The sequence below is a fragment of the Streptomyces sp. NPDC033221 genome, from assembly GCF_055577005.1.
In genome coordinates, this window is the sequence record NZ_JBVIQN010000004.1 from 1 (window position 1) to 55762 (window position 55762).

51 protein-coding genes, 1 tRNA gene and 2 pseudogenes (1 of these 54 cut by a window edge) are annotated in these 55762 nt (G+C 70.6%); 23 read left to right on the forward strand and 31 right to left on the reverse strand.

Annotation, left to right across the window (positions count from 1 at the left end):
• Window positions 1-137: 137 nt before the first annotated feature.
• The 4 genes from ACZ53K_RS05850 to ACZ53K_RS05865 form a co-directional block, all read right to left on the reverse strand.
• Entirely contained in the window at window positions 138-2231 is a 2094-nt protein-coding gene (locus ACZ53K_RS05850) for a PTS fructose transporter subunit IIABC (protein ID WP_468832357.1), read from the reverse strand.
• An 87-nt stretch (window positions 2232-2318) separates the two neighbouring features.
• Window positions 2319-3266: a 1-phosphofructokinase gene (gene pfkB / locus ACZ53K_RS05855; protein WP_468832359.1), complete on the reverse strand. Its 948-nt coding sequence runs from the start codon at window positions 3264-3266 to the stop codon at window positions 2319-2321.
• The gene (locus ACZ53K_RS05860) at window positions 3263-4033 is read right to left on the reverse strand and encodes a DeoR/GlpR family DNA-binding transcription regulator (protein WP_468832360.1); all 771 of its coding nucleotides are present in this window, start codon (window positions 4031-4033) and stop codon (window positions 3263-3265) included. The genes pfkB and ACZ53K_RS05860 overlap by 4 nt, the downstream gene beginning before the upstream one ends.
• A 294-nt stretch (window positions 4034-4327) precedes the next feature.
• Window positions 4328-5329: a sigma-70 family RNA polymerase sigma factor gene (locus ACZ53K_RS05865; RefSeq protein WP_468832361.1), complete on the reverse strand. Its 1002-nt coding sequence runs from the start codon at window positions 5327-5329 to the stop codon at window positions 4328-4330.
• Window positions 5330-5504: 175 nt separating this feature from the next.
• Between ACZ53K_RS05865 and ACZ53K_RS05870 the strand changes: the two genes are divergently transcribed.
• A complete protein-coding gene (locus tag ACZ53K_RS05870) occupies window positions 5505-6026 on the forward strand; it encodes a GNAT family N-acetyltransferase (RefSeq protein WP_468832362.1) in 522 nt (173 codons plus the stop codon).
• 125 nt (window positions 6027-6151) lie between these two features.
• Window positions 6152-6724: a hypothetical protein gene (locus tag ACZ53K_RS05875; RefSeq protein ID WP_468832364.1), complete on the forward strand. Its 573-nt coding sequence runs from the start codon at window positions 6152-6154 to the stop codon at window positions 6722-6724.
• Window positions 6725-6732: 8 nt separating this feature from the next.
• Here the strand turns inward: ACZ53K_RS05875 and ACZ53K_RS05880 are convergent, their stop codons facing one another.
• The gene (locus ACZ53K_RS05880; RefSeq protein ID WP_468832365.1) at window positions 6733-7368 is read right to left on the reverse strand and encodes a pyridoxamine 5'-phosphate oxidase family protein; all 636 of its coding nucleotides are present in this window, start codon (window positions 7366-7368) and stop codon (window positions 6733-6735) included.
• A 158-nt stretch (window positions 7369-7526) separates the two neighbouring features.
• On the opposite strand from ACZ53K_RS05880, the gene ACZ53K_RS05885 reads away from it, so the two are divergent.
• On the forward strand, window positions 7527-8582 hold the full coding sequence (locus ACZ53K_RS05885) for a questin oxidase family protein (protein ID WP_468832366.1): 1056 nt from the start codon (window positions 7527-7529) through the stop codon (window positions 8580-8582).
• Between the two features lie 143 nt (window positions 8583-8725).
• Window positions 8726-9223, forward strand: coding sequence for a MarR family winged helix-turn-helix transcriptional regulator (locus ACZ53K_RS05890; RefSeq protein WP_030024258.1), 498 nt, complete (start codon window positions 8726-8728; stop codon window positions 9221-9223).
• Window positions 9224-9334: 111 nt separating this feature from the next.
• Here ACZ53K_RS05890 and ACZ53K_RS05895 read toward each other — a convergent pair whose 3' ends face one another.
• Both ACZ53K_RS05895 and ACZ53K_RS05900 read right to left on the reverse strand, forming a co-directional pair.
• Window positions 9335-10870 carry an MFS transporter gene (locus ACZ53K_RS05895; protein ID WP_468832368.1) on the reverse strand — a complete coding sequence of 512 codons (1536 nt, stop codon included), beginning with the start codon at window positions 10868-10870 and terminating at the stop codon, window positions 9335-9337.
• A gap of 346 nt (window positions 10871-11216) precedes the next feature.
• Complete coding sequence (locus ACZ53K_RS05900) at window positions 11217-11885, reverse strand: TetR/AcrR family transcriptional regulator (protein ID WP_468832369.1); 669 nt, start codon at window positions 11883-11885, stop codon at window positions 11217-11219.
• Between the two features lie 282 nt (window positions 11886-12167).
• Between ACZ53K_RS05900 and ACZ53K_RS05905 the strand changes: the two genes are divergently transcribed.
• The gene (locus ACZ53K_RS05905; RefSeq protein ID WP_468832370.1) at window positions 12168-12824 is read left to right on the forward strand and encodes a rhomboid-like protein; all 657 of its coding nucleotides are present in this window, start codon (window positions 12168-12170) and stop codon (window positions 12822-12824) included.
• Here ACZ53K_RS05905 and ACZ53K_RS05910 read toward each other — a convergent pair.
• The 3 genes from ACZ53K_RS05910 to ACZ53K_RS05920 all read right to left on the reverse strand — a co-directional run bounded on the left by ACZ53K_RS05910 (window position 12767) and on the right by ACZ53K_RS05920 (window position 14525).
• On the reverse strand, window positions 12767-12946 hold the full coding sequence (locus tag ACZ53K_RS05910) for a DUF397 domain-containing protein (RefSeq protein ID WP_468832372.1): 180 nt from the start codon (window positions 12944-12946) through the stop codon (window positions 12767-12769). The genes ACZ53K_RS05905 and ACZ53K_RS05910 overlap by 58 nt on opposite strands.
• Entirely contained in the window at window positions 12943-13755 is an 813-nt protein-coding gene (locus ACZ53K_RS05915) for a helix-turn-helix domain-containing protein (protein ID WP_468832373.1), read from the reverse strand. The genes ACZ53K_RS05910 and ACZ53K_RS05915 overlap by 4 nt, the downstream gene beginning before the upstream one ends.
• A gap of 119 nt (window positions 13756-13874) precedes the next feature.
• Window positions 13875-14525 (reverse strand): TetR family transcriptional regulator, encoded by a 651-nt coding sequence (locus ACZ53K_RS05920; RefSeq protein WP_468832374.1) that lies wholly within the window; start codon window positions 14523-14525, stop codon window positions 13875-13877.
• Window positions 14526-14601: 76 nt separating this feature from the next.
• Here ACZ53K_RS05920 and ACZ53K_RS05925 point away from each other — a divergent pair, with 76 nt between their 5' ends.
• Together ACZ53K_RS05925 and ACZ53K_RS05930 are read left to right on the forward strand one after the other, a co-directional pair.
• On the forward strand, window positions 14602-14790 hold the full coding sequence (locus ACZ53K_RS05925; protein ID WP_468832818.1) for a hypothetical protein: 189 nt from the start codon (window positions 14602-14604) through the stop codon (window positions 14788-14790).
• Window positions 14787-15152: a hypothetical protein gene (locus ACZ53K_RS05930; protein ID WP_468832376.1), complete on the forward strand. Its 366-nt coding sequence runs from the start codon at window positions 14787-14789 to the stop codon at window positions 15150-15152. Before ACZ53K_RS05925 ends, ACZ53K_RS05930 begins: the two co-directional genes overlap by 4 nt.
• Before the next feature lie 13 nt (window positions 15153-15165).
• On the opposite strand, the gene ACZ53K_RS05935 is transcribed toward ACZ53K_RS05930, so the two are convergent.
• From ACZ53K_RS05935 to ACZ53K_RS05970, 8 genes are all read right to left on the reverse strand, one after another.
• A complete protein-coding gene (locus ACZ53K_RS05935) occupies window positions 15166-16458 on the reverse strand; it encodes an IS701 family transposase (protein WP_468832793.1) in 1293 nt (430 codons plus the stop codon).
• Between the two features lie 429 nt (window positions 16459-16887).
• Window positions 16888-17970, reverse strand: a complete 1083-nt coding sequence (locus tag ACZ53K_RS05940; RefSeq protein ID WP_468832377.1) for a hypothetical protein — start codon at window positions 17968-17970, stop codon at window positions 16888-16890.
• 29 nt (window positions 17971-17999) lie between these two features.
• On the reverse strand, window positions 18000-19217 hold the full coding sequence (locus ACZ53K_RS05945; protein WP_468832378.1) for an ABC transporter permease: 1218 nt from the start codon (window positions 19215-19217) through the stop codon (window positions 18000-18002).
• Window positions 19214-20047 carry an ABC transporter ATP-binding protein gene (locus ACZ53K_RS05950; RefSeq protein WP_468832380.1) on the reverse strand — a complete coding sequence of 278 codons (834 nt, stop codon included), beginning with the start codon at window positions 20045-20047 and terminating at the stop codon, window positions 19214-19216. The genes ACZ53K_RS05945 and ACZ53K_RS05950 overlap by 4 nt, the downstream gene beginning before the upstream one ends.
• The gene (locus ACZ53K_RS05955) at window positions 20044-21672 is read right to left on the reverse strand and encodes a hypothetical protein (protein WP_468832381.1); all 1629 of its coding nucleotides are present in this window, start codon (window positions 21670-21672) and stop codon (window positions 20044-20046) included. Before ACZ53K_RS05955 ends, ACZ53K_RS05950 begins: the two co-directional genes overlap by 4 nt.
• Window positions 21673-21867: 195 nt before the next feature.
• Entirely contained in the window at window positions 21868-22365 is a 498-nt protein-coding gene (locus ACZ53K_RS05960) for a hypothetical protein (RefSeq protein ID WP_468832383.1), read from the reverse strand.
• 458 nt (window positions 22366-22823) lie between these two features.
• A complete protein-coding gene (locus ACZ53K_RS05965; RefSeq protein ID WP_468832384.1) occupies window positions 22824-23762 on the reverse strand; it encodes a phosphotransferase in 939 nt (312 codons plus the stop codon).
• A gap of 277 nt (window positions 23763-24039) precedes the next feature.
• Complete coding sequence (locus ACZ53K_RS05970) at window positions 24040-24900, reverse strand: TetR family transcriptional regulator (protein ID WP_468832386.1); 861 nt, start codon at window positions 24898-24900, stop codon at window positions 24040-24042.
• Window positions 24901-25534: 634 nt separating this feature from the next.
• On the opposite strand from ACZ53K_RS05970, the gene ACZ53K_RS05975 reads away from it, so the two are divergent.
• Complete coding sequence (locus ACZ53K_RS05975; protein ID WP_468832388.1) at window positions 25535-27007, forward strand: IS701 family transposase; 1473 nt, start codon at window positions 25535-25537, stop codon at window positions 27005-27007.
• Between the two features lie 102 nt (window positions 27008-27109).
• On the opposite strand, the gene ACZ53K_RS05980 is transcribed toward ACZ53K_RS05975, so the two are convergent.
• Together ACZ53K_RS05980 and ACZ53K_RS05985 are read right to left on the reverse strand one after the other, a co-directional pair.
• Window positions 27110-28417, reverse strand: a complete 1308-nt coding sequence (locus ACZ53K_RS05980; protein ID WP_468832389.1) for an NAD-dependent epimerase/dehydratase family protein — start codon at window positions 28415-28417, stop codon at window positions 27110-27112.
• Window positions 28418-28558: 141 nt separating this feature from the next.
• A complete protein-coding gene (locus ACZ53K_RS05985) occupies window positions 28559-29173 on the reverse strand; it encodes a ScbR family autoregulator-binding transcription factor (protein WP_468832795.1) in 615 nt (204 codons plus the stop codon).
• 219 nt (window positions 29174-29392) lie between these two features.
• On the opposite strand from ACZ53K_RS05985, the gene ACZ53K_RS05990 reads away from it, so the two are divergent.
• From ACZ53K_RS05990 to ACZ53K_RS06030, 9 genes and pseudogenes are all read left to right on the forward strand, one after another.
• On the forward strand, window positions 29393-30646 hold the full coding sequence (locus tag ACZ53K_RS05990) for a ScbA/BarX family gamma-butyrolactone biosynthesis protein (protein ID WP_468832391.1): 1254 nt from the start codon (window positions 29393-29395) through the stop codon (window positions 30644-30646).
• Window positions 30647-31151: 505 nt separating this feature from the next.
• Window positions 31152-31313 carry a hypothetical protein gene (locus ACZ53K_RS05995; protein ID WP_385225442.1) on the forward strand — a complete coding sequence of 54 codons (162 nt, stop codon included), beginning with the start codon at window positions 31152-31154 and terminating at the stop codon, window positions 31311-31313.
• A 251-nt stretch (window positions 31314-31564) separates the two neighbouring features.
• Entirely contained in the window at window positions 31565-32863 is a 1299-nt protein-coding gene (locus ACZ53K_RS06000; protein WP_468832392.1) for a hypothetical protein, read from the forward strand.
• A gap of 249 nt (window positions 32864-33112) precedes the next feature.
• On the forward strand, window positions 33113-33628 hold the full coding sequence (locus ACZ53K_RS06005; RefSeq protein WP_468832393.1) for a glycine-rich domain-containing protein: 516 nt from the start codon (window positions 33113-33115) through the stop codon (window positions 33626-33628).
• Window positions 33629-33668: 40 nt separating this feature from the next.
• Window positions 33669-35162, forward strand: a complete 1494-nt coding sequence (locus ACZ53K_RS06010; protein ID WP_468832395.1) for an MFS transporter — start codon at window positions 33669-33671, stop codon at window positions 35160-35162.
• Window positions 35159-36070 (forward strand): hypothetical protein, encoded by a 912-nt coding sequence (locus tag ACZ53K_RS06015; protein WP_468832396.1) that lies wholly within the window; start codon window positions 35159-35161, stop codon window positions 36068-36070. The genes ACZ53K_RS06010 and ACZ53K_RS06015 overlap by 4 nt, the downstream gene beginning before the upstream one ends.
• Window positions 36071-36165: 95 nt before the next feature.
• On the forward strand, window positions 36166-36768 hold the full coding sequence (locus ACZ53K_RS06020) for a carbonic anhydrase (protein WP_468832397.1): 603 nt from the start codon (window positions 36166-36168) through the stop codon (window positions 36766-36768).
• Between the two features lie 17 nt (window positions 36769-36785).
• A complete protein-coding gene (locus tag ACZ53K_RS06025) occupies window positions 36786-38354 on the forward strand; it encodes a SulP family inorganic anion transporter (protein ID WP_468832399.1) in 1569 nt (522 codons plus the stop codon).
• A 165-nt stretch (window positions 38355-38519) separates the two neighbouring features.
• A pseudogene (locus ACZ53K_RS06030) lies at window positions 38520-38654 on the forward strand (ACR3 family arsenite efflux transporter); the annotation flags it as partial.
• 35 nt (window positions 38655-38689) lie between these two features.
• Here the strand turns inward: ACZ53K_RS06030 and ACZ53K_RS06035 are convergent.
• Window positions 38690-39865, reverse strand: coding sequence for an RICIN domain-containing protein (locus ACZ53K_RS06035; protein WP_468832400.1), 1176 nt, complete (start codon window positions 39863-39865; stop codon window positions 38690-38692).
• A gap of 372 nt (window positions 39866-40237) precedes the next feature.
• Here ACZ53K_RS06035 and ACZ53K_RS06040 point away from each other — a divergent pair, with 372 nt between their 5' ends.
• The 3 genes from ACZ53K_RS06040 (at window position 40238) to ACZ53K_RS06050 (ending at window position 43052) form a co-directional block, all read left to right on the forward strand.
• Window positions 40238-42460, forward strand: coding sequence for a helix-turn-helix domain-containing protein (locus ACZ53K_RS06040; protein WP_468832402.1), 2223 nt, complete (start codon window positions 40238-40240; stop codon window positions 42458-42460).
• Entirely contained in the window at window positions 42457-42684 is a 228-nt protein-coding gene (locus ACZ53K_RS06045; protein WP_468832403.1) for a hypothetical protein, read from the forward strand. The genes ACZ53K_RS06040 and ACZ53K_RS06045 overlap by 4 nt, the downstream gene beginning before the upstream one ends.
• Window positions 42685-42979: 295 nt before the next feature.
• Window positions 42980-43052: transfer RNA gene (locus ACZ53K_RS06050), tRNA-Arg, on the forward strand.
• A gap of 90 nt (window positions 43053-43142) precedes the next feature.
• Here ACZ53K_RS06050 and ACZ53K_RS06055 read toward each other — a convergent pair.
• The 8 genes and pseudogenes from ACZ53K_RS06055 to ACZ53K_RS06090 all read right to left on the reverse strand — a co-directional run.
• Window positions 43143-43407: pseudogene (locus ACZ53K_RS06055) on the reverse strand (hypothetical protein); the annotation flags it as partial.
• A gap of 49 nt (window positions 43408-43456) precedes the next feature.
• Complete coding sequence (locus tag ACZ53K_RS06060) at window positions 43457-44206, reverse strand: hypothetical protein (protein WP_468832405.1); 750 nt, start codon at window positions 44204-44206, stop codon at window positions 43457-43459.
• 7 nt (window positions 44207-44213) lie between these two features.
• On the reverse strand, window positions 44214-44894 hold the full coding sequence (locus tag ACZ53K_RS06065; RefSeq protein ID WP_468832406.1) for a hypothetical protein: 681 nt from the start codon (window positions 44892-44894) through the stop codon (window positions 44214-44216).
• Window positions 44895-46147: 1253 nt separating this feature from the next.
• Window positions 46148-46894, reverse strand: coding sequence for a hypothetical protein (locus ACZ53K_RS06070; protein WP_468832408.1), 747 nt, complete (start codon window positions 46892-46894; stop codon window positions 46148-46150).
• A complete protein-coding gene (locus tag ACZ53K_RS06075; RefSeq protein ID WP_468832410.1) occupies window positions 46875-47483 on the reverse strand; it encodes an RNA polymerase sigma factor in 609 nt (202 codons plus the stop codon). The genes ACZ53K_RS06070 and ACZ53K_RS06075 overlap by 20 nt, the downstream gene beginning before the upstream one ends.
• Window positions 47483-47761, reverse strand: a complete 279-nt coding sequence (locus ACZ53K_RS06080) for a hypothetical protein (protein ID WP_468832411.1) — start codon at window positions 47759-47761, stop codon at window positions 47483-47485. The genes ACZ53K_RS06075 and ACZ53K_RS06080 overlap by 1 nt, the downstream gene beginning before the upstream one ends.
• 187 nt (window positions 47762-47948) lie before the next feature.
• The gene (locus ACZ53K_RS06085) at window positions 47949-48233 is read right to left on the reverse strand and encodes a hypothetical protein (protein WP_468832413.1); all 285 of its coding nucleotides are present in this window, start codon (window positions 48231-48233) and stop codon (window positions 47949-47951) included.
• Between the two features lie 97 nt (window positions 48234-48330).
• Window positions 48331-48957 (reverse strand): DUF4232 domain-containing protein, encoded by a 627-nt coding sequence (locus ACZ53K_RS06090; RefSeq protein ID WP_468832414.1) that lies wholly within the window; start codon window positions 48955-48957, stop codon window positions 48331-48333.
• A 287-nt stretch (window positions 48958-49244) separates the two neighbouring features.
• On the opposite strand from ACZ53K_RS06090, the gene recQ reads away from it, so the two are divergent.
• A complete protein-coding gene (recQ, locus tag ACZ53K_RS06095; RefSeq protein ID WP_468832416.1) occupies window positions 49245-51215 on the forward strand; it encodes a DNA helicase RecQ in 1971 nt (656 codons plus the stop codon).
• A gap of 514 nt (window positions 51216-51729) precedes the next feature.
• On the opposite strand, the gene ACZ53K_RS06100 is transcribed toward recQ, so the two are convergent.
• Window positions 51730-52239, reverse strand: a complete 510-nt coding sequence (locus tag ACZ53K_RS06100) for a hypothetical protein (protein ID WP_468832417.1) — start codon at window positions 52237-52239, stop codon at window positions 51730-51732.
• A 202-nt stretch (window positions 52240-52441) separates the two neighbouring features.
• On the opposite strand from ACZ53K_RS06100, the gene ACZ53K_RS06105 reads away from it, so the two are divergent.
• On the forward strand, window positions 52442-52891 hold the full coding sequence (locus tag ACZ53K_RS06105) for an effector-associated constant component EACC1 (RefSeq protein ID WP_468832418.1): 450 nt from the start codon (window positions 52442-52444) through the stop codon (window positions 52889-52891).
• Window positions 52892-52997: 106 nt separating this feature from the next.
• On the forward strand, window positions 52998-55202 hold the full coding sequence (locus ACZ53K_RS06110; RefSeq protein WP_468832420.1) for a caspase, EACC1-associated type: 2205 nt from the start codon (window positions 52998-53000) through the stop codon (window positions 55200-55202).
• On the opposite strand, the gene ACZ53K_RS06115 is transcribed toward ACZ53K_RS06110, so the two are convergent.
• Window positions 55150-55762, reverse strand: partial view of a sensor histidine kinase gene (locus ACZ53K_RS06115; protein WP_468832421.1) — the 3' end only. 824 nt of this gene lie beyond the right edge of the window; only the last 613 of its 1437 coding nucleotides appear in the window; the start codon falls outside the window, past its right edge; the stop codon is at window positions 55150-55152. The genes ACZ53K_RS06110 and ACZ53K_RS06115 overlap by 53 nt on opposite strands.

The following is a 55762-nucleotide window of genomic DNA, read 5'->3' on the forward strand; positions in this document are numbered from 1 at the left end:
CCCCCCCCCCCCCCCCCCCCCCCCCCCTCTCCCCCCCCCCCCCCCCCCCCCCCCCTCCCCCCCCCCCCCCCCCCACCCCCCTCTTTCCCCCCCCCCCCCCCCCCCCCCCCCCCCACCGCCATGTCGCGCTCTTTGCGTCAGACCGCGGCCGGTGCGCCTTCGGCCGGGGCCGGCTGCGCATCGGCGGGCGCCGGTTCCGCCGTCTTGCGCAGCCCCTTCAGCAGGATGACCAGCGCGGTGGTCACCGCCGTACCGGCCAGCACGGCCGCCAGGTACAGCAGCGGCTGCCCGATCAGCGGCACCACGAAGATGCCGCCGTGCGGGGCCCGCAGGGTGCAGCCGAACGCCATCGACAGGGCGCCGGTCACCGCGCCGCCCGCCATCGCCGACGGGATGACGCGCAGCGGATCGGCCGCCGCGAACGGGATCGCGCCCTCGGTGATGAACGACGCCCCCAGCACCCAGGCCGCCTTCCCGTTCTCCCGCTCGGTACGGGTGAACAGCCGGCCGCGCACGGTCGTGGCCAGCGCCATCGCCAGCGGCGGCACCATCCCGGCCGCCATCGCCGCGGCCATCACCTTCAGGCTGCCGTCGTTGGGGTTGGCGAGGCCGCCCACGGCGAACGCGTACGCCACCTTGTTCAGCGGGCCGCCGAGGTCGAACGTCATCATCAGCCCGAGGATGACGCCCAGGATGACGGCGTTGGCGCCGGACAGTCCGCTCAGCCAGTCGGTCAGCGCCTTCTGGAGCGCGGCGACGGGCTTGCCCACCACCAGGAACATCAGGAAGCCGACGACCGCCGACGAGATCAGCGGAATGACGACGACGGGCATGATCCCGCGCAGCGCGGGCGGCACCTCGACCCGCTGGACCGCCATCACCACCGCGCCCGCGAGCAGACCGGCGATCAGGCCGCCGAGGAAGCCCGCGTTGACGGTCAGGGCGATCGCGCCGCCCACGAAGCCCGGCACCAGGCCCGGCCGGTCGGCCATGCCGTACGCGATGAAGCCCGCCAGCACGGGGACGAGGAAGCCGAACGCGACGCCGCCGGTCTGGAAGAGCAGCGCCGCCCAGCTCGCGGATTCGCTCCACACGAAGTGCTCGGCGACGGACGGCGCCTTGTCGATGCCGTATCCGCCGATCGCGAAGCCCAGGGCGATCAGCAGACCGCCCGCCGCGACGAACGGGACCATGTAGCTGACGCCGGTCATCAGCCACTTGCGCAGCCGGGTGCCGAAGCCGTCGCCCGCCTCGCCGTTCCGGTCCATGGGTGCGGTGGGGCCGGCCGCCGCGGGGGCGGACGTGTCGCCCCGGGCGGCCTTCTCCCGTACCTCCGTGATCAGTTCGGCGGGCCGGTTGACGCCGGCCTTCACCCCGACGTCGACCGTCGGCTTCCCGGCGAACCGCGCCCGGTCCCGCACCTCCACGTCATGCGCGAAGATCACGCCGTCCGCCGCGGCGACGACCTCCGGGTCCAGCCGCTTGAACCCGGCCGACCCCTGCGTCTCGACGACCAGCTCGACACCGGCGTCCTTGCCCGCCTTGGCCAGCGCTTCGGCGGCCATGTAGGTGTGGGCGATGCCGGTGGGGCAGGAGGTGACGGCGACGATACGGAAGGGGGCGGCGGGAGGGGACGTTTCCTCCGGTACGGCCGCTGCCTCGGGCACGGACCCGGCCGTCGCCTCGGGCACGGCCCCTGTCTCCGCCTCCGGTACGGCCGCTGCCTCGGGCACGGACCCGGCCGTCGCCTCGGGCACGGCCCCTGTCTCCGCCTCCGGTACGGCGTCCGGCGCGTCGCCCCGGATGAGCGCCGCTGCCGCCGCCGGATCGTCCGCCGCCCGCAGCGCGCCCGTGAACTCCTCGTCCATCAGGTGCCGGGCCAGCGTCGACAGGATCGACAGATGGTCGGCGTCGCCGCCCGCGGGGGCCGCGATCAGGAAGACCAGGTCGGCCGGTCCGTCCGTGGCGCCGAAGTCGATCCCGGCGGCGCTGCGCCCGAAGGCCAGCGTCGGCTCGGTGACGTGCGCGCTGCGGCAGTGCGGTATGCCGATGCCGCCGTCCAGCCCGGTCGGCATCTGGGCCTCGCGCGCGGCCACGTCCGCGAGGAAGCCCTCCAGGTCGGTGACCCGGCCGAGCGCGGCCATGCGCTCGGCCAGCGACCGCGCGGCCGCTTCCTTGCTCTCGGCGGACAGGTCGAGATCGACCAGTTCCGCGGTGATCAGCTCACTCATCGCGGGCTCCTTCGCTCGCTTCACGTCCACGCCCGGTCCCGGCGGAAACCGGTCCGCTCAACCCCGCCCCGCTCGACCCCGCCTTGTTCATCCCACCGGCTCCCGCAGCACGGCCCCCACCGGCACGGTGCGCGCCACCACCACCGCCGAAGGATCGAGATCCTCCGGCGTCGGCATGGCACTGCCCGGCAGCTGTACCGCTGCCGCCCCGTACGCCACGGCCGAGGCCAGCGCCCGTACGCCGACGCCGCCCGCCACCAGGAATCCGGCCAGCGACGCGTCGCCCGCGCCGACGTTGCTGCGTACGGTCGTCACCGGCGCGGAGGCGAAGTGCTCCCCTTCCTCGTCGACGAGCAGCTGCCCGTCCGCGCCGAGGGAGGCGAGCACCGCGCCCGCGCCCAGGGCGCGCAGTTCCCGCGCGGCCTCGACGGCGTCGCCGACGGTGTGCAGCGGCCGGCCCACCGCCTGGGCCAGTTCCTCCGCGTTGGGCTTGACGACGTCGGGGCGTGCCTCCAGCGCGGCGGTCAGCGACGGCCCGGACGTGTCCAGGGCGATCCGCGCACCGGCGCGGTGCACCTGGGCGACCAGTTCCGCGTACCAGGAGGGTGCCAGTCCGCGCGGCAGGCTGCCGCAGCAGGCGATCCAGTCCGCTCCGTCCGAGCGGGTCCGTACGGTGTCGAGGAGTGCCCGCGACTCGTCGGGCGTCAGCTCGGGCCCGGCCGCGTTGATCTTCGTGAGGGTGCCGTCCGGTTCGACGGCGGAGATGTTCGACCGGGTCTGTCCGGCCACCGGTACGCCCGCGACCTCGATGTCCTCCGCCCCGAGCAGCCCGCCCAGCGCCGCGCCCGCCGGTCCGCCGAGCGGCAGCACGGCGAGGGTGCGGCGCCCGGCCGCGGCAACGGACCGGGAGACGTTGACGCCCTTGCCGCCCGGGTCGATCCGGTCCGCGGTGGCGCGCAGCACGGCGCCGCGCTCCAGCGCCGGGATCTCGTACGTACGGTCCAGGCTGGGGTTGGGGGTGACGGTGAGGATCATGCGCGCACTACTTCCGTGCCCGCGCGCTCGATGGCGAGGGCGTCGTCGGGGCTGAGCCCGGTGTCGGTGACGAGCAGGTCCACGTCGTCGAGTCCGCCGAAGCGGGCGAAGTGCACCTGCCCGAACTTGCTGCTGTCCGCGACGAGCACGACCCGTCGCGCGGCGGCGATCGCCGCCCGCTTCACGGCCGCCTCGGCGAGGTCGGGGGTGGTCAGGCCGCCCTCCAGGGAGAATCCGTTGGCCGCCAGGAAGACCACGTCCGCGTTGATCTCGCGATAGGCGCGCAGGGCCCAGTCGTCGACCGCGGCCCGCGTACGGTGCCGGATGCGGCCGCCGACGAGGTGGAGGGTGAGGCCGGGGTGGTCGGCCAGCCGCGCGGCGACCGGGAGGGCGTGTGTGACGACGGTCAGCTCGGCTTCCAGCGGCAGTTCGGCGGCGATCCGGGCGGCCGTGGTGCCCGCGTCGAGGATCACGCTGCCGGGCGCCGAACCGCCGGGCAGCTCGGCGAGCGCGGCGCGCGCGATCCGCTGCTTCTCGTCGGCGGCGACGGTGTCCCGCTCGGCGAGGTCCGGTTCGAAGTCCAGCCGCCCGGCGGGGATGGCGCCGCCGTGCACCCGGCGGACCAGGCCGGCCCGGTCCAGGGCCTTCAGGTCCCGGCGTACGGTCTCGGCGGTGACCTGGAACTCCTCGGCCAGGGAGAGGACGTCGACGCGTCCGCCTTCCCGGGCCAGTCGCAGGATCTCCTGCTGCCGCTCCGCTGCGTACATGATGTTCGCGCCTGCCTCATGCCCGACCGTGTGGTTTCACGCCAAAGGTACGTCCACTCGGTCGGTAAGTAAACACACTCGGACAAACGACGGACCCAAACGGGCATGAGTGACTCTTGAGCGGAGCCCACAGCAAAGAGCCCCGGCGCCGAGGGGGGTTCGGCACCGGGGCTCGTCTATGGGGGAAGGGGCTGCTGGGGTACGGACACGGGACCGGCGACACTCACCCGACCGGGCCACCACCGGCCAGGGGAGGTACGCGGGCCGCCCCGGCTGCCGCCAGGACGCGGGCCCCTACGCTGCCGCGTCGAAGCCCGTGTCGCGCGCCATCCGCTTCAGCTCCACCAGCGCGTGCTTCTCTATCTGCCGGATGCGCTCACGCGTCAGGCCGTGCTGCTTGCCGACCTCGGTGAGGGTCCGCTCGCGGCCGTCCTCGATGCCGTACCGCGCCTTGATGATCGAGGCCGTACGGTGGTCGAGCCGGTCGATCAGGTCCTCCAGCTCCTCGCTGCGCAGCAGCGTCAGGACGGACTGCTCGGGCGAGGCCGCCGAGGTGTCCTCCAGCAGGTCGCCGAACTGGGTGTCGCCCTCGTCGTCCACGGACATGTTCAGGCTGACCGGGTCGCGGGCCCAGTCCAGGACGTCCGTGACGCGCTCGGGCGTGGAGCCCAGCTCCTGGGCGACCTCGGCGGGCTCCGGGTCGCGGCCGTTCTCCCGGTTGAACTCGCGCTGCACGCGACGGATGCGGCCCAGCTCCTCCACGAGGTGGACGGGGAGCCGGATGGTGCGCGACTGGTCCGCGATGGAACGGGTGATGGCCTGGCGGATCCACCACGTCGCGTACGTGGAGAACTTGAAGCCCTTCGCGTAGTCGAACTTCTCGACCGCGCGCACCAGGCCCGCGTTGCCCTCCTGGATCAGGTCGAGCAGGGGCAGACCGGCGCGCGGATAGCGGCGGGCCACCGCCACGACCAGGCGCAGGTTGGAGCGGATGAAGATGTCCTTGGCCTTCTCGGCCTCTTCGGCCAGCGCTTCGAGCTCCTCGCGAGTGCCGCCGGCGGCGTTGCCGTCATCGACGATCCCGTCGAGGATCTGCCGGGCGTAGACGCCCGCCTCGATGGTCTGGGACAGCTCGACCTCCCTGGCGGCGTCGAGCAGGGGTGTTCGTGCGATCTCGTCGAGGTACATGCCGACCAGGTCGCGGTCGGCGATCTCCCCGCCTACGGCGCGAACGCTGTTGGCCCCGTCGGCACCGCTGCTGGTGGCCTGACGTCGGGCGACGGCACGGGTTGCCATGCGTGTGCTCCCTTTGCGATGAGTCGGTCGCGGGATGGTGGCGGTGGGACACCGGGTGTGTGGCCCGAGTACCCCTTCCGAAGGAAACAACGGCTGGAATCCGGACAGAATTCCCCTGCCGCACACCTATTTTCGTGATCATGCAGTACCCTGCGGGCCTCGCCGGGGAGGTCGGATGTCTCAGGAGTACCGGGAAGTGCAGGTCAGAGCGGCCACCGAGGCCGACCTCAGCAGCCTCACGGACCTCTACAACCGCTACGTCCGTGAGACCTCCGTCACCTTCGACACGGAGCCCTTCACCCCCGAGCAGCGCCGCTCGTGGTTGCTCTCCCACCCTGAAGACGGCCCGCACCGTCTTCTGGTTGCCCGGGACCGGACCTGCCGGAGTCTCTTGGGTTATGTGACCAGTAGCCCTTTCCGGATCAAGCCGGCCTATGCCACCTCGGTGGAGGTCAGTGTCTACTGCGCGCACGAGGCCGTCGGCCGCGGCGTCGGCACGCTGCTCTACAAGGCCCTCTTCGAGGCGCTGGCCGACGAGGACGTGCACCGCGCGTACGCGGGCATCGCCCTGCCCAACGAGGCGTCGGTCCGGCTGCACACCCGCTTCGGCTTCCGGCACGTCGGCACGTACGGGGAGGTCGGCCGCAAGTTCGGCCGCTACTGGGACGTCGCCTGGTACGAGAAGCACCTGGACTGAGCGCGCGGCGCCCGGCCGCCGCGGGGCGTGCGCAGCCCGCCGCCGGGCGGGAACCGGCCCCTCCGGTTGACGGTGACGGGCCCCGGGTGTGGCCTGGATACGGGGGCGAGTGAGAGGAGCCCGTCATGGAGTCACCCTTCCACCGGCACGGCGCCACCGCGGACCCGCAGTCCGGGCCCACGACCCGGTCCCAGCCCGCATCCGCACCCGCACCCACATCCACGTCCGCGTCCGATTCCCCGTCCGCATCGCACTCGGACACACAGACCTCGAAGCGGCGCGGCACCTCCACCACCGCCCTGGCCCTGCCGCTCGCCGCGGCGGCCCTCTACGGCCTGTGGACCGCCTTCGTCGACCGCACCAGCGGCTCCTCACTGGGCCACGCCTGGCTGCTGGGCCTGATCGCGGCCGTCGTCAGCGGCGCCCTCGGACTGGCGCTGGTACGCGTCCAGTCGACGCTGATCACCGAGGTACGGGCCCTGTCGTACGGAGCGCTGTTCGGCACCGCGATGGGCTACCTGTACAGCATTTCCCACTCGACCGGACCGTCCATCCTGGAATCGGTGCGGATGGGACTGATCATGGGCGCGGTGATGTTCGTCGTCTCCCTGTACATCTTCCGCACCCACCGCACCCGCGAACCCCACGGCGAACACCGCCCCCGCGGGTCACACCGCCACCCGCACCCGACCCACTGAGCCCGCCGTCACCGAGGCGGGCCGGGCGGACAGGCGGACACCCGCCCTGCCGATGCCTTGATCTCGGGCGGCTCGGCGCCGTTCCCCCGCCGGATGGTGCGCAGCCGGCCGCCGGGCCGCCAGGTCTCCAGCACGATGTGCGGGTCCTCGACGTACGCACGGACCACCTCGGTCAGCTCCGTACGGAACAGGTGGAACGGCTCCGGCGGCTTCGTGTCGGCCGCGTACCGTGCGAGCACCGCCGGATCGGTCACCTCCACGGCCCGCCCGGCGACCCGTACGTCGCCGCCCGCCATGTCCGTGCCCGGCCCCGGGTTGGCGTGCAACGCGAACCGCGGGTCGCGCCGCAGGTCCAGTGCCTTGCGGGAGTTGGCCATCATGCCCAGCCACAGTTCACCGGACCGGATGTCCGCCTCGATACCGGAGAGGCGCGGGGAGCCGTCGGCGCGCAGCGTCCCGAGGACGTGATGCCGGTACGCCGCGAAGCGTGCCGCCACCCGCCGCGCCAGCTCCGGCTGCGCGGAGACGAACCCGGCCCAGCCCGTTCCAGCGGACCTGTCCGTTCCAGCGGACCTGTCCGTTCCGCCGGCCCTGCCCGTTCCGTCGTCCGATTGCGGGGTTTCCCTCGTCTCGTCGTTCGTCATGCCCCCACCCTCCCGCCGATACCGGACACCTTCTGTCGGGTATCGGCGGGTGGGCCGCGGCAGAGCCCAACCGACCTCCGGCCTTACGACCATCGCCGCAAGGGGCATGGGACCGGCGCCCGTTACGGCCCTCCGGCGCCCGGCCTAGCCTCGGCGGCATGGATTCAGGAAGCGGGATTCTCGACGAAGCTCTGGAACGCCTGCACGCTTCGGGCCCCGAATTCCGGGGGTTACTCGCCAACCACGGGCCGATGGCGGTGGAGGCCCTGGTCAGGCACGGGCAGGCGGGGTCCGTCCACCGCTGGCTGGACGGGTACGAGAGGAAACTGGAGGACGTGCCGGGCCCGCGGGACGCGGTCACGGACGCCAACTGGCGGGAGGCGCTGGGCGATCCGCGCCGGGTCACCGACTGGACCGCGTACTTCCTCCGGCTGGTCGCCGAACGCCCGTGGCGGGACGTGCTCGCCGAGTGGTGGCCGCGCCTGCTGCCCGGTATCGCCGGTGCCGCGACGCATCCCGTCATCCGGGTCGGCCATGTCGTCCGTACGCTCCTGGAGGACGGCGCGGAGGCGCCGCGCGTCGCGGAGTTGGCGCACGCGCTGGGGTACTGGGCGGCCCGCCACACCACGCTGCCCGTCGCGGTGCGCCCCGCCGGCACCGCCTCCCCCGCCGAGGCGCTGGCCGCCCTCCCGCGCGTTGCCGACCAGCAGGTTCTGCCGCTCGACGGCCTGGCTCAGCTCCCCGGCACTCCGGGCTGGCCGGCCACCGTGGAGTCGCTGCGCGTGCCGTACGACGATCCGGATGCCGTCCGCGCGCAGCTCACCGCGCTCGTCCGGGCCACCGTGCACCGCTATCTCGATCATGGTCACGGCCACGGCGTCCTGATGGTGCACACCGCCACCGCCCCGAACGCCGTCCTGCGCACCCTGCCCGCGCTCCCCCGCGAGCTGTGGGCCGCGTCGCTCGGCGCGGCCTGGGCGGCGAGCGCCGCGATCACTTCGGTCTACGCGGCCGGCGAGGCGCTGCCGCCGCTGGAGGGGGCCGAGCCGCTCGCCCCCGAGGAGGTGTTCGAGCGTTCCGCGCTGCACGGTGACGAGCATGTCATCAAGATGACCGACACGGCGTTGGACGTGGCGGCCTGGGCCGCGGACCGTGACGACCGGGCACTGGCCGCCGCCGTGCGCGCCCAGCGATTGATTCCCGCCGATTCCTGAACGGATTGCCTCGGGTCGCATCCGTTCCAGAGCGTTCCTGAAAAAACCGACGCCCATCACCTAACAGCTCACCTGCACGTTTCCTCGCCGTCACCTCTAGTTAAAACTTCAAGAAATGACGGGGCGGTGAGACAGTGGATGGTATGAGCACCGAACCCGCGGGTGAGCCTCGCTGGCTCAGCGACGAAGAGCAGTACGCCTGGCAGTCGTACCTGCACGCCACCACGCTCCTGGAGGACCATCTCGACCGCCAGCTCCAGCGTGACGCAGGCATGCCGCACGTCTATTACGGGCTGCTCGTCCAGCTCTCCCAGGCCCCCCGGCGCCGGTTGCGGATGACCGAACTGGCCCAGAACGCCAAGATCACCCGTTCCCGGCTCTCGCACGCCGTGGCCCGCCTGGAGAAGAGCGGCTGGGTCCGGCGCGAGGACTGCCCCTCCGACAAGCGCGGCCAGAACGCCGTCCTCACCGACGAGGGCCTGCGCGTCCTGGAGAAGGCGGCGCCCGGCCATGTCGCCGCCGTACGGGCGGCGATATTCGACCGGCTCAGCCCGGAGCAGGTCGGCCAGCTGGCCGCCATCTGCCGGACGGTCGCGGACGGCCTGCAACCACAAGGCGCCGACCTGCCCTGGCTCCGCTGAGGAACCGAGGGGCAGGCCGGCGCCGAGGGGGCCGGGGCCATTCGTACGAGGCACGGGACACGGGGCACGGGCCGATGGCCGGTCACCGGTCACCGGCCCATACATACATGCTCAGTGCGCCATGACCGGGATCGGTACGTCCGCCTCCGCGTCCGCGCCGTCGGCCGTGTCCGCGCCGTCGCCGGAGCGGGCGACCGGGCCGTTGCCGCCCTGGTGGCCGGTGGTGACCATGGTGTAGGCGATGACCGCCGCGACGGCCAGGATGCCGACCGCCCACCAGATGGCGGCGGTGTAGCCGTGCACCATCGACTCCAGCTTGAGCAGGTCCACCGAGGGCGCGCTCTTCGCGTGGGAGGTGGCGTACGCGGTGGTGGCGCTGGCCGCGATGGTGTTCAGCAGGGCCGTGCCGATCGCGCCGCCCACCTGCTGCGAGGTGTTGACCATCGCCGAGGCGACACCGGCGTCACGCGGCTGCACGCCGTGCGTGGCCAGCGACATGGCGGGCATGAAGGCCGTGCCCATGCCGAGCCCGAGCAGCAGGAAGGCGGGCAGGATCAGCGCCGGGTAGGACGTGTCCAGGTCGATCCCGGTCAGCAGGAACATGCCGATGGCGGCGAGCAGGAAGCCCGGGGCCATCAGCAGCCGCGGCCGGACGCGGGTCATCAGCCGGGCGCCGATCTGCGTCGAGCCGGTGATCATGCCGACGATCATCGGCAGGAAGGCCAGACCGGTCGTGACCGGCGTGTACCCCTTCACGATCTGCATGTAGTACGTCAGGAACAGGAACAGACCGAACATGCCGATGACGGCCAGACCCAGCGACGTGTAGACGCCGGCCCGGTTGCGGTCGGTGAGCACCCGCAGCGGCAGCAGCGGGGACTTGACCTTCGACTCGACGATCACGAACGCGGCGAGCAGTACGGCGGCGGCCACGAACAGGCCGATGGTCATCCCGGCGTCCCAGCCGTCGGACTCGGCGCGCGTGAAGCCGTACACCAGGGAGACCAGGCCGAGGGTGGCCAGGATGACACCGGGTACGTCCAGGCGGGACGGGTTGCGGCTGCCCGCGGGCTCGCGGATCACCAGCAGCGCGCCGGCCGCCGCGATCACGGCGAACGGGATGTTGACGAAGAAGGTCCAGCGCCAGTTCATGTACTCGGTGAGCACGCCGCCGAGGATCAGGCCCACGGCACCGCCACCACCGGCGATGGCACCGAAGATGCCGAACGCCTTGGCCCGCTCCCGCGCCTCGGTGAACGTCACCGCGAGCAGCGACAGCGCCGACGGCGCCAGCAGCGCGCCGAAGACGCCCTGGAGGGCGCGGGCGCCGAGCAGTACGCCCTCGTTGGACGCGGCGCCGCCGAGGGCCGAGGCCAGCGCGAAGCCGACCAGGCCGATGATGAAGGTCCGCTTGCGGCCCCACAGGTCGGCGACCCGGCCGCCGAACAGCAGCAGACCGCCGAACGCGAGGGCGTACGCCGTGATGACCCACTGCCGGTTCGCGTCGGAGATGCCGAGGTCGGCCTGTGCGGAGGGCAGTGCGATGTTCACGATCGTCGCGTCGAGCACGACCATGAGCTGTGCCAGGGCGATGAATATGAGCGCTTTCCAGCGCCGGGGATCGACGTTGGTGGTCGGTTCAGACATGGGTGGGGCCGCCTAGTGGTGCGTGAGCGAGGAAATCGGGACGTGGGTGGGGCGTGACGTGGTGCCGCTATGTGGAAAAACGGTGTCGGTGTTGTGTTGATCCGGTATTCAGTACGTGTTGATCAAACGTTGAACGGGTGCGTGTACGGCGGTGGGAACGCCGACGGCAGGGTGGTGCGCGGTCGCGGGTGCGGTCGCGTGGCAGCGCTCCGCACGGCGGGGACGGCAAGAACGGCGGCCCCGCCGACCTGTAGGTCGGTGGCGAGCCGTTGAAAGTTCCCCCGTACGTATGGAGTTCCGCGTTCGGTCCGTCGGCCGTCAGCCATCAGCTGCCGGCCGTCGCCCGTCAGCCGTGCCGGAGATCCTCCAGCGTGGCCGCGGCACCGGGCAGTTCCGAACACGCGGGCGCGCGCAGGCCGTCCAGGAACAGCACCAGGTGCCGGTACACGAACCGGTCGAAGTCGGTACAGCCGCTTCCAGGCAGCGGCCGTGTCAGCTGGGTGAGTGCGACCATCAGGTCACCGACGGCGATGTCGGTACGCAGCTGGCCGCTGTCGCGCGCGGCACCCATCAGGGCCTCGACGGCCCCCTCCAGGCGCTCACGCGCTGCGAGCAGGTCGGGGTGGTCCTTGTCGACGCCGTCCGAGAGCAGCGGGCACAGGGCACCGATCCGCTCCTCGACCGCGGCGAAGACGAAGCGCCTCAGCGCTTGGAAAGCATCGGGCTCCTCGGCGAGAGCACACTCCGCCTTGTCCGCTGTGCGGTTCATGACGGAGAGCGTGACGTGGTGGATCAGCTCCAGGCGATCCGGGAAGTGACGGTAGAGCGTCGCATTGCCGACACCGGCACGTCGAGCGATTTCATCGAGCGGGATCTCCGCCCCGAACTCGACCATCGCCCCACGGGCCGCCCCGATGATCCGCTCCCGGTTGCGCAGGGCGTCCGCACGCAGCCGGGGCTGCGGGGCCGCGCGGTGCGCGGTGTGCGCACGGGGGCGGGACCGGGTGGCGGTCATGTCGGCACGTTCCTCTCGTTGCCCTCGCGGTACGCGGTGTACTCGTCGTATCCGGAAGCCGGGGTTTCGCGAAGCGGGGAATCCTTCCCCGCTTCAGTCGGACACCGGGTTAAACGGGGATGCGCTCCCCGGTTATTTCAGCCAGCGCTGTGTCCTGCGCCACACACGATGTACGGACCTCCCGCGGCACGGAGTACGGACCTCCGCGGCACGGAACACCGCGTGCCGTGCGTGGCGGACCGCGTGCCGAGCGCGACGGACCGCGTGCCGTATACAGGCGTCATGACCGTTTCGCTCCACCCGGCCACTGTCCCCCGCGCGATCCGGTCGTACATGTGCCGGGCCCCCGGCACGTTCATCTGGCTCGCGATCCTCTTCGGAACGTCGGTGATCATGCACCAGCTGACGCCCGACATCCTGGAGCACGTCCTGCAACGCCGCTCCACCAACATCCACAACCTGCTGCTCTCACCCGGCCGGGTACTGCTCACCAGCGCGCTCTGGCTCGACGGCGGCGGCTGGCCCCTCTACTTCGTCATCTTCAACATCATCCACGTCCCCGCCGAACGCTGGCTCGGCACGCACCGCTGGCTCGCGGTCATGGGCGTGGCCCACATCGGCGCCACCTACCTGAGCGAAGGCGTCCTGGCCCTGGCCGTCCACGCGGACGCCGCACCCCACTCCGCCGTGAACACCCTGGACGTCGGCGTCAGCTACGCGCTGGCCGGCGTCGCGGCCGTCCTGACGTACCGCATCCCCTGGCGCCCCCTGCGCTACGCATACGCCGCAGGCGTCCTGTTCTTCTACACCGTCCCCCTCTTCGACCACCTCACCTTCACCGACATCGGTCATTTCGCGGCTGCGCTGCTGGGATTGGCGTGCTACCCCCTCACTCCGAGGAGGAAGTCGGACCAGGCGCCGAATCCGAAGGCGAGCTGAGGCCCTTCGGGGTCCTTGGAATCCCGGACGCGGATTGCGGTCGGGGTGGTGGATATCTCGACGCAATCGGCCCCATCGTCATTGCTGTAGCTGCTCTTGCCCCACACCAGGTCACCGTTCATAGTTCCTCCGCCAGCTTTTCGATGAACCGAGCCGAATCCTCGGCGTGCATGGCCATCTGGAGAAGCACCTCATACCTCTGGGCGATTTGGCTGACCCTCTCCGGGTCCGCACACAACACGCCGCCCAGGTGGCCCTCTTCGTACGCGATCCGGTCATGATCCGGCGTCAACAGCAAGTTGAACGGGCCGAAGAGCGCCGGGCTTGGACCTTCCCTGCGAGGCAGGACCTGGAGGGTCACGTTACGCCGCTCCCCCGCTTCGAGCAGCCGATGCAACTGGTCCCTGTGGTCCTTCCTGGTGCCTACGATCTGCCGCACCACGGCTTCATTGATCACGAAGCTGAACGTCCGCGTCTCCTTGTCCAGCAGCGCCTGCCGCTCCAGCCGGAAGGCGACACGCTGCTCGATCGTCTCCCGATCGGCCGGCGGCCAGCGGCCCTCCATCAGCATCCGCGCGTACACCTCGGTCTGGAGAAGCCCGGGGACGAGCTGCGCCTGGTAGGAGCTGATGGCAATCGCATCGGCCTCGTACCTCATGTAATCCGCGGAGTACGACGGGAACTTCTCCGGTTCCAAATACTCTTGCGCCGCCGTCAGCATCCCGTGCGCTCGGCACAGCTGGTCCGCCACCCGGAGCAGGTGCACCGTCGGCTTTCGCCGACCCTGCTCCATCGACTTCACGTACTCGGCCGAATAGCCAACCTCTTCCGCCAGCACCTCCCGGCTCACCTCAGCCTGGCCGCGCCACAGCTTGATCTGATGCCCGCAGTACCGCCACGCCATCGGTGGTTGGGCATTCTCGTTCACCATCGCGTCCGCCTCCCGCTACTCGCGTAGTTGACCCACGGCAAACGCTAGACCCATCCACTGACAATTAAGCCAAATGGCTTGACTGCGATCTCAATTGGTCAGCGACGGACAAACGACGATCAGGAATCGGCATCGCGCCAATGCCGGCGCCCGACGTCGATGAGACGCAGCTGCCGCCGCGCCGTGCGCGCCACCGACCGCCACCGCTCCGTGTCCTGGTCGCCACCGTCCCGTACGTCCAGGAACGCCGACGCCGTCATCACCAGCCGGTCCACGTACAGCTCCGCCAGCATCCGTACGTCCTCGTCGCTCCAGCCTCCCGACACCGGCTGCGACTTGAGCGCCGCCGCGACCTCCGTCGCGAACCGGTCCAGTTCGTCCGCTATGGCCTGCCGCACGGCCCGTACGCCGCCGTGCCGTTCGCGCGCGATGAAGCGGACGTGCGCGGGCTGTTCGCGTACGTACTGTTCAACCACCGCCACCGTGTGGTCGATCCGTTCCTCCGCGCCGTCCTGTTCGGCGAGGACCGCGCGGACCGTCGTGTGCAGGCTGGCCAATGACTCCTGGACCAGGGCGACTCCGAGTTCGCCGAGGTCACGGAAGTGCCGGTAGAACGCGGTGGGGGCGACGCCGACCACGCGCGTCACCTCGCGCAACCCCAGGCTGCTCAGGCTCTGTTCCTCCAGCAGGCCGAGCGCCGCGTCGAGCAGGGCCTGCCGGGTGCGCTGCTTCCGGGCCTGCCGGACTCCAACGGTCTCACTGTGACTCATGTCATCCAGTAAACAACCGTTCTCTGAGTTTCTCCACCCCTACACTGGGAACCTGAGTGAACAACTGTCCTCCAAGATGGAAAGGCAGATCATGCTCTTCCTTGTCGCAGCCCTCCTCCTGCTGGGGGTTCTGGTGGGTACCGCGGCACATCTCCCGGTCCCCGTCACGATCATCGCGGCAGTGGCCATCAGCTGCTGGCTGCTCGTCTTCTTCATCCGCGAGCGCCGCAACCACACCGCCAAGACCGAGGGAGCGTCCCGATGACCACCCTCATCACCGACCACGACACCGACGCCCGACACACCGGCCCGGCCACGGAGCCGAACGCCAAGCCGGACAGCACGACGGACACCAAGCCCGCGGCCGGCCCGGAGAAGCGCGGTGCGCCGCGCGGGCAGGCCGACGGCATGGCCGTGGCCGCGTTCGTCCTCGGCCTCGTCGGCACCCTGGTCGCCAACGTCGTCCTCGGCCCCTGCGCCCTCGTACTCGGAGCGCTGGCCCTGGCACGCAACACGACCCGGCGCTTCCGCGCCATCCTGGGCATGTCCCTCGGCGCGGTCGACCTGATCATCCTGGCGGTCGTGGCCACCGCCGACGGCACCTTGAGCTGGACCATCGGCGGCTGAGCCGGATGAGGGGCTACGCCACCCTCGGGTCCGCGTGCGCATAGGCGTACCTGTGCGGCTGCGGCTGTGACTGAAGCTGCGACTGCAGCTGTGACTGCGGGAGCAGCGTGTGCAGTCGGTGGCGCGGGCCGCTTCCCGCCCGTGCGGCGTCCAGCGCGGTGAGCGACTGGACGGCGTACGCGACCGAAGCCAGCGTCATGTGGCGGTGCCAGCCGTCGTACGACCGGCCTTCGAAGTCCCGCAGCCCCGTGCGGCCGCCGGTGCGGACGCTGTCGCGGGCCACGTACGCGGCGGTCCTCGTGAGCCGGTGCAGATCGGCCGGGGTCCGGCGGGTCGGCGTCGTCAGCCAGAAGTCCGCGCGGGCACCGGGCCCGCGCCCTCCCTCGTAGCCCTCAGGGGCCTCGTACCGCTGCGCGTACAGAAGCAGTTCGCCGACGTCACCTCGTTCGCCCTTCTCGTCACCGCCCGGCCGGGCCGGGGTCACCCGGGCCAGTACGGCCCGTACCCCGGGGGCGACATCGTGGACCGGCAGCCCGAAACGTTCCGGCGCGGCCAGGACACGCTGGGCGGGGAGGGCGCCGGGGCGCGTCGGCCGACCGCCGCGGTCCACCAGGTGGAGCACGAAGGAGCCGGGCATACGGGCCATGACGGGCAGCCCGAGCGGGGCGAGCGTGCTCACCACATCTCCGGCGTGGTGCATCTGGCTGTCCCAGATGACCGGGGAGGCGGCACCGGCCGCCGGGGTGGCGGCCCGTTGCGCCAGTTCGAGGATGCGGGCCACGCCGTCGTCGCCGGGCGCGGGCGTTCCGGGCCCCGGCGGGGGGAGGTGCAGGCGCCAGTCGACGGGCGCGTTGAGTGCCTGGCCCGCGTACCAGAGTCCGTACGCGAGCTGGCCGTTGACCAGTTGGCCGGTGGCGGGGACGAAGCGGCGGTGGACGCCGACCGAGTTCGTACCGGACTTGGGGATGAGCATCGGGCGTACGACCCACGAGTGCGGGCGGGCGAGGCCGACGAGGTGGTCCGCGAGGGCTTCACGGACGGTGCGCCAGTTCCACGGGGCGTTGCAGATGAAGTGGTGCAGGCGCTGGGCCGCGCCGCTGTCGTCCAGCGTCCGGGCGATGTTGCGGATGGACTTGCGGCCGGGGGCGGTGAGCAGCCCGCGCAGGTACTGCTCGCCCTTGAGGTGGTGGTCCGCCCTGGTGAAGGACGAGAACAGGTGTCTGCACAGGTCCTCGATCCACGCCTCCTGGGTGCTGGCCTGCCGCCCGGGGAGGAGCGGCGGAACGGCGGTGGTGGCTGCGGGCACGGACAAGGGACTGGCCCCCGGGGAGACGGGACGGGCGTGCGGGTCAGCCAGGACAATAAAGAATGTTCGCTATGTTTTTCGCGTCGGAGGGCGGATCGCGGACGACTTCACGAAGTTCCGGGGCGGGGGGCGATGGGCCTGGTGGGAACCCGGTGAGGGCCTGGTGGGGACCCGGTCGGGGCCTGGCGGGGGTTGGGGCCGGGCCTCGGAGCGGGCCTCTGGACGGGCTTCCGATTCGGACCTCTGGGCGGCCCCCGGACTGGGCTTCCGGGCGGACGCGCCAAGAAGACCGGGCAAGACTGTTGGGCAGTACACCTGTAGGGATGTACGCTCTGAAGCGAAACCCCGCGGCATCCCCCGTCCGCGGGGTTTCGTCATGTGCGGGTGCCAGGTGCCTTCAGTACACCTCTGCCCCTGCCCCAGCCGGGATCAGGAGTCCTGCAAGGTCCCCGGCAGGTCGAACTGCTTGGTCTCGCCCGTGGCGAGGTTCACTCGGGTCACCGAGTGTTCGGTGTAGACAAGCCAGCCGGCCGAGGTGTGGGTGATGTTCAGGGACGCGGCGAGGTCCTTGACCCGGGCGCGGTGCAGCTCCTTGCCGCTATTGGCGTCGACCTCCACCAGTTCGGTGTCCTTGCCCTTGGCCGCCGCGACCACGATCGACGAGCCCTCGGCCTGCACGGCGTCGACCCGGCCACCGTTCACGGAGACCGTCGTGGCGTCCGTGCCGCTGTCGACCGAGACCTTCACCTGGCCGGACTTGCCGTCGGCGTTCGAGCCGGCGACGACCGGGCGGCCGGCCTTGCACGCGAGGGCCTTGACGTCGAAGCCGTCCGGAAGGGCCACCGGGGTGATCTTGCCGTCGGTCAGGTTCGCGACCGAGACCTTGGTTTCGGAGTCCGAGCCACTGCCCAGGCAGACCGAGTCCGAGGCCGGATCGGAGGCGGCGAAGCCGATGGTGCCGGGGACCTGCAGCTCGCGCTTGGTGTCCCAGTCGGACGGATCGCGGACCAGCACAGTGGAGGCGGGGCCGCCGCTCTTCGTCCGCGCGTCCGGCATCCCGGCGGCCTCGCCGATCAGCGTCTTGCCGGGCAGGATCTGGCGCAGCCGCTCCTCTCCCGACACCCCGTCCAGGGTGTGGTCCTTGCGGTTGACCAGGTACCGGCGGTCGGGCCTTTCGTCCTTGCGGGGAACGGTCACCAGCCAGCGGCCGTCGGCGAGCCGGGCGATGTGGGGGCTGACCGCGTCCTCGTCGTCGGAATGCTGGGGCACGGCGACCAGGCTCTGCGCATGGGCCTCGTCCGGGTTGATGCCCACGACCGTCACCAGACCGTCGACCTTGGCGAGCGCGAAGGTCTTGGAGCCTTCCCAGTCGTCACCCAGCTCCACCCCGCCGGGCCCGGCGGAACAGGCCGTCATCAGCGCGGCCGTCGAGCCCAGCGCGGCCAGGAGGAGGGCCGCTCGGCCCGGGGACGCCGGCTTCCGGAAGTGCGTGCGCGCCGTGGGGTGCGGCATGCGTGTCGTGGGGCAGGGCATGGCTTGGTTCACCAGTCCTTCATTGCGTCTGTGGGGGACATTCTCGCGGCCCGGCGCGCCGGGGCCAGCGAGCCCGCCGCCACCACCAGCACCGTCAGGCCGAAGAGAAGAAGAAGGGTGCCGGCCGGCGGCAGCAGGACCCAGCCGTCGACGTACGGCGCCAGGTCGGCGCTGCGCCGCAGCACCGCCGCGGCCCCGCTGCCGAGCGCCGCGCCGAGCACGGTGCCGATCAGCGCGGACACGGCACCGGTCAGCGCCATCTCCGTGACCAGCATCGTCAGCACCGACCTGGTCCGGAAGCCGACCGCCTTGAGGATGCCGATCTCCTGTGCCCGCTGCCGCGAGAGCGCGCCGGTGACGGTCACGGCGCCGACGAACGCGAGCACACCGAGCACGCCGAGCAGCACCCGGCCGACCGTCTGGATCATTTCCAGCACCGCGGGCAGGGCGCTGAGCTGCTGCTGGAGGGTGACGGCCGGGTAGCCCAGCTTCTGCACGGCGGCGGTCACGGCCGGCACGTCCGCGGCCGTCTTCGCGACGACCGTCAACTGGTCGTATCCGGTGGTGCGCAGATAGCTCTGCTCCGGCTGCCCGCTCCGCTGCGCCGCCCACTTGATCACGGTGGGGTCGGCGGCGTACGCGGCGTCCGGATTATCCATCTGCCAGGCCGGGTCGTACACCCCGACGAGACGGGCGTGACCGCTGACCCCGGTGCCCTCGCCCTGCCGTACGAAGCGGGTGGTCTCGATGTCGATGTCCTGGCCCACCAGCTTGCCCAGGTCCACGCCCTGCGACACGGCCGGGGCCACGATCTCGCCCGGACGCAGCGGGAAGAGGTCGTCGCGTACGGACTTGGTGACCGGCGGGGACAGGGCCGGCCGGTGCGTCGTCGCGTACAGCAGTACGGTGTCGCCCGCCTTGGTCATGACCCCGAACGACACCTGCGCCCGGTGCTGCACGGACTCGACGTGCGGCAGCTCCGCGAGGCGGGCGGCGGCCTTCTCCGTCAGCTGGGGGGCGTCGGGGCGCTGGTCGGGACGGTCGACGGTGACACTGCGGTTGGCGCTGCTCTCCTTGACGTCCGTGTCCGTGGCGCTCTGCGCCCGGTCGGCGATGCCGAGCGCGCCGATGCAGACGGCGGCGGCGACCGAGACCAGCGCCACCAGGCCGAACAGCCGGCGGCGCAGGGCACGGACGTTGGCCAGCGCGACACTGAAGAGGTTCATTCGGTGCCCTCCGGCTTGGCCGTGTCGGTGTTCGGGGCTGGGTCGGTGACCGGGGCCGGGTCCGAGACCGAGTCCGGGACCGGGACCGGGACCGGGACCAGGTCCGGGTGCGGGTCCGGGTCCGGGTCCGGGTCCGGGTCCGTGAACGTGCCCTCGTCCAGGCGGTGCACCACGTCCGCGAACTGCGACACCGCCGGATTGTGCGTCACCAGGAGCACGGCCCGGCCCTCGTCCGCCAGCTCCCGGAACAGCCCGAGCAGGACGTTCTCGCTGTCCGTGTCGAGGTTGCCGGTCGGCTCGTCGGCCAGCACGACGGGCGGGTCGTTGATCAGCGCCCGGGCCAGGGCCACCCGCTGCTGTTCGCCGCCCGACAGTTCACCGGGCAGGTGGTCGGCGCGCTCCGCGAGCCCGACCCGGGCCAGCAGCTCCTTCGCGCGGGCCTCGCCCTCGCCGCGGTTGCCGAGGCAGGGCAGGACGACGTTGCGCAGCGCCGAATGCTGCGGCAGCAGGTTGTACGACTGGAACACGAAACCCAGGCGGCTGCGGCGCAGGTCCGCCAGCTCCCCGTCCGACAGGCCCGAGGTGTCGACGGGCCCCGTACCGTCGGCGCTCTCGACGAGCACCCGGCCGGTGTCCGGCGGGGTCAGCAGCCCGAGAATGTGCAGGAGCGTGGTCTTCCCGGAGCCCGAGTGCCCGACCAGCGCGGTGATCTCGCCTCCCGGCACGGCGAGGCTGACGCCGCGCAGGACGTCCACCCTCCTGCCGCGCAGGGTGTAGGACTTGCCCACGCCGTCGGCCCGCAGCAACGGGCGTACGAAACTGTCGCTCACTTGTCGGTCCTCGGTTCCGTGGCCGGCAGCCATCCCATGGCGCCGTCCAGTTGTCGGTCCAGCGTCCACACGCCCCAGGTGGTCTTCAGGTCGCAGGCGGAGTCGCCGCCGCCGACCTGGTACAGATCGGGCAGCCCGGGGCAGCCCTTGTGCGACGTGATGCCGCGCTTGAGGGCGTCGCGCAGTGCCGCGTCCGACTCGCCGCCGAGCAGTACGTAGGCCCGGGCGACCAGGGCGTAGCCGTACACGGAGGGGAACCGGCCCGGGTGGTGCGCCCACTGCTTCAGGGCGTCGGCGGTGATCCAGGACGGGACGCCGTCCCGCTGGTCGCTGTCGGCGAGCCCCACGGCGACCGTGGCCGCCGCCACCACCCGGTCCGGGGTGTCCAGGCGCCACGTGCCGATCTTCGGGGCGCTGACCGGGGCGCCGGCATCGGCGCAGTTCAGGGCGGTGCGCTGCCACTGGGTGGCGTTCTGCTCGGTGACGGAGGCGGGCAGCACCCGCGGATCGGCGCACAGCTGCCGCGCCTGGTCGCCGGTGCCGTCGGTGCCGCCTCCCGCGGTGACCTTGCGCAGGGCGGCCCGGTTGAGCCGCTCGGCGCTCTCCTGGCTCACCTCGTGGGACTTCTCCTCGCGCTCCAGCGCCGTCAGCAGCCCGGCGTCCTTACGCGACCAGCCGGCCAGGGCCCGCAGCCGCTGTACGAAGAGGGAGGCGTCCGGGTTGCCGATGTACGCGGCGGGGTCGCGCACCGTCCCGTCGTCCAGCCGCTCACCGTCGAGCCGCTTGACCACCGGCGCGAACACGGCCTTCGGCGAACCGGCCGCCTTCAGGAGGTGCGCCAGCTTGTAGAGCTGCTCGTACGGAAGCGTCGCGGCGCCGTCCCTGAGCACCGGCTCCCACACCTTGCGGTCCACCGCGGGCCGCTTGCCGGCTGCCTCCTGGATGACCACGTAGCCGTACGTGTCGGCGAGCCGGGTCGCCCGGGCGTCGGGGGTCAGCTTCGCGAAGTCGTCGGTGCGCGGCGCGGCGGTCCGGGTGAGCGTGCCGGGGACCGGCTCCTTGAGCAGCTGAAGGCAGCGGGCCAGGGCACTGCTCTGTTCGAGGTCCCGGGGTTCGGCGGTCAGCGAGTGCAGCCAGGCGACGGTGGCCGCCCGGTCCCCCGCCGGAAGAACGTCCAGGCGCCCGAGTGCGTCGAGCACTTCGAGGGCGGCCCAGGTGGAGCCGAGGTGCGCCGCGTCACCCTCGTCACCGAGGGCGGAATCGACGTACCAGCCTCCCTTGGCCCGCGTCTTGGCCACGGCCTCGGCGTCGCCCGCGCCCAGCGCTTCGTCGGCACCGGCCCGGCGCAGCGGGATCATCCAGTCACGCCCCCAGAGCGAAGAAGTCTCCAGTGCGCCCCGGCGAAATGACTCGGCCTGGTCCGAGGCCATGCTTGTTTTGGGGTCACGGCCCAGTTCGGAAAGCGTCCGCAGTGCATAGGACTGGGCTTGGGGGCCGGCCGGAGCCTGGCGCAGGAACGGGTGGTAGTAGTAGCCGTTCTGCTCGCTGACCAAAAGATCGAATTGCTGGGCCGCGGCGGGATTCCGGGCTTCGGACTCCTGCGACGCGGATGTGCACGACGCCATAAGGGCAACACACACGGCGGCCCCGGCAAACCGGGACGCCAGCTTTCCGGCAGACACTGCCGTACGGAATTTCACGAAAGCCCCCGTGCATATTTCTCTTCGGCTCACGAAAAGACGTCACACCGCCGGGCCCTGACGGTGTGACACCTTCACTCGGTCCCCGCACCGCATCGGCTCAGCCGAAGCGGAAAGCGATCAGGCGGCGCCCGCGTAGGCGCACTTCTCGCTGACGTTGATCGACTTGGTGACCTTGGCCGAGCCACAGCTCTTGGTGGACACGTAGGTGGTCATGCCACCCGGGCGCATCTGGCCGTGCGTGTCCGAGATGTTGGCCTTGGTGTTCTTCCAGCGCACCTCGCCCAGGGACTTGCTCTTCATCGTGAGCGTGGCCTCGGGGTTCTTGGAGATTTTGATGGAGACGCTGACGCCGTGGGCCTGCAGCTCGGCGCGGTTCTGGATCCACTGCACCTTGGCGGGGTTCTTCCCCGACATCTTGGTGGACGCCTTCCAGTCACAGGCCGAGGTGTAGAAACCGCAGTGCCAGGCGTTGATCGAGATCTTGTTGCCGTTCGGCAGACCGACCGACGTCGAGGCCGAGGTGGCGTGCGCCGGCGAGGTGGTCATCACGAGCGCCGTGGCCGCGAAAGCGGCGGCGGCACCGGACAGCAGGCGCGTGCGTATACCCTTATTCATTTACTCAACTTCCCCGTGAGTTACCGCGAACGACCCCGGTACAAGAGCCGCAAAGGTGCCGCGCCCTTAATCCCCGGGCGCGGCGGTCGCCCCGAAGTCAACACGACATAAATTCCCCACGCAACCTTTCGGGACGTCGGCTTGCGGAACGCCGGGGAGAGTGCCGTACGTCACGCCGAAAAGGGGGAGGGTTGGATTGTGGTACGGGAATGTGCTCCAAGATCGCGGATGCGCGGTCGGATTGCGGTGGGGGCGGCGGCGCTTTCCGTGTGAGTGCGCGTGGGGTCGGTTCGGGTATATGCCTTGCGTCCCACTGTGGGGGTGATGTCCCTATTGTGGGGGCTGGTGTCCCGGCTGAGGGGGCTGACGTCCCGACTGTGGGGGCTGATGCGCTCCCGCAGCCCGCCGAAGCTCAGCCTCGCAGACCGCCGGAGTCCAGCCCCGCAGCCCGCCGAAGCTCAGCCCCGCAGCCCGCCGGCGAACGGCAGCGTCCGCCAGTGTTCGACGGCGGGCTTCAGTGCGTCGACGAGCATGGGCAACCGCGGCGCGAGGGCGAGGCAGGCCACCGCCCGGATCATTCCCACCGCGTTGACGAGGCGCAGAACGCGCCCGTCGAGCTGCCGGAGGCCACGGCGCCGCGCGGCTTCGTCGTACGCGGCCTCGCACTCGGGGCCGAGGGCCGCCAGGTCCCACTCGACCGGACCGAGCGTGGCCAGTTCGAAGTCGGAGTACAGCGCGCCGCCCTTGGCGTTGACGATATTGACGGCCGGGGCGTCCCCGTGGATCGGTTGGAAGTCGACGCCGGGGAACTCTGCCTCGAACGCCGCGCGCGAGCTGACCAGGGGCTCCAGGACCGCCCACTCCCGCCGCGCGCGGTCGAGGTCGGCCGGTTCGAGGAGGTCGGCGCGGCCTTCGAGAGCGGCCAGCCCGTCCGTGGCGAACCTCGGTTCGGCGGCCGACAGGAACGGCAGCTCCCCCGGGTACGCGCGCAGCGCCGCGTGCAGGTCGGCCGTCAGCCGGGAATGGTGCACGTAGTCGGGCTCGCTGCCCTCGTCATGCTCGACGAACTGCCAGAACGTCATCGAGAAGCCGTCGCGCCGCACCGGCTCCCGGGGCACGAGCGGGGTCGGCGGAATCACCGGGACCCCCTGTTCCGCGAGCCATCCCACCACGTCCAGCTCGGTCCGCTGACGTGCCGCCTGGGACCCGGCATCGGCGTACGGCGGCAGGACGGTCGGCACCCGGACCACCACGGGTGCGGGAGCGAGGTGCACGACGACGGAGAACACGTCGTGGAGGATGGTCGGGTCGGTCACCGTCAGCCCCAGGTCGCGCCCGGCGGTGACGGCCGCGTCCAGCGCGCGCGACGTACGGGCGGCGAGCTGGCCGGGCGTCATGAAGCCCGGGTCAGCGGGGAGTCCGGGCAGGCCAGGCGGGCCTGACAGGCCGGGAAGTCCGGACAGATCCGGCGTTGCTGACGCTCCTTCGGGCATTCCTGACGCTTCCTGCGGCATACCTGACGCTCCTTGCGGTCCTGGCACGCCGGCGATGGTCTCACGGCGGGCACGCGCACCGTTACGGATTTTCCGATCACGAGCCGGGTCGCCGCCGCGCTGTCACCACTTCACCGCCGTGTCACCGCCGCGCCGTCACCGCCGCGCTGTCACCACGTCGTCACCGCGTAGTGGCCCGCACCCGGCAGTCGCCCACCCGGTGCTCGCCCGGCGGACGATGGTCTCCTGGCGGCCGGAGCTCGCTCGACGACCTGAGCTCCCCAGGTTGCCGAAGCTCCCCCGGCGCCCGAAGCTCCCCCGGTGGTCGAAGCTCTCCCGCCCGCTGCTCGCCGGTCCGTTTCTCGCTCCCCCGGTTGTCACCTGGCGGGGCCGCCGAGGGGCCCGGGCCCAGCGGGTTCTCCTCACCGCCCACCAGGAGCGGCGGTCGCGCCCCGAGCACCAGGCCCCATACGTGGTCCACGTGCTCCCGCGGGGACAACCCGGCCGTGCCGCCGCGCGGTACGCCGATACGGGCCGTGAACTCCGCGCCGGTCACCACGGAGACCGCCGTGGCGGTGACCGCCTCCACGGTCGTCCAGCCGGCGAAGTCGGCGCGCGCCCGTTCCACCAGTTCGCCGAGGGACGGCAGCCACATCGCGTACCAGGTGTTGCCGTCGTCCGGGAAGTCCCAGGCGAGGCGGGCGGCGGCCCGTACGGACGGTTCCTCTTCGAGCAGCCGGGCGAGGATGCGGGTGAAGGTGACGACCCGTCGTAACTCGCCGCGCGCCCCGGTTTTGGGGCACCTGCTGACCGTCATGAGGGACGTCAGCGCGCTGCGGGTCAGTGCGCAGCCGGCCTCCCTGACCGCTTCGGCGAGCGCGGCCTTGGACGCGAAGTGGAACGTCAGGCCGCCGATCGTGACGTCCGCCGCGGCGCTGATACGGGCCATCGAGGCGCCCGCGTACCCCTTCTCGGCGATGTCGTCGGCGGCGGCCCGCAGCAGGGCGCGGCGCGTCCGCTCAGCTCGGTCCTGTCGCGCCATTGTCCCGCCTCGGTGATCGCCCTCGGTTGTCAGCGCTGTACCGGTGACATCCAACCGTCCATGCTAGGGCCGGGCTTGGCGGCCCGCACCGCTCCGGCGGGAGTTGGCGGAGACTTGATCAGTATGGGAACCGGGAGGCGTCGGGGGCGCTCATAGGCACTCCTCCGGCTGTTCCCGGCTCCTGCCCGGGGCGCGCTTGCGCCGCGCGCGGGGGTGCGCGCCGGGCGCTCGTCGAAGCGGAATCCGGGCCCGTGGCGGGCTCTCGTTCCGTACGGATCGGCCGTCGCGCGCCCGTACCGGCTCACGGGTCGGTCAGGGACCGCTCCGGGCCCCGTGCCGGTATCGGCCGCCGGGGCGCGGTGGCACGGGTTCCTCTCCCCCCGCACACCCGCAGTTCGATCACCGTTCAACTACCCCTGCCCGGCTCCTGATACGACGAAAAAAGCTCGGGACCTGGTGGGCTCGCAAAAAAAACGATCGTTCTTTATTCTTTGCTGGTCGGCGCCCGATTCACGGGATGACCACGGGAGGGAACGAACACATGACGACAGAAACTGCGCATCCGGCCACTCGCACCCCCGCACGCCCCCTGTCCGCTTCCCTCTCTTCCAGCCACTCTCTCGCAGTCCGCGGCGTGTCCGACAAGTCGGGTGTGCACGAAACCTCGGGAACCAGCGTCGACACGCTCGCCGCCGTCTCCGGAAGGACCGCCCGCAACGGCCGTTCCGCCGCCCGCAACGGCGGCAGCGGCAGAACCCAGGCCGCCGGCTCCACCGGACCCGCCGGCCGAACCGGAACCACCCGCAGGCCGGGCCGGGCCGACGCCCCCGCAGCGTCCGCACACGCTGCCGCCGCCTCCGGCGACGCCCCCTCCGCCGCCCCCTCCGGGACGCCCGACAACCCGTCCGAATCCTTCGACGCTTTCGCGGAAGACCTTTTCGGCCATCTGCCGCGTACCGACCAGCGGCGCTGGGCCCACGCATACCTGCTGGCGCTGCTGACCACCGAAGGCAAGAAGTCCGTACGGCGGCTGGCCGCCGCCATCTCCGACTCGCCCACCGCCTCCCAGTCGCTGCACCAGTTCCTCAACGCCAGCCCCTGGGACTGGAACCCGGTCCGCCGCGAACTGGTACGCCGCGCTGAGCAGCCCGCCCCGCCCCGGGCGTGGATCCTCGCCCCGGCGGTACTGCCCAAGCGCGGCGGTCACTCCGTGGGCGTCCACCGCCGCTTCGACTCCGCGGCCGGGCGGACGGTCAGCTGCCAGCTCGCCATGGGGATGTTCCTGCCGGTGGGCGACGCCCCGGCGGCCGCAGCCGTCTCGGCGTCCGCCGCGTCGGCTGCGGCCGCCGCATCATCGGTACCAGCTGCAGCTGCCGTAGCCGCCGCATCGGCCGCCTCGTCAGCCTCCGCCGCCGGTGACTGCGGCGGCAGCGCGGCCGTGTCCGTCGACTGGCGGCTGTTCCTGCCCCCGCAGTGGGCCGACGACCCCGAACTGCTGCGCCGCAACCGCATCCCCGCCTCGGAGACGAACCACCCCCGCCCGATGTGGGTGCACGCCCTCGACCTGGTGGAGGCGCAGGCCGCCCGTTCGACCTGCCCGCCGGCGCCGGTCGTCGCGGACCTGAGCGAGTACTCCGACTCCGTACGGCTCATCGAGGCGCTGGCCAGACAGGGACGCGACTTCGTCATCGCCGTACCGCCCGCCACCGCCCTGGCCACCCCTGCCACGCCCGGTATGCCCGGCGACCCCGGCGCACGCCCGCGCCTGCTGCAGTCCGCGTCCACCCCCGTACGCCTGCCCTGTTCGCACCAGACCTACCGGGCCTTCACGGAGCCCGGACCGGCCAACGCGCGGCCGACCCGGATCTGGCTCACCAACATGGCGCACCGCCGCATGGGACAGCTCCTCGGCCTCGCCCGGCTGCACCAGCTGCCCACGGCCACCCTGCGCACCCTGGCGACGGACTTCGGGCTGTACGACTTCGAAGGCCGCTCCTTCCCGGGCTGGCACCACCACATGACGCTGACCTCCGCCGCACACGCCTACCGTGCGCTGACGGCGGCGCCGGACGAGCAGACCCTGTCGACGGTGCGATTCGTCTCCTGAAGGAGGCGGCTCGGCGTAACGCCGCGCGCTGTGATGCCGTACCTCTCGCCTCCTTAATGGGTGCCGGCGCCGGGTCTCCAGCGCGCGCCGGGGCTTACGGGCTTACGTGGAAGCGGTCTGGAGGTACGACCGGTACCAGTCGGCGGCCTGCGCGAGCCGTACGAGGGGGCCGGGACCCGGGTCGCAGCCGGCCGCCGTCCACACCTCGTCGCTGCGGTACCAGTGATCGGTGGCAAGGAGCGCGAACTGACGCTCGCTCACGCGGCCGGAGGCAGTGCGCAGCCGCTCCAGGCAATCCGCCCAGGTGAGGTTCGGGGGCGTGCTCCTGCCCGCCTGTGTGCCATACGGATGCGGGAAGACGCCGTGGCCGATCAGGGTGTCCATGAGGTCCCCGTTGCGTACGGGGGTGGGGTGGCTGGCGTGGTACACGCCACCGGGGATGCCGTTCGGCGCGCAGGCCAGCCGTGCGAACAGGCGGGCCAGGTCGTCGACCGCCACGACGGAGAGCAGGCCGCGCCCGCCGTCCCAGCGCGCCGGTACGCGGTCAAGCATCTCGGCCAGCGCCGGCACCACCCACCGGTCGCCCGCGCCGAGCACCAGTCCCGGCCGCAGCACCGTGCCGCCCGCCTCCAGGACCGGGCGCTCGGCGGCGAGGCGGGTGCGGCTGGCAGGCGAGACCGGCGCGGGCGTGATCTCGTCCACGCCCGGACCGGCGTGCGGACCGGCCCCGTACACGGCGGCGGTGGAGAGCTGGACGATACGGCCGACACCGGCGCGTACGGCTTCGTCGACGAGCGCCGCGGTACCGCGAACGTTGACCAGCTCGCAGCGCTCCTCGTCCCGGCCGATGTCGGAGGCGAGGTGGAGCAGCACATCGGCGCCGTCACAGACACCGCGGAGGGAGGCGGGGTCGGAGAGGTCGGCGGCGACCCATTCGAGAGCGGCGGACGGCCGCGGAGGGGCGGGGGGCTGCGATGGGACGGGGGGCTTGCGGGAGACGGCGCGGAGGTGGAGGGGGCGGGCGGGCAGGTCTGTGCCCGGGCCGTGAGTCGGGTTCGACGCCCCGAACGCACCCAAAACCGAATCAGGGTTCTGATATGACCCTGGATTTGATGTCATGTCCGGGTCCGGAGCCGAGCCCTGGAGTGGCTCCTGGGACGGGCCTCGGGGAAGGTTCCGGGGCGGATTCCGGGCAGGGTCCCGGGGCGGGGCCGGTCGCGGTCCGCCGCCCGGTGCCGTCGCTTCCGTACCGGTGCGCAGCAGCTCCCGCACCACCGCGGCGCCGATGAAACCGGTCGCCCCGGTCACCACCACCCGCCGGGGTGCCGCCGCCGGTACGCCGTCCGCCACGTCCTCCACCATGCGCTCCGCCGCGTCCTCTCTCGTCGTCACGATTGCCGCTGACGCCATGGTCGCCGACGCCCTCGCCGCCCCTGTCACCGGTGTCGTGCTCGCCGCCCCCGCACCCGAGCCGCCCCCCCCCGTACCCGTACTGCCGCCGCACCCGTACCGCCCCACCACACACTCCCCCGTACGCGTACCGCCCCCCGCTCAGGCCGCCGCCCGCCTCCGTCGCGACGCGAAGGTGACCAGCGGCCTGGTGGACGGCGCGGCGACGCCCGGGAGCAGGTAGCGCCAGAGGGAGACGACGCGTTGGTGCAGGTCGGAGCGGCCGGTGGAGATCTGCGAGAAGAGCTGCGTACCGGTGTAGGCGCTGACCAGGACCCAGGCCAGCTCGTCCACGTTGACCTCGGGGAGCAGTTCGCCCTTCTCGCGCGCGGCGTACAGCTGGCCGCCGAACTGCTCGGCCCAGTGGCGGTACGCGGTGTCGTCCTGGACACCGAACTCGCCCTGCTCGACCGCGAGCCTGACGCCGGCACGCAGGGTGGGGTTGGACTGCAGTTCCTCCGCCAGGTACAGGGTGATGTCGATCAGGCGCTGGAGGCCGTCCTCTCCGGGCGGCATCCGCAGACCGCCGCCCTGCTCGATCATCACGGCCTGGGCCAGGGCTTCCTTGGACGGGAAGTGGAAGTACATCCCGCCCTGGGTGACACCGGCGCGTCTCATGATCTTGCTGATACTGGCGCCGCTGAACCCGAACTCGTCGAACACCTCGGCGGCCGCCCGGAGGATGACCTCACGTGTCCTGACCGCACGCTCCTGCATGGACAGCACCAGCTCCCTCGACAAACAAAACGAATACTATTTATTTTATGAGCGCCGAGGCTCTCACGCGGTGACAGCTGAACCGACCACGCAGCGGCCTCCGTTGGCCACCATGCGCCCCACGCAGGATGACGACGGCCCGCGCCGGGAGCCCCGGCGGCACCAACAACGGGCCGCAATGGACCGAACCTGCAGACACTCCTACAGGGGGACACCCGCATGAGCACCACCGGCCAGCTTCCGAAGTACTTCGCACCCGCTGCCGCCGGCCCGTCCCCGCGCACACTGACCACCACCGTGCCCAAGGAGTATGTACACAAGACGGCGCTGTCCGAAGTCCTGCTCACCAGCTGGAAGGAGGCGGCTGCCGACGTTCACATCGTCACCGCGGAATGGCCGCGGGCCCATACGTTCTACTCCTCCAGAAACCGGCTGCACGACCCCCTTCTCCTGGTAGAGACGATCCGCCAGACCATTCCGCTGCTCTCGCACCTCGCTTACAACGTTCCATTCGGGCACCAGCTGATCTGGGATCACTTCACCTATTCACTCGACCCCGGCGCGCTGCGTACCGAGGCTGCCCCCACCGAGATCGAACTACGCATCGTCTGCTCCGACGTCAAACGCCGCAAGGACACGCTCAGCGCCCTGACCATGGACGTCGAGGCAACACGGAACGGCGCCCGCCTCGGTACCGCGGTCGCCCGGTTCACCAGCCACGCGCCGGCCATCTACCGGCGGCTGCGCGGCGCATACGGCGACGCCCGCGAGGCGATGGCCCGCGCGGTACCGCTGCCGCCGCCGGTCGCGCCGCGGCGGGTGGCCCGCGCCCAGTACGAGAGCGTGATGCTCTCCCCCACGGACACCCGCAACCGCTGGCAGCTCCGTACGGACACCACCCACCCGGTCATCTTCGACCACCCGGTCGACCACGCCCCCGGGATGCTGCTCCTGGAAGCCGCCCATCAAGCCGTCCACGCGGTGCTCCACCCGCTGCCGGTCATACCCGTCGGCCTGAGCACCGTTTTCGCACGGTACGCGGAGCTGGACGCGCCGTGCTGGATAGAGGCCACGGTGCTCGGCCGGGCGGCTGCGGGAACGGAAGCGGGGACGGAAACAGGGCTGGGAGCGGGGGTGGAAGGCGAACGCCCGGAATCTCCCGATGGGCCCTCGGGAATTCCGGGAATCCCGGGAATCTCGGGTGAATACCCTGATGGGCCCCTGGACGGATTCCCAGGCGAGTTCCCGGTTGCGTTCCCGGATGCGTTTCTGCGAACGCTCCCGGGAACGTTCCCGTCCGAGATCGCACCGCAGACCGATTCGTCCGGTCTTGTCCATACCCGCGTCACCGCGCACCAGAACGGCCAGGAGCTGTTCACCGCAACGGTCAGAGCCCGCCCCCTGGGGGCGACTCCGAACTCGGGAGCCGGAACGAATACCGAGAACTCGCGCGGCGGTTCGCGTCCGGATTGACGCGGGATCGACGTACTGATCACCTCGCAGACTTCTCCACGGATTTCCGTACGGATAAGCGGCTGAATGGCCACTCATCCGTACGGGGAGGGGGCACGACCACCGACCCCACATGCAGCGCCATCTCGCTACGACTTCGGGAGCTCCCCGGGCGTTCACCGTACGGCCACCTCGCCGCGATCCAGCCACCCGACACCGTTCCAGCCATCGATTTTGCTGTCATGTACACGGCATACCAATGCTGCGGTCCATACCAGCCCGACACCCGGCACCTATCGGCCGCAACCGGCTACAACCAGCCACAAAGCCCCTCCGGGCTGTGGCCTCGATGGGAGAGATCAAGCCAAAGTGTCCGCTCGTGTCGGCGTTTGAGCCATCCCGGGATTGCGGACCTTTGACGATCACTTGGTCTTTCTTTTACGTTCTAAGGAGCGGCACCCGCGCGACCCGCGTGGCTGATCATCGCCGTTTTCCACCATCCCCTGCCTGCGGAGGCTCGACGGACATGGAACAGCTGATCAAGAAGATGACCCAGGACGGCGTCTGGCGTGAGTGGGTCGCCCTGAACTCCCCCCGCGGCGCGGGCAAGGACGGGTGCATCAGCGCGACGAAGTCCGGCTGCATCAGCGCGACCACGGCCGCGCCCAAGACGGGATGTATTTCCTGACCGGGCGCTGAGCCTTCCCGGCGGGGAGTCGGTCGGCGGCCCGCACACCTCCGGCCGACTTCCCGCCACTTCGCACCGTCCGCGCACCATCCGCGCTCCACCCGTTCCCGGCACAAGGCGGGCACAAAGCAGGCGCGAAGCAGACGCGAAGCAGGCTCAAGACAGGCACCACACCGGTGCGACGCAGGTTCTCGTACGCCGCGACAACGATCACTCCCCGTCCGCCAGACAAGACAGACCTGAGGGTGACCATGGATGGCCAGCCGAGCCGGTCGGGACAGCCGACCGCCGACATCGTGAACCGGATAAGGGACATACCGATCTACCGCTCGTCCATAGAGCGGGGGCACTTCCCGATACTGGACAAGCCCGAGATCGCCCGGGGGTTTCCGGACAATTGGATGACACCGGTACTGGCCGACGCACTCGCCGCCGGCAAGGCGGAGTACGTGCTCTCCACGGGCACCAATCATGCGCGGATGCAGATCATCCGGCCTCCGTATTTCCTGCTGAACTCCTATTACCAGCTGTGGAGTGAGCACCCGGACATCTCCGGCACCTGGCACGAGGGGTGCCAACGCGTGTCCCTCACCACCGTGTTGGCCACGGAACACGTGGCGCGCGTCAACGCGAAGAAACACGGCAGGTCCGCGCTCGCGCCCGTACCGGCCCTGGAGGACCGCCGGCTCGACGACCGCACCTTCTACGTCAACCTCACGCTGGACCCGGCTCATTGGGGCCGCGACGACGTGGAACGGATGCTCGCCGAGATCCGTACGGCCCAGCAGGCACACCCGTTGGGCCGCTACCACCTCGACTGCTCCAGCTACCACTTGGCGCACCTCGCACGGAAGGTGACCGACTGGGGCCTGTGGGACCGCTTCCCGCGGCCGGCGAGCATCGTGCACGCGTACGAGTACACGCCGGTGAATGTACGGCGCTACCTGCACGAACACTTCGACTGCCCGGTCATCGACCTCTTCGGCAGCACCGAGCTGGGCTACCTCTACTACAGCGACCGGCACGGCCGGTACCACCCGTACCTCGACAAGATGAGCGTCGAGCTGGTCCCGGTCGAGCCGGGCAGCCGGATCTTCAGCATGATCGTGTCGAGCGTCCGGAACCCGTACATGCCGTTGATCCGTTACCGCTCAGGGGACTGCGCGCGGACGCTGGGCGGCACCCCCGACCCGGAGAAGATCACCCGGTTCTGCGGCCGCGAGAAGGAGTTGCTCGCGTCGGCACACGGCCAGGGCCCGGTCGCGCAGGGCGACCTCGACGACTGTGTCAGCGCGGCGTCGCCCCGAGTCTTCGTCCACCAGCTGCACGTACCCGGCAACCGGAGCGGTGCGGAGCTGCGGTACACGACGTTCGACGGCACACCCGTGGACGCGCCGGAAGCCGCGGCGTTGAGCACGGGCGTGGAACGGCTGACGGGCCTCCCGTGCCGGGTCGAGCACCACGCGCACATCCCGATCGGGAAGTCGGGGAAGTACGCGTGGCTGGACCGGACCGGAGAACAGGCGGGAGAGCGGGCGGGAGAGCCGTGAGGCGCTTGGCCTGAGGGGCCTGAGGGCGCGGCGCGGGCGCTGAGGACGCTGCGGGCGCCGAGGGCGCTGAGAACGCCGCGGGCGCCGCGGGCCAGGGCAGCGGGCCTGTGCCTCCGCACCTCGCCCACTCCCCGCATTCCCCGCACCGTCCCCCACCCGGCGCAGCCACCCCACCCACCCTCTCCACCCACCATCTCCGCCCGACACCCCGTCTCCGTACGGAACACCCCCGAAGCCAACGGGAGAACCATGACCACGCAGCCGCACCTCACCCCGGACGACCTCAAAGCCCTGCTCGGCGAGCCTCTGCACGCCGAAGTGGTGCGGCACTTCGTGGCTCTGGGCGGCGACGTCACGCCCGAGTACGTGGAGCGCCAGGTCACCGAATGCCTGCGCTACCTCTACCTCGTCTCCCGCCACCGCGAGCAGCTCAGCGGCCTCTTCCTGCCCGTCGAGCAGGACATCGACGAGATCTGGCACTACCTGATCCTCCAGACCCGCGAGTACCGCGAGTGGTGCGAGCAGCGACTGCCGGGGCGGTTCTTCATCGAGCACCGGAGCATCGGCTACGAGGACTACCAGCAGGAACCGGGCCGGGAGCAGGTGATCGAGGAAGCGCTGCGCTGGATACCGCTGTACGTCCAGGAGTTCGGCCCCTTCGACGAGGGCGCCCTGCCGCACTGGACGATCGTGCGCTTCCTGCACGACCAGCTCAGCATGTCGCTGCGGGACATCGCGGCGCTCCAGCCTGCCGGCGCGCCCTGAGCGTGCTTTCGGGGCAGCCCGAGAACGAGGAAACGGACCCATGAGCGCTCGGCCCGTCACACCGGCCCCCCACGCCACACCCCACGGCCCACACGGCGATCCAGCCGTGGAGCCGCCGGAGCAGAAACGTGTGCTGACCGTGCTCGCCCTGTCGCAGACGCTCAGCGGCGCGGGGCTGGCGGCGGGCATCACGGTGGGCGCGCTGCTCGCGGAGGAGATGCTCGGCTCGACGGGCCTGGCCGGCCTGCCCGCGGCGCTGTTCACGGGCGGGGCCGCGCTCGGCGCCGTCGGAATCGGCCGCGTCTGCCAGCGCTGGGGCCGACGGCCCGGCCTCACCGCGGGGTACGCGACCGCCGGCCTGGGCAGCCTCGGCGTCGTCCTCGCCGCCGCCCTCGGCTCCGTATGGCTGCTGTTCCTGGCCCTCCTCGTCTACGGGGCGGGTACGGCGACGACCCTGATGGCCCGGTACGCGGGCGCCGACCTGGCCGCGCCCGCGCGGCGGGGACGTGCGGTGAGCCTCGTACTGTTCGCCACCACACTCGGCGCGGTGATCGGCCCTAACCTGGTCGGCGTCACGGGCGATGTCGCGGCCGGCATGGGCGTGCCGCGCCTGGCGGGACCGTTCCTGCTGGCGGTGGTCGCGTACGCGGCGGCGGCCGTGGTGCTGGGACTGTTCCTGCGCCCGGATCCGCTGCGTCTGGCGCGGGCGCTCGCGGCAAAGGCGGCGGAAGCCGCAGAGGCGGCGAAGCAGCGAGGGGCGGACGGCACTCCCGCCACCCCTTCCCCTCCCTCGCCCTCGCCCTCTCCCTCTCCCCCCTCCCCTGCCTCTGACTCCGCAGGGGCCGGGAAGGGCTCCCCCGGCGATCGGGCCGACACCCGCGGGATCGTCACCGGTACCGCCGTCATGACCCTCACCCAGCTGGTCATGATCGCGATCATGACGATGACGCCCGTCCACATGCGGGCACACGGCCACGCGACCGAGACCGCCGGGCTCGTCATCGCCCTGCATGTGGCGGCCATGTACCTGCCGTCGCCGCTCACCGGGATGCTGGTCGACCGAATCGGCCGGGTGCGGGTCGCCGCGGCCTCCGGCATCGTCCTGCTGGCCGCCGGCATCCTCGCCGCGCTGGCCCCGGCGCACTCCGTACCGGCGCTCGCCGCCGCACTCGTACTGCTCGGCGTCGGCTGGAACTTCGGCCTCGTCAGCGGCACCGCCATCGTCACCGACGCCGTACCGCTGGCCACCCGCGCCTCGACGCAGGGGTTGGTCGACGTCGGGATCGCCATCGCGGGCGCCACCGGCGGCATGGCGTCGGGGCTGGTCGTGGCCACGGGTGGCTACTCCACGCTGGCGTTGAGCGGCGGCATCGTGGCGCTCGGCCTCGTACCGCTGCTGGTACTGAGCAGGCGTACGGGCACGGACGCGGGCACGGGCACGACTCCGGCTCCCACCTCGCCACCGGCTTCGCCCCCCATCACATCTCCGAGTGCGGCGTCATCTCCCGCTTCGCCCCCGGGGGAGCAGGCATGAAGTACTTCAAGCGCCTCACGGACCGCAAGGACTTCCCCCGGCTCCAGACCCGTCCGGACACCGCCGGTCACCCGGCCCACTACACGGCTTCCAACCGTCCGCACAGCCCGCCGGGCGCGGGACAGGTCCGTACGGCGGCGGCCCGTACTGTGGCGCGTTCACCCCTCCGTACGCCCGCGACCACAGCGGCCGCCACCACGGCGACCGGCACGACAGCGACCGGCACGCCGACCGCCGCCCCCACCGGCAAGCGGGCCCGTATGCGAACCGCTGCCCGCATGCAGCTTCACCACCATCACCCCCAGCTCACCCAAAATCCCCAAAACTCCAATAACTTCAAGAACACCCACAACACTCGTAGCACCAAGAAACTCCACCGCTCCCGCTACCCCCAGCTCATCCGCTCCACCACCCCCCTCGCCCCCCTCAGCCTGCTCAGCGTCCTCGGCGTCTTCGCCGTGGTCCTGACCCTGCTCTTCTACGGGCCGGCAGCGGCCAAGGGCGGTAAGACCGCGTCCGTCGCGGCCACCGGCGCCGCGCCCGCACAAGCCCCCGGCCCCACCTCCACCCCGGCGGCTCCCCCGGGCACCCACGGCACCCCCACCCAGGTGACCGTCGCCCAGGCCAACTCCTCCACGGGCATCCAGTACCGGCGTGACAACGAGCGCGATCCCGGGCGCGAGAAGGACAAGGACCGCAACCAGGCGCGCCGTTGCACACGTGCCGCGCCGGGCGCTCCGTCCCCGTACCGACGGCCGCTCCCGCCGCACCTCCGCGCGGCCCATTCGTATCCGACCGCCGCCTTGCTGCCCGCACACCCCGGCGCGGCCGCCGCACTGACCACCGCAAGACCAGGCGTGGCCACCCGCCCCGCCCTGCACTGTCTGCACTGCGTCTTCCGCTGCTGAGGAGCGCCGCTGGGGCTCCCTGCTCCGCACCAGTCGAACGGGTTCTGCCATGCCCTCAATGGCACCACTTAACGACCAGCAGGAGACATTCCCTCGTGGAAACCTTCATCCAACATGCCCGCTCCTTCAACGCCCGCATCGCGGCCGTGCACGAGGAGCGGGAGACCTACCAGCGGCTCGCCGACGGCCAGTCGCCGCTCGCCCTGTTCATCACCTGCTCCGACTCACGGATCATCCCGTCCCTGATCACCGGAGCCCTGCCGGGCGAGCTCTTCGAACTGCGTACGGCGGGCAACGCCGTACCCGCACACCGGCCGGACATGCCCGCCAGCGCGGAGGCCGCCACCATCGAGTACGCGATGCGCGTGCTGCGCGTCGCCGACATCGTGGTCTGCGGCCACTCGCACTGCGGGGCGGTCGGCGCCATGGCGCGCCGCGAGGACCTGGCCGGCGCCCCCGACGTACGCGCCTGGCTGACCCAGCAGCTCTCCGCCGAGCTGCCCAGGGACGAGGCACCGACGGTCTCGACCGCGGTCCAGCGGCACGTCACCGAACAGCTGGCGCGGCTGCGCGAGTACCCGTGCGTGCGCGAGCGCATCGACGCGGGCGAGGTGAGCCTGCACGGCTGGTACTACGAGGTCCACACCGGTCTCGTCTCGGCGCACCAGCCCGCCACCGACACGTTCCTCCCCCTCTGACGGCGAAGGCGCCTCTCATGACACCGAAATCGACCCCCGGCACGGCCACGGGCGCGACCACCGACGCACCAGCCCCACCCCCCGAAACCACCCCCACCGCCTCCTCCCCTTCCGCCCCCCGCTGGCCCTTCCTCCGGGCGGACTTCACCGCCTCCATCGTCGTCTTCCTGGTGGCCCTCCCGCTGTGTGTCGGCGTGGCGGTTGCCTCGGGCGTACCGGCTGAACTCGGCCTGATCACCGGCATCGTCGGCGGGCTGCTCACCGGCTTCCTGCCCGGCAGCAGCCTCCAGGTGAGCGGTCCTGCCGCCGGTCTGACCGTCCTCGTCTACGAAGCGGTACGGGAGTACGGACTCGGCGCGCTGGGCGCACTCGTCCTCGTGGCGGGCCTTCTCCAGCTCGCCATGGGCGCCCTGCGCCTCGGCCGCTGGTTCCGCGCCATCTCCGTGGCCGTCGTCCAGGGCATGCTGGCGGGCATCGGGCTCGTCCTGATCGCCGGCCAGCTGTACGCGCTGACCGACACCAAGGCCCCCGGCAGCGGACTCGCCAACCTCGGCGGCCTGCCCGGCCTGGTCACCGGCACCGCGGGTTCGGGCGGGGCCCTGGCCGCGTTCGCGGTCGGCGCGGGCACCATCGCCGTACTGGTGCTCTGGCCCAAGTGGAAGCGCGCGGCCCGCATCCTGCCGGCCCCGCTCGCGGCCGTGGCGCTGGCCACGCTCGCGGTCTTCGCCCTCGACCTGCCCATAGCCCGGGTCGAGGTGCAGGGCCTCCTCTCCTCGATCCAGCCTCCGGGCGGATCGGACCTCGCCCAGCTGGCGAGCGTCGGCGCGATCGGCACCATCCTCGCCTTCGCACTGATCGCGTCCGCCGAGTCGCTGTTCAGCGCGGCGGCCGTGGACCGGCTGCACGACGGACCGCGTACGAACTACGACAAGGAGCTGATGGCGCAGGGCGCGGGCAACACCGTCTGCGGCATCCTGGGCGCCCTGCCCATGACCGCGGTGATCGTCCGCAGCTCCGCGAACGTCCACGCCGGGGCCCGCACCAAGGCGTCCCGCGTGATGCACGGCGCCTGGCTGCTGATCTTCGCGGCGGCCGTCCCGGCGGCCCTGGGCATCATCCCGGTGGCGGCACTGGCGGGCGTACTCGTCCACGCGGGCTTCAAACTCCTTCCCGTACGCGACTTCGCCCCCCTGTGGCGCGAACACCGCGGCGAAGCGGTGGTCCTCGCGGCGACCGCCATCGCCATCGTCGTCACCAACATGTTCGAGGGCGTACTGATCGGCCTGCTCCTGGCCGTCGCCAAGACGGCCTGGGAGACCTCCCACGTCCACCTGGAGATCACCGGCCTGGACGCCCCGTCCACCGAACCCATCCAGGTACGCGCCCTCGGCAACGCCACCTTCCTCCGCCTCCCCAAGATCCTCGACCAGCTGGAGGCCCTGCCCCACGACCGCGAGGTCGCCCTCGACCTCACCGGCCTACGCCACCTCGACCACGCCTGCGCCACAGCCCTGACCTCCTGGTCCACCCACCGAACCCCCGCCACCAACTCCCCGACCCCGGACAACCCGGCCCACGCCCCTTAACCCCGGCCCCACCCGCACCCGCCCCGGGCCCAGGCCTGAAGGGCAGCGTGCACCGACCCCACCCGCAGAGGCGCCCACCCCCCCATACCCCGGGGCGTGGGCGCCTCTCCGTCTCCGTCGTCTCCGTGGGCCTTGCGGGTAATTCAGAAGCCGCAGTTCGAGCCGGCCATCGCCATCGCCGCCTTCGGCAGCACCTCCGGCCGGGCTCGGTCCGGTGTCGTCGGCCCACTGATCGAGGTGCCGGTGGCGCTGGTGTACGTCTCGCCGGCCTGGCGCCGGAAAGCTGGAACGCGCGGCCCGCAGCGGTCAGCTCCTGGCCGCGCGCGTGCCTCTGGTCAGCTGCGGAACACGGGTATGAAGATTTGGGTGTCACCCGAGGAGGCGCACTTGCTCAAGGCGGGGTATCTGTGGCTCTTGTCGCCCATCATGGTCACGCACATGCCGGTCCTCGCGTGCAAGAGCTGAAGTCCCCCACCAACTTGCCCGACATGGAATTCCTGGCTGAGCTGTCCGGAGCAGTCCCATTCGTTGAGGGAGCTTCCACTGGTGGCGTCATTGCCGCCGGAGACATCGATGCATTTCTGGGACTGGTTGTTGACGAGATTGACGGCGCCGTGCGCGGCGCCCCGCGTGCGCCAGGTAACGTCGGCCATGCCGCTGTCATGGACCGGAACGATCCGCGTGCCGTTCGCCTCGCTGCGTCCCTCGATGGCCAGGACACGGTCATCGTCACTGGCGCTTTCGAGGCCCATCCACACATCGCGGGTCCCGTGGCGGCGGAATTCCACCGGGTAGTGGTCCGAACCCCTGCCCGCGGTCAGCCGCGCGAAGTAGTCGTCCATGAGCTGGGAGGAGATCATGTAGTCCAGCTCCCCGCCGCGCTGCTGAGTGGAGCGCCCGGTCTGGTACGTGATCCCACCCTGCGCGTCGGCCGCCGCGCGCATCGAGAACGGGTCACGGTTGAAGTCCCCTACCGCCGTCCACAGGCGGTGCGCCTGGGTTGCCTGCTGCGCGATGTTCGCGAGCAGTGCGGGGGCTTCGTTGTGGATGTTGGCCGCCTGTGCGTGCACGGAGTAGTAGATGTCGTTGTCGAAGCGCACGCCCAGGGCAGGCCGCGTCCCGTTCCCGCCGGGGGGAGCGACGAACACCTCATGCGCGGGCCGATGCGTGACGATCGCCAGATTGACCCGGCCGTCGTTCCCTCCGCCCTGCCGGCCCGCAAGCCAGTACACATGTCGGACCTCACCCCTGCCTGCCGGCCATTCGTACTGTTCGACCGCATAGCCGTTCGAGGTAGGCAGGGTCTGCACATGACGCATCTGGATCGGAGCCGGGCGGGGGCCCGCCTCCTGGAGCAAAACGATGCTGTTCTCCCGGCTGAGAGTCCGCACCTCGTTCCATCTGGCGCCCTGCGTGTTCCACGTCGCCACCGTCTCTTCATCGGGCGCAGTGGCATGAGCGGCCGGAGCGGAGTACCCGATGAGCAGGCCGAGCAGAACGGCCAGCGCCATAACCAGCGCAGGGACCCTTCTTCGTGTCCCGGACAGGGTGAATGACATCGAAGCAGGCCTTTCCTATGGGTTCGTCGGTGGAGTCAGGAGAGAGGTGGGAGTCGCGGCGCGGACAAAGCGCGTTTGCGACACCGGTCGGCCCGCTCTCGGTGGTGTTCGGCATTCGGCACGGGTTTCGCCGGCGAACACGTGGTACGCGAAATGACGGAGCGGGGCGGCCGGGTGGGGCCGGCACCGCGTTCGTGCACCCTTGAGTCAACCCGACGGAATGCGGGCGTAACAGGAACTTCCACCCGCAAAAGTAGGTTGCTGCATACTTTTGCGGGTGGGGTTGCGCATCCGGTGGGCCCTGGCGTTGTGGGGGCTTTGAGCATGGGTACGGGAACACCGGCCGACGGCGGCTTCGACGCGCTCCTGCAGAGCCTGCGCAAGAGCGCCGGGCTCACGCAGGAGGAGCTGGCGCAGGCGGCGGGGATCAGTGTGCGGGCGCTGTCGTACATGGAGCGCGGACGCTCGCGGGGGCCGCAGCGCCGGACCGTGTCCGCCCTGGCCACGGCCCTGCGCCTGAGCCCGCAGGACGCGAGGGAACTGGAGAGCCTGGCGAGCCTGGGACGGCCCCGCCGGGCCCCCACGACGCAGGCACTGCCGCCTGTCGCCGTACTGGACAGCGTGGCGCCCACGGGTGCGCCCGATCTCCTGCCGCGCGCACCGCGCGGCTTTCACGGGCGGGCGGCGGAGCTGGCCGCTGTGTCCCGTGCCGCCGCGGGCGAGGCGCCCGTCTGTCTGGTCATCGGACCCGCCGGGGTGGGCAAGACGGCGCTCGTGCTGCACTGGGCCCACCAGAGCCGTGCCGGGTTCCCCGACGGGCAGCTCTACGCCGACCTGCGCGGCTTCGGCGACCAGGGCGAGCCCTCTTCCATGGAGGTGCTGCGCGAGTTCCTGCCGGCGCTCGGTGTGGCGCACGGCCGGATACCGGAGTCGGTGAACGGCGCGGCCGCGCTGTTCCGGTCGCTGGCCGCCGACCGCCAACTCCTCCTGGTGCTCGACAATGCGCGCGACTCCGAGCAGGTCAGACCGCTCCTGCCCGGCGGGCACCGCTGCGTCACCGTCGTCACCAGCAGACACCGGCTGGCGGGACTGATCGTCACCGACACCGCCCGGCCCGTCGCCGTGGACGTGCTCGGGCCAAAGGACGGCACGATGCTCCTCGCCGAGGTACTCGGCACCGAACGGGTACGCGCGGAGCCGGCGGCTGCGCGACGGCTGGCCGAGCTGTGCGGCGGGCTGCCCCTGGCGCTGCGGGTGGCGGCCGCCCGGCTGGCGCAACGGCCCACCTGGCCGCTGGGCGCGATGGCCGCCGAACTGTCCGACGAGACGCGCCGGCTGAGCCTGCTGGACGTGGAGGACACCGGCGTGCGAGCGGCGCTGCGTGTGACGCTGCAACAGCTCCCGGGGCACGTCACCCACCTGTTCGCCCATCTCGGCCGCCACCCCGGCACGCACGTCGACCGGTATGCCGCGGCGGCCCTGGCGGACACGGACCCGGCAGCCGCCGAGACCTGTCTGGAGCGGCTGGCCGTCGCGCACCTCGTCACGGAGACGGCGCCCGGCCGCTGGACGATGCACGATCTCGTGCGGCTCTACGCACGGAGCCTGGAGGCCGGGCCCGATGCGCTCAAGCGCGTGCTCGATCACTACATCGCCACGGGCCTCGCGGCGGTGGCCGCGGCCGAGCCCGGCAACGAGGAGTGCTTCCCGCTGCCGAAGGACTACCTGCCGCCCGCCGCCGTGCGGGAGTTCGGCGACCGGTCCGCCGCCGTGGCCTGGTACGCGGCCGAGCGGGACGACCTCACTCTGGCGGTGGCCGCGGCGCACGCCGCCGCACTGCACGCGCGGACCTGGCGGATCGTCCTGACGCTGTGGCCGCTGATCGTCTGGCGCGTGCGCGACGGCTGGGTCCCGCTCCTGCAGACCGCGCTCGAAGCGGCCCGGGCCGACGCCGACCAGCACGGCGAGTCACGGGTGCTCAACGTGCTCGGCTGGACCCTGATCGAGGAAGGGCGCATCCCGGAGGCGCTCACCCACCTGGGGGCCGCCTGCGCACTCGCCTCCCGGGCAGGTGACGCGGTGGCCGAGGCGAACGCCCTGATCGTTCTGGCCATGGCACAAGCGGCGCTCGGCAGCCTGGACGAGGCCGCTCAGGGATGCGAGCGGTCGGTGGAGCTGGCGCGCCAGGCCGGCGACCGGACCATCGAGAAACTGGCCATGCAGCACCTCGCCCGCCACTGGGCCGACGCCGGCAAATGGCGCCAGGCCCTCGACACCGCGACCCAGGCCCTGGCTCTCCACGACCGGCCGGGCACGACCGACATCCCCCGGACACTACTGCTCATGGTGGAAGGAGAGGCGCTGCTGGGACTCGGCCACGAAACCGAGGGCATCAGGCAACTCGACCTGGCGGCCCGGGAAGCGGAGTCCTCCGGCTACGACGACGGCGCGGTACGGGCGCTCGGCGCTCTGCTGCGCGTAACAGCCGACGCGGCACTCCAGGCACGCTACGACGCGGCACTCGCGCGACTGTCCCCCCGGACGTGAACCGTGGACTCTCCGCGGCCGGCCGCCCTCGGCCGCGCCCGGTGGCCTTCTTCGGCTGCTCGGGTCTGGAGGCCCTGCTGGACTCCCACCTCTGGGCCGTGCTGGGCCGAGGCCGGATGGAAGTGGTGTGCGGCGACGTGCGCATCCTCAGCCTCATGAAGACCACCCGCACCCGTAGTCTGTCCCACCCCGCTGCCACGCCGGCCGAAGCCCTCGCCGGGTAACGCCCCCGTGTCACTCGCCGGGGTCGTTGCGCGTGCGGAACGACTCGGTAGCGTCGGCGCATGCCGCGGCTGCGGACAAAATTCACTGATCGTCGCGCTCTCGACGCCGCCGCCGAGCCCAGCAGCGACCTGCGAACACCCGCCCCGGTCACGAACCACCCCAGGCACCCACCGCGCCCCCACCGGCCCGCCCCCATCCGCTACCCTGTCTGAGACCGCCGCCAGCGGCGGTCTCCCTTGCCGCGACCGGATGAGACATCACTCAGAGTTTCATCCACGTTTCACGCAAGGCCCCGCCTCCGTAGCTCAGGGGATAGAGCACCGCTCTCCTAAAGCGGGTGTCGCAGGTTCGAATCCTGCCGGGGGCACACGGCTAAGGGCCAGCTCAGAGGCTTGATCCTCTCGAACTGGCCCTTTCCCATGATCACAGCCGTGCCACACACGTGCCACAAAGTCCGCTAAGAGCCCGCCTCCCCCCTCTCCCCCCGGATCATCGAGCCGAGCCGATCGGCGATCTCCCCGTCACGGCCGTTGGGCATGTGCTGATGGATCAGCGCCGCGCGAAGCGTACTGTGCTCCATCCTCATCAGCTCCCGAAGAATCGCGCTGGACGCGTCCAGGTTGGTTTCCGGTATGTCGCAGATCATGAAAGTGCACGTACGCCGAAATGCCTGTCTTGGTCCGCGCGTTGGTCCAGTCGTCTCGAAAGTTGCTGCGCCGAAGGCAACGGCAAATCCGCGATTACCCACCCGTGTCGGGACCGCGTGATGCCTCACGAGGCATCCAGAACCCCCTTGCTCTCGACGACACCTTCCCCCGCATAGGTGATGAACACCTTCTCGCCTTCCTGGTGAATCAGAGCCTTGGCCTCCAGCGTACGGAGCGTCCTTCTCAGATTTCGCCGCATCGGAGCAGAAACCCATTGCAGTAGGTCTGAGTAGGTGACTCCAGCCGCGCCTCTGTGATGCAGCAGGATCAGGACGTATTCGCTCGCTCGGAGTGAGGGCAACAGGACCTTCGGGAAGCCTCCGAAATCTTGAATCACTGGCACCGCCCTCGTTACCAGCCCTTCGACGAGCATTCGCGCATGGTCTGGCGAAGTGCCCTGACTCAGGCGAACGAATTCTGCCATCACCCAGTCAAGCACAGACACAACAAGAGACGCATCCTGGAGATTCGAGTCAATCCCGTCGGCCAAATGCGCGGCGTCCCTACTGTTGCGAATATCGTAGACCACGCGGAGCGCTCGTGGAATGTGTATGCGCACCGACTTCGGTTGCTGATCCGCAGGGACGGACGCCAACCGCTTGGCTAGCCTTTCCGTATCCAGTTGCACACCAATCGGCGTGTACGCGCCCAAGCTCACTTGCTCGAGTACACGGTAGGCCGCCTCACAAAAGCGCCCTCCCTCGACTGCACTCAGGCGATGACCTCCCAGTTTATAGTTGCGTTTCGCTTCCTGATAGCACGCCAGGAGCTCATGCACGAGCGCTTCCTCATATGCAGAGAGAAGCACGTCCATCACAGATTCATTCATCGCTCACCCCATCTCGAGCATCGCTACTCTTGCCCGAGTTACCCCGAGGACGCCTGGGCTTGTACGGATGCTCCCGTTTCACAGCCTTCACCTCCTCCCTGTCAGGCAAAGCTTCAACGACCGCTTCACCCCGCACCGTGAGCTGCTTCCCGCCCTGCCCAGCGGATACGATGTATCCACTTTGTCGATCAGCGTTGTCGATGTCCCGAGACGGATTTCCGAACTTGTGAGCCGCAGCTTCCGTATTCAAGTCGACGATATCCGCCGTCTTGAAGTGCGGCTTACCTCGGTGGCGAGCCAGGTAGTACGCAAGACAAGCTACGCGCTCGACTAGCGATTGGGGCCTCTTCCGACTGATGAACTCGCGAGGGCTCAGATCACGCTCCTGCATCTCGTTCTGTGGACAGCCTGATGCGCCACCCGAAGCCGGGGTAGTCCATTCCATGCCCAACTTCCCTTTCTCAACGTCGAGAGCATCAATGAGCCACCTAATGACGCGTACACGCCCGTTAGCGTCAAGTGGCTCCAGTGCGGCAAACGTTGCGCTCATCACGGGAGGATCCGCATGCGCCTCAGTCGCCTTGCCCCGGGACGGAACGGCCTGGCGATTTTGCTCTTCCGGCTCCGCCTGTGGGAGCAGGTCGCCGACCTCAGATCGATCAGATTCGTTCATATTCGCTCTCCTTGGTGCTCCAACCGCGCGCTAGCCCTCCTTGACGGGCCGACACCTGGAGACCAATCTCACAACAGTGATGTCGCGCTTATGTCGCACACAGCGTTCGCGCCGATGAACGGAGGAAGAAGCGCAGGCGAGGGGCCCATACTTGGGGCATACAGCTCAGGACGCGGGCTACCGGCTAGCTACAAGCCCCCGCAGTCATGGAGGTCACCGGTGCCAGACCCAAGGAAGGACGCACTGGGCGCCATGGGCGAACTCCTCAATGATCTACTCACAACACGCCCCCGCTACCGGCGAATGTGGCTGAGCAAGACCAAACGCGCCAGAGGACCCATTAGCCAATCAGCAGTTGCCGAAGTGATCGCTTGGCATCTCTGGGACTGCGGTGAACGGAGCGACGCAACCACCCCTAGATCGCTCAAAGACAGGGTATCGAGAGCCCTTTGCGGTACTGCCCTGTCCGCCGAAACTCTTACGTGGTTCACCAATGCGTTCCAGATGGACGCGGGTGACGAGGACCGCCTATGGGCGACATTCTCAGGGCAGGATGATCTCAGCTCCGGTATTTCCCACACCCTACGACAACGCCGAGATATGGTGAGGCGTCAATGCCATCGCACGATCAGCTTGGTCGAACGCTACTCCGTTGACACTAACGGTTCCCTCCAGGTGCGACACACTTTCCATGTCATTCGTGCATTAGAGGACGGCGTAGCCTTCTATCTATTCAATCACGAACCGCAAGTGTCTCGCACTTGAAGTACTGCACGGAGGGAACATCGGACAACAGCACACCTACGGCGGCGGATTGTTCGGAAGCGATATACTCCTGAACCCGCCATTGGCCAAGTCCCAAACCATAGCGTTGGAGTACCGAACTCTCTTTATTTCGGGGGCGACCCCTCCAACAGAAGTCCGCCGGGCTGCGTTTGCGCGATCTGAAAACATTGACCTGGCCGTGAAGTTCCACGCCGGACGAACGCCGCGCGCGGTTTGGTGGTGCGTCTGGGACGATCACTTAGGCGGGCACCCCGTACAGCAACAAAACGTTGCATTCCAAAACAGCATAGTCCGGCGTTACGTTCCCTACATCGAGGAAACTTCAGTGGGTTTCAGGTGGGAGTGGTAGGAGTATTGCCATAGGCGTCAATCACCGCATTGAGCACATCGCCAACCAGCGCTATTTTCGCGTCAGCCTCCGACGCTCCGAACACCCACCTGCGCGGTTCCGCCAGTCACCGTAATGATCAGAGAGGTTGTGCGGTGGTGAGCTGCTCTATGCGTTCGGCGAAGCCGGGTGGGGGGAGGGGGAGGTCGAGGTCGGGGTTGTCGGTGAATTGGAGGGCGTTGGAGACGTAGCCGACCACGGCGGCCGGGGGTGGTGGGGTGCCGGGTTCGTGGGCTGTTTCCAGGTTGATGGCCCAGGAGATGAAGAGGTCGTAGGCGTCGGCTGAGGGGCGGGCGGGGCGGTCCGGGTCGGCGTGGGCGTGCCACCAGTGGGCCTCGCCCACCTCGGCCAGGGAGAGGTGGTGGAGGTAGAGGCAGTAAGCGGCGGAGGTGTCGCCGGCGCCGGCGGCGTACTGCCACCAGAAGCGGGCGGAGTCCTCGCGGCCGGCCAGTTGGAGGACGCAGGCCAGTACGCGGGCGCCGTCGGGTTCGAGGACGCGGCCGCCGATGAAGACGGACATCTGGTGGAGGGCTTCGGGTTCGCCGACGACGAGGGCGCAGAGCCGCTGGAGGTCTTGTGCGGCGTCCTGCATCTGGCGTTGTTCGGTGGGGTTGCCGAGTTCGCCGGCCGTGCGGTCGCGGCCGAGGACGGCTTCCAGGCGTGCCTGGACGGCGGCGTCGAAGGAGAGGGCGCCGTACAGTACGCGGTCGGCGACGCGGGAGGCCAAGCGCGCTTCGGCCGCCGCCAGTTCGCGGTCCGTGTACGGGGGCGTGTCCAGGCGGGCCTTGGCCAGGAGGTGGTCCAGGTCAGTCCGTGAGGCGGGCATCGTCGTCCCCTTCCTCCAGGCCGAACGCCTGGCGCAGTCTGCGGCGTGCGTGGCGGGTGGTCGAGCGGACGCCGGCCTCGGTGATGCCCATGAGGCGCGCCGTCTCCTTGGTGGCGTACCCGAGTGCGTAGCGCAGGAGCATCACGTCGCGCTGGCGGTCGGGGAGGGCGGCGACGGCCTGGTAGAGGGTGAGGGACTCCTCCAGCTCGCCTATCGGGTCGAGCGAGTGGCGCAGGGAGTGGGTCTCGAAGGCGGCCACGTCGACGACGACCGGGCGGCGGCCGCGGGCCCTGGCGTGGTCGATGGTGCGGTTCTTCACGACGCGCCAGGCGTATGCCTCGGGGACCGGCTGTTCGAGGACGGTGCGCCAGCAGAGCGAGAGTTGCTCGAAGGCCAGGTCGACGGCTTCTTCGGCGTCGGCGCGGGACTCCAGGTGGAGTTCGGCGTACCGGATGTAGCCCGCGCGGTAGAGCTGGTGGAAGGCGCGGAAGTCGGGGGGTAGGCCGAGGGAAGGGGAGGTTGGGGCGGGGGTGGGTGCGGGTGTGGGTGGTTGGGTTGGTGGGGTGGGAGAGGGCTCGTGTTCGGGCATCAGCGCTCGCCCTCCTGGTGGTCCTGGTCGCGCTGAGGCTCGTATGGCGAGTACGACTCGTAGGGCAGGTTGGGGGCACGGCGGGGGCGGGGGCGGGTACGTGGATGCGTGCGGGTGCTCGTACCCGTACGCGTGAGTTCGGCGACGCCCGCCACTACCTGGGCGGCGGCGAGGCGGCGCAGCAGCATCCGTATGTCGGCGCTGAACACGCGAGCCGCGACCGCGACCGCGGCCACGGCCACGGCCACGGCCCAGTCACGTACGAGATCAAGGTTCACGGAACCCTCGGTCCCTCCGGTCGGGTGGACGGTGCCTGATCGTCCCGGCACCGGAGAGCCAGTACGGGCTCTCTGACCGCAATAGCGTTCAGGAGTGCTCAGTCGTGCAACGAAAGAAGGCAAAATTTTACGGAGAGCTACTGGCCGGTTACTCCTGTTCGAGAGGGGGAGGGAAGTGGGGTGGTGGTCAGGAGGAGCGGGTGCGGCCTCTTCGGGGGCGCTGGGAGCGAGGGGTCGAGCAGCGCGGGCACCAGTAACCGTCGCCCTGGTAGTACGTCCACCCCATGTCGGCGATGTGCGGAGTGGCCGCCTTGGCGCTGTGCAGGAGGTAACCGAAGAGGTCCGTCTCGATGTCCGGCGGCTGGTCGGGGACGACCAGGTCGAGGACGGCGCGGGCGTCACAGCCCGGACGGTCGCACAGCAGGAAGAAACGTACGGGGCCTGGCGGGTCGCCGGCGGTCGTGAGACTCATGCGCTCACTTTGGTGGATGGCGGGGTCGGGAGCGGGTGATTCGGGTCAACCCGCCCCCGATGGTTGGTACTTGGGTGCCGCTGGGTGCGTGGAAGGGTTACGTGGAGGTGGGACTCCACCAGGTCGTGGTGGGGGACCACACGGGGATGCCGGTCGGCGGGGCGCCGATGGCGGTGGCGTCGAAGCGGCGGCCTCGGTGCGACGGGTCGGCGGCGACGGTGATGAAGGCGACCGTACGGGTGGGCGGAGTGGGCCGGCCGGTGACGGTGTGCACCGTGGCGTACGCGGTGGAGCCGAGTGCGAGGCGGCAGGGGGCGCTCTCGGCGGGCGGGTCGGGCTCGGCGGCGCCGTCCAAGTTGCCGAAGGTGACGGTGGGGATGCGGTCTACGGCGCAGGGTTTGGCGGTGCGATTGGTGACGCTGATGCGCAGTACGTCGGGGCGCTGGGGCGAGGCGACGGAGGCCTTGATCGTCAGGGCGGATTGGGGGCAGGGAGGGGGAGAGGTGGCGGGGGTGGTGGAGGTGGTGAGGGTGGTGGGGGTGCTTTGTGTGGTGGAGGGGGTGGGCTCGCCGGTGGCGGCTGCGGCGGGGGTGGTGGTGAGGGTTGCGAGTGTGGCTGTGATGGTGGCGAGGAGGGCTGTGGTCCTTCTGGTCGGGTGGTGGTGGTTGGGGTGGGTGAGGTGGAAGTTATGGGTGGGGTGGGTGAGGTGAGTTTGTGAGGGCATTCGGGGCTCCGTCCTGGGTGTGGGTTCGGCGGCGGAGGAGGCGAGATCGTGCACGGCGAGGCGGGGTGGAGGCCTGGGCGTGGACGCGGCGTGCACGGAGCGCGATATGTGAGGTTTCTCGTTGTTCCGTGAGACGGCCGGAGCGCGGTTTTCGTTGTACGGCGGCGCGGTGCCCGGCGTTGCGGGGCCGTGTGGGCTCGTACGGGGAGTAGCAGAGGGGAACGGTCCGGCGCGGAGTTATCCACAGGGCTGAGCGCGGGTGGCGGGGTAGCTCGTACGCTGCTGGCATGAGCGAGGTGCAGATGGCTTCCGGTGCCGGGGAAACCGAGGACGACGCCAGTGGCGCGGTGGGCGTGCTGCGGCGGGTGTTCGGGTACGACGCGTTCCGCGGGGAACAGCAGTCGATCATTGAACACGTCATAACGGGTGGTGACGCGGTCGTACTGATGCCGACCGGCGGCGGAAAATCCCTGTGCTACCAGATTCCGGCGCTGGTGCGGCCCGGCGTCGGGGTAGTCGTCTCGCCACTGATCGCGTTGATGCAGGACCAGGTCGACGCGCTGCGGGCGCTGGGGGTCCGGGCCGGATTCCTCAACTCCACACAGGACCTGGACGAGCGGCGGCTGGTGGAGGCCGAGTTCCTCTCCGGGGAGCTGGACCTGCTGTATCTGGCGCCGGAGCGGCTGCGGGTGGAGCAGACGCTGAACCTGCTGGACCGGGGCAAGATCTCGCTGTTCGCGATCGACGAGGCGCACTGTGTCGCGCAGTGGGGCCACGACTTCCGGCCGGACTACCTCGCCCTGTCGATGCTCCGGGAGCGGTGGCCCGAGGTCCCGAGGATGGCCCTGACGGCGACGGCCACGGAGGCCACGCACCAGGAGATCAGCTCACGGCTGGGGATGGATAAGGCCCGGCATTTCGTGGCCAGCTTCGACCGGCCGAACATTCAGTACCGGATCGCCGGGAAAAGCGACCCGAAGAAGCAGCTGCTGGAATTGCTGCGCACCGAGCACCCCGGCGATGCGGGCATCGTGTACTGCCTCTCGCGGGCATCGGTGGAGAAGACCGCCGAATTCCTGGTGCAGAACGGGATCACGGCGCTTCCGTATCACGCAGGGCTGGACGCGCGGATGCGCGCGGAACACCAGGGGCGCTTTCTGCGGGAGGACGGGGTGGTGGTCGTGGCCACCATCGCGTTCGGGATGGGGATCGACAAGCCCGACGTACGGTTCGTGGCCCACCTGGACCTGCCGAAATCGGTGGAGGGCTATTACCAGGAGACGGGCCGTGCGGGGCGGGACGGCCAGCCGTCCACGGCGTGGCTGGCGTACGGACTGCAGGACGTGGTCCAGCAGCGGAAGATGATCGACGGCTCGGACGGGGACGACACCCATCGCAGGCGGCTGACGGCTCACCTCGACGCGATGCTGGCGCTGTGCGAGACGGTGGAGTGCCGGCGGGTGCGGCTGTTGGCCTACTTCGGGCAGGAGAGCGGTCCGTGCGGGAACTGCGACACGTGCCTGACGCCGCCGCAGACCTGGGACGGCACGGTCGCCGCGCAGAAGCTGCTCTCCACGGTGGTGCGGCTGCAGCGGGAGCGGGGACAGAAGTTCGGCGCCGGGCAGATCGTCGACATTCTGATGGGACGGAAGACCGCGAAGGTCATCCAGTTCGATCATGACCAGCTCAGTGTCTTCGGGATTGGTGAGGATCTGCGCGAGGCCGAATGGCGTGGAGTCGTAAGGCAGTTGCTGGCGCAGCGGCTGCTGGCGGTGGAGGGGGACTACGGCACGCTGGTGCTGACCGATGCGAGCGGTGAGGTGCTGCGGGGGCAGCGCGAGGTGCCGATGCGGCGCGAGCCGGAGAAGGCTGTGAAGGCCAAGGCCGCGAAGGCGGCCAAGGGGAAGCGGGCGGTGCCGGTCGATCTTCCGGAGGAGGCGGTGCCGGTCTTCGAGGAGCTGCGGGCCTGGCGGGGGCGTACGGCCAAGGAGCAGGGCGTACCGGCGTACGTGATCTTCCACGACGCGACGCTGCGGGAGATCGCCACGGCCCGGCCGTCGAGCGTGGGCGAGCTGGGGTCCGTGAGCGGGGTGGGCGAGAACAAGCTGGCGAAGTACGGCGAGCAGATTTTGGCCGTGCTGTCGGGACAGGACCAGGGGCAGGGGCAGGGGCAGGCGACACCGCCGCCGGTCGCGGCGGTTACGGGTCCGGAGGACGACGAGCTGGACTGGGGGGAGCCGCCGTTCGAGGAGGAGTGAGGCGCCGTTCGAGGAGGAGCGAGGGGGAGGCATCGCGTGCAGGGGGTGCCCGTGCCGGGGGACCCTTCGGACGGGGGACGTTTCCTGGCCAGGGGCCGCCGGTGCCAGGGGGGCCGCCCGTGCCGGGAACCGCCTCCGCCGGGGGCCACCTCCGCCAGGGGCTACCCCGGCCAGGGACCACCTCAGCCAAGGGCCATCTCCGCCGGGGCGGGGCCCCAGCCCCGGCCGCCAGCCAGGTGCAGATCGCACTGTCACCGCGGGGGGGCGCCGCCCGCTGCCCGACGCGGGGAAATGCCAGGCAGCTCCCGACATGGAGGGGCGCCAGACGCCGCCCGTCACGGAGGGGTGCACAGTACCGCTCCCCCACGGGGCCAGGCACTGCCTGCCGCAGCGGGTTGCCCGGCGCCGTCCGTCGCAGAAGGGCCGCCGGGCGCCAGTTGGTGCAAGGCGGCGGTAGGCGGCGGTAGGTGCCGGCTGGTCACGCTGGTTGCTCTGGCTGGATTGGTCGCTCTGGTTACTCGGGGAAGGTGAAGCCGAGGCGGTCGTGCAGGGCCTGTGTCTGGGTGGGGGTGGCCAGGACCATGATGCTGTCGTAGCCGTGGTGCGGTCGGCGTTCGAAGTCGAGGTAGCGCCAGGTGCGGGGGTCGTCGTCATGGGCGGTTTCGGCGATGGCGTCGCAGGCCGCCCCCTGGTCGTAGTAATCCTCCGCGAGGTGTTCGGCGAGGATGGATACGGTCTTGCCGTCCCGTTCGAACTCCAGCTGGTCCAGGCGGCCGTTCTCGTAGTCGCCTTCGCCCTCGACGATCCGGACGTTGCTGATCTCGACTCTGTCGCCGGCGACCTTGGCCGCGTCTTCGAGCAGGCCCGCGTAGTCGTAGTGGATGGAGTCGATGTCGTCGGCGTGGACCGAGACCGCCACGCCGAATTCTTCGAGAGCGCTGTGCAGCTGCTCCTCGGACACCATGCCGATCTCGTGCAGGATCGCGCCGATGCGGGTGTACGTCATCGATGAAACGTTCGACATGGGCGGGATCTTGGCAGACGGCTGTCCTTCGTTCACCCACCGCGCTTCTCCCGCGCATCTCCCGCGCATCCGCTGCCACTCCGGCTGCTTCGTCGAGGCACTCGCGTACAGGGTGATTGGGGGCAGTTTGGGGAATTGCCGCGGAGGGGGTGGGTATGGGGCGAGAGTTGGTGTGAGGCCGGACCTGAGTGTGGGGGGGCTGATGAGGATCCAGATCGCGCTGGACGACACGGAGAACGACCTGGAGTTGCGGTCGTTGTGCGAGTGGCTGGCGGACGATCCCGCCGTGGGCCGGAGCGCGGAGGTCTCGCTGAGCGCGAGGGAGACGCGGCCCGGGGAGATGGGGCTGGCGTTCGAGGCCGTACAGCTGATCGTCGACAGCGCGTTCCAGCTGAGCAGCCTGGCCATCGCCATCGACGGCTGGCGCAGGGCGTACGCGGCGCGGCCGAAGATGACGGTCGAACGTAACGGTGTGCGGGTCAGTTTCGCCACGGCGGACACGGACGGTGCCCGGAGCGTCCTTCGCGCGTTGGAGGAGTTGGAGCGGGCGAGCGGACCTGGCGACGCGGCAGGCGAAGGGGACTCGCGTGACGGCGATACGGGCGCGAGTGGCACGGGTGGGCCGGGTGGCTCGGGTGGGGCGGAGCGCTGAATGGGGCGCGAGGGTGTTGCCGAGCGGGCGAAGGGACGGGGCCTGACGGATGGGCGGAGTCGGGGGAGAGACGGGGCCGGCGTTCGATCCGGCAGAGTCAGCCTGCGTGATCATCGGGGTGGACCGGTACGCCAACCTGCCGGCGCTGCCCGGGGTGCGCAACAACCTGAAGGCGCTCAGGGCCGCGCTGACCGACCGGACCATCGGGGGGATGCCCAAGAAGAACTGCCGGATCGTGTCCAATCCCCGTACGGTCACCGCCGCGTTCAAGCCCATCGAAGAGGCGGTCCGGGCCGCGCGGGACACCCTGATCGTGTACTACGCGGGCCACGGCTTCCTCGATTCGCGGCAGGAGGGCCTGTACCTCACGCTGCCCGGTACGGAACCCGGGAAGGTGCACAGCGGCATCCCGTACACCTGGCTGCGCAGTGCGCTCGGCACCCGTACGCCGCCCAAACGCCGGATCGTCATCCTCGACTGCTGCTACAGCGGCAGCGTGATCAAGGGCATGTCCGCCGGATCGATGTCCGGTTCCCTGTCCACTGCGGCCGCCACCCAGCAGGCGTCCAGTCAGCTCGGCGAGGCCCTGTTCGAGGGCATGGACAGCCTGGAAGGTGTCTCGTACCTGCTCACCTCGACGCCCTGGAACGTCGAGGCGCTGGCTCCGGAAGGCGAGGAGTACACCGCCTTCACCGGGGAGTTCATGCGGGTGTTGCGGGAGGGGATTCCGGGCCCGCCCGCCAATACGGACGGTACGACAAGCGATACGGGCGACGTAGGTGACGCTTCTCCGCCCCCGGAAACCTCCACCACTCCCCCGGCCCCACTTCCACCTCCGCCCCCTCTCCCTCCCCCACCCCCCGACCACCTGAGTCTCGAAGCCATCTATCGCGACGTACGCCGCGCGCTGCGTGAGAAGAACCGGCCGTTGCCCCAGCAGCAGGCGCAGAACAGCATCGAGAAGCTGCCGTTCGTACGGAACCGCGCGGCGCGCCCCACTCCCCCACCGGGCCACACCGCCCCCGGCCGGACCGGACAGACGAGCCGGATCGGGCAGGTTGGTCCCGCTGATCACACTGGTCAGACAGGCCAGGCTGGTCAGACAGGTCAGACAGGCCAGGCCCCGGGCGGGCACGCCCACGGTGCCTCAGGAACCGCAGGCGCCGCCCTCGCCTCCACCCCCTCCGACCCCACCCCCGAAGCCGCCAAGGCGCGGAAGGTGCGCCGCCGCGCTCTGCTCTCCACCCTGTGTCTGGCGGCGGTGGCGATCCCCTCCGTCGTGTGGTGGCAGTCGCGGGACGACGAGCCGTCCGCCGGGGACTGCTCGGACCAGGTGGCGCTGATCGGCCACAGCGACGCGCTGAACGGCGTGGAGTACGAGGCCGCCGTACCGGTCGACGGGCTGTCCGGCCTGGCGATGTCCGGTCCCAAGCGGGCGTGGGCGCTGGCCGACAACGCCCCGGGCCGGATCTTCGATCTCGACCTCGGTACGTCGGGTGCCTCGCCGCCGGCCGCCCGCGCCGTCCACATGCGTACGCTCCGCCCCGTCGGCGGCGGTCGCTTCGACGGTGAGGGGCTGGTGCTGGAGAAGGGCGGGCGGACCGTTCTGGTCGCCTCGGAGGTGGGCCCGTCGATCCGCAGGTTCCGGGTGTCGGACGGTGTGGAGACGGGTCGGGTGGAGCTGCCGCGCAACCTCGTCGAGTGGTCGGGCCCGGAGAACCTGGAGGCGCTGGGCGCGCCGCCGAACGGCCGGTACCTGTACGCGGGGATGGAGGCGCCGCTCTTCCGCGACGGCAAGGCGCGCGGCCGCAGTCTGCTGCGTATCCAGCGGTTCAAGGGGACGCCGGGCGGCAGGTATGTGCCGGACAAGCAGTTCGCCTACCAGTCGGCGGCCGGGTTGCGCGTGTCGGAGCTGGTGGCACTGGGCGGCGACCGGCTGCTGGTCCTGGAGACCAACCACGCCGAGGGGCAGGGGAACGCGGTGCGGATCTTCGGTGCGGATCTGAGCCGTGCGAAGGATGTCTCCGGGGTCGCGTCGTTGCAGTCCGAGCCGGTCGACGCGTTTGCGAAGAAGTGGGAGCCGGCCGATCTCGTCACGTGCCCGCGCGGCGGCGCTGCCACCGCGCAGCCGCAGTCGAACCCGCTGCTGGAGAACGTCGAGGGGATGGCGCTCGGGGCGGCGCCGCTGTCATCGGGCCCGTACAAGGGTCGGATGCCGCTCTTCCTCGTATCGGACAACAACAACAGCCCGCACCAGATCACTCGGGTGTACGCCCTGGCGGTCCGGCTCGGCCGGGCGGCGGCGGGGTAAGGCGGAGGACCGCTCGCGCGCCGCCGTCGGGGGCGTTGGTGAAGTGCAGTCCGATGCCCAGGACGGCCGCCTGGCCGACCGCGATGGTCAGACCGAGGCCGTGTCCTTTGCCGCGGCCCGGCGCGTCGGTACGGAAGCGCTGCGGGCCGTGGTGCAGCAGTTCGTCCGGGAAGCCGGGCCCGTGGTCGCGTACCGCCACCATGGGCACCGGGGCCGGCCCACCACGCGGCCCCTCGGCCCCAGGGTCCGCCCGGTCCGCCCCCGCGTACGGCGCGCCCTCCGGAGCCTCGCCGGCCGGCGCGTCGTACGCCGGGCCGCCCTCGCCCGGCACGTCCACGGTCACCACGACCGGGGGCTGCCCATGCCGGTGGGCGTTGAGGACGAGGTTGCACAGGATGCGGTCCAGCCGGCGCCGGTCCGTTCGTACGACCGTGTCCCGTACGACGCGCACCTCGGTGTCGAGTCCCATGCTCTCGACGGAACGCCGGACGAGCGCGCCCAGTTCGTACGAGGCAAGGTCCGGGCGTTCGGCGCCGGAGTCGAGGCGGGAGATCTCCAGC

What these genes read in the sequence shown, in the direction of transcription:
- ACZ53K_RS05985 (WP_468832795.1), bottom strand. Translation starts at nt 29,173, where the DNA reads ATGCAGGAGCGTGCGGTCAGGACACGTGAGGTCATCCTCCGGGCGGCC.
- ACZ53K_RS05960 (WP_468832383.1), bottom strand. Translation starts at nt 22,365, where the DNA reads ATGAATAAGGGTATACGCACGCGCCTGCTGTCCGGTGCCGCCGCCGCT.
- pfkB (WP_468832359.1), bottom strand. Translation starts at nt 3,266, where the DNA reads ATGATCCTCACCGTCACCCCCAACCCCAGCCTGGACCGTACGTACGAG.
- ACZ53K_RS06000 (WP_468832392.1), top strand. Translation starts at nt 31,565, where the DNA reads ATGGATGGCCAGCCGAGCCGGTCGGGACAGCCGACCGCCGACATCGTG.
- ACZ53K_RS05990 (WP_468832391.1), top strand. Translation starts at nt 29,393, where the DNA reads ATGAGCACCACCGGCCAGCTTCCGAAGTACTTCGCACCCGCTGCCGCC.
- ACZ53K_RS05880 (WP_468832365.1), bottom strand. Translation starts at nt 7,368, where the DNA reads ATGACGAACGACGAGACGAGGGAAACCCCGCAATCGGACGACGGAACG.
- ACZ53K_RS05925 (WP_468832818.1), top strand. Translation starts at nt 14,602, where the DNA reads ATGGAAAGGCAGATCATGCTCTTCCTTGTCGCAGCCCTCCTCCTGCTG.
- ACZ53K_RS06090 (WP_468832414.1), bottom strand. Translation starts at nt 48,957, where the DNA reads ATGCCCTCACAAACTCACCTCACCCACCCCACCCATAACTTCCACCTC.
- ACZ53K_RS05980 (WP_468832389.1), bottom strand. Translation starts at nt 28,417, where the DNA reads ATGGCGTCAGCGGCAATCGTGACGACGAGAGAGGACGCGGCGGAGCGC.
- ACZ53K_RS05860 (WP_468832360.1), bottom strand. Translation starts at nt 4,033, where the DNA reads ATGTACGCAGCGGAGCGGCAGCAGGAGATCCTGCGACTGGCCCGGGAA.
- ACZ53K_RS05965 (WP_468832384.1), bottom strand. Translation starts at nt 23,762, where the DNA reads ATGACGCCCGGCCAGCTCGCCGCCCGTACGTCGCGCGCGCTGGACGCG.
- ACZ53K_RS06005 (WP_468832393.1), top strand. Translation starts at nt 33,113, where the DNA reads ATGACCACGCAGCCGCACCTCACCCCGGACGACCTCAAAGCCCTGCTC.
- ACZ53K_RS06035 (WP_468832400.1), bottom strand. Translation starts at nt 39,865, where the DNA reads ATGGCGCTGGCCGTTCTGCTCGGCCTGCTCATCGGGTACTCCGCTCCG.
- ACZ53K_RS05875 (WP_468832364.1), top strand. Translation starts at nt 6,152, where the DNA reads ATGGAGTCACCCTTCCACCGGCACGGCGCCACCGCGGACCCGCAGTCC.
- ACZ53K_RS06085 (WP_468832413.1), bottom strand. Translation starts at nt 48,233, where the DNA reads ATGAGTCTCACGACCGCCGGCGACCCGCCAGGCCCCGTACGTTTCTTC.
- ACZ53K_RS05850 (WP_468832357.1), bottom strand. Translation starts at nt 2,231, where the DNA reads ATGAGTGAGCTGATCACCGCGGAACTGGTCGATCTCGACCTGTCCGCC.
- ACZ53K_RS05890 (WP_030024258.1), top strand. Translation starts at nt 8,726, where the DNA reads ATGAGCACCGAACCCGCGGGTGAGCCTCGCTGGCTCAGCGACGAAGAG.
- ACZ53K_RS06075 (WP_468832410.1), bottom strand. Translation starts at nt 47,483, where the DNA reads ATGCCCGAACACGAGCCCTCTCCCACCCCACCAACCCAACCACCCACA.
- ACZ53K_RS06070 (WP_468832408.1), bottom strand. Translation starts at nt 46,894, where the DNA reads ATGCCCGCCTCACGGACTGACCTGGACCACCTCCTGGCCAAGGCCCGC.
- ACZ53K_RS06065 (WP_468832406.1), bottom strand. Translation starts at nt 44,894, where the DNA reads ATGAACGAATCTGATCGATCTGAGGTCGGCGACCTGCTCCCACAGGCG.
- ACZ53K_RS05920 (WP_468832374.1), bottom strand. Translation starts at nt 14,525, where the DNA reads ATGAGTCACAGTGAGACCGTTGGAGTCCGGCAGGCCCGGAAGCAGCGC.
- ACZ53K_RS05930 (WP_468832376.1), top strand. Translation starts at nt 14,787, where the DNA reads ATGACCACCCTCATCACCGACCACGACACCGACGCCCGACACACCGGC.
- ACZ53K_RS06025 (WP_468832399.1), top strand. Translation starts at nt 36,786, where the DNA reads ATGACACCGAAATCGACCCCCGGCACGGCCACGGGCGCGACCACCGAC.
- ACZ53K_RS05885 (WP_468832366.1), top strand. Translation starts at nt 7,527, where the DNA reads ATGGATTCAGGAAGCGGGATTCTCGACGAAGCTCTGGAACGCCTGCAC.
- ACZ53K_RS05995 (WP_385225442.1), top strand. Translation starts at nt 31,152, where the DNA reads ATGGAACAGCTGATCAAGAAGATGACCCAGGACGGCGTCTGGCGTGAG.
- ACZ53K_RS06060 (WP_468832405.1), bottom strand. Translation starts at nt 44,206, where the DNA reads ATGGACGTGCTTCTCTCTGCATATGAGGAAGCGCTCGTGCATGAGCTC.
- ACZ53K_RS06015 (WP_468832396.1), top strand. Translation starts at nt 35,159, where the DNA reads ATGAAGTACTTCAAGCGCCTCACGGACCGCAAGGACTTCCCCCGGCTC.
- ACZ53K_RS05865 (WP_468832361.1), bottom strand. Translation starts at nt 5,329, where the DNA reads ATGGCAACCCGTGCCGTCGCCCGACGTCAGGCCACCAGCAGCGGTGCC.
- ACZ53K_RS06040 (WP_468832402.1), top strand. Translation starts at nt 40,238, where the DNA reads ATGGGTACGGGAACACCGGCCGACGGCGGCTTCGACGCGCTCCTGCAG.
- ACZ53K_RS05900 (WP_468832369.1), bottom strand. Translation starts at nt 11,885, where the DNA reads ATGACCGCCACCCGGTCCCGCCCCCGTGCGCACACCGCGCACCGCGCG.
- ACZ53K_RS05940 (WP_468832377.1), bottom strand. Translation starts at nt 17,970, where the DNA reads ATGCCGCACCCCACGGCGCGCACGCACTTCCGGAAGCCGGCGTCCCCG.
- recQ (WP_468832416.1), top strand. Translation starts at nt 49,245, where the DNA reads ATGAGCGAGGTGCAGATGGCTTCCGGTGCCGGGGAAACCGAGGACGAC.
- ACZ53K_RS06100 (WP_468832417.1), bottom strand. Translation starts at nt 52,239, where the DNA reads ATGTCGAACGTTTCATCGATGACGTACACCCGCATCGGCGCGATCCTG.
- ACZ53K_RS05895 (WP_468832368.1), bottom strand. Translation starts at nt 10,870, where the DNA reads ATGTCTGAACCGACCACCAACGTCGATCCCCGGCGCTGGAAAGCGCTC.
- ACZ53K_RS06105 (WP_468832418.1), top strand. Translation starts at nt 52,442, where the DNA reads ATGAGGATCCAGATCGCGCTGGACGACACGGAGAACGACCTGGAGTTG.
- ACZ53K_RS05955 (WP_468832381.1), bottom strand. Translation starts at nt 21,672, where the DNA reads ATGGCGTCGTGCACATCCGCGTCGCAGGAGTCCGAAGCCCGGAATCCC.
- ACZ53K_RS05870 (WP_468832362.1), top strand. Translation starts at nt 5,505, where the DNA reads ATGTCTCAGGAGTACCGGGAAGTGCAGGTCAGAGCGGCCACCGAGGCC.
- ACZ53K_RS05905 (WP_468832370.1), top strand. Translation starts at nt 12,168, where the DNA reads ATGACCGTTTCGCTCCACCCGGCCACTGTCCCCCGCGCGATCCGGTCG.
- ACZ53K_RS05915 (WP_468832373.1), bottom strand. Translation starts at nt 13,755, where the DNA reads ATGGTGAACGAGAATGCCCAACCACCGATGGCGTGGCGGTACTGCGGG.
- ACZ53K_RS05970 (WP_468832386.1), bottom strand. Translation starts at nt 24,900, where the DNA reads ATGGCGCGACAGGACCGAGCTGAGCGGACGCGCCGCGCCCTGCTGCGG.
- ACZ53K_RS05910 (WP_468832372.1), bottom strand. Translation starts at nt 12,946, where the DNA reads ATGAACGGTGACCTGGTGTGGGGCAAGAGCAGCTACAGCAATGACGAT.
- ACZ53K_RS05945 (WP_468832378.1), bottom strand. Translation starts at nt 19,217, where the DNA reads ATGAACCTCTTCAGTGTCGCGCTGGCCAACGTCCGTGCCCTGCGCCGC.
- ACZ53K_RS06010 (WP_468832395.1), top strand. Translation starts at nt 33,669, where the DNA reads ATGAGCGCTCGGCCCGTCACACCGGCCCCCCACGCCACACCCCACGGC.